Raw genomic sequence first — 49,633 nt, forward strand, 5'->3', positions numbered from 1 at the left:
CGAATCCCTGTGGGAGCGAGCCTGCTCGCGAAGCAGTCAACACGGCTTAACCGGCCTGACTCTGGTCCTTGTCCTTCACACAGGCGAAGTCTTCTTCGCGCAGCTCAGGCAGATCCTTGGCACAGTAATTACTGCCCAGATCCTTCAACGCCCCGCACATCCCCTCCAGACGACCATCCACGGCCTGCAGGTGATCAAGCAGTTGATTGATGGCGCGCGCCACCGGGTCCGGCATGTCTTCGCTGACACCATAGGCATCAAAACCGATCTTCTCGGCCATGGCCTTGCGCTTGGCGTCCTGCTCTTCATCGGACTTGACGATAATCCGCCCCGGAATCCCGACAACGGTCGCACCCGCCGGAACAGCCTTGGTAACCACCGCATTGGAGCCGACCTTGGCCCCGGCACCGACCGTGAACGGGCCGAGCACCTTGGCGCCTGCGCCGACCACCACGCCGTCCTCAAGGGTCGGGTGACGCTTGCCCTTGTTCCAGCTGGTGCCGCCCAGGGTTACGCCCTGATACAGGGTCACGTCGTTGCCGATCTCGGCGGTTTCACCGATGACAATGCCCATGCCGTGGTCAATAAAGAAACGCCGACCGACCTTGGCACCCGGATGGATCTCGATCCCGGTCAGCCAGCGACCGAAGTTCGACACCAGCCGTGCCAGCCATTTCAGGTCGGCACGCCACAACATCGATGACAGCCGATGGATCCAGATGGCATGCATGCCCGGGTAGCAGGTCAGGACTTCGAAAGCATTACGCGCTGCCGGATCACGATGGAAAACACTCTGGATATCTTCACGCAAACGCTCGAACATCATTAATCCTTCCGCTTCAGAAGCTCGCCACGGGCCGCTTTTTGGGTTTCCGTGAGGATGCCACGCAATATATTCATTTCCGCCCGGCTGACCGAGCTGCGTCCGTACAACCGGCGCAGGCGCGCCATCAAGTGCCGTGGCTTTTCCGGATCGAGAAACTCAATGGCCACCAGGGTCTGTTCCAGGTGCTCATAGAATCGTTCCAGCTCGTCCATGGTCGCCAGCTCAGCGCTTTTGACCGATGCCACTTCTTCCTTCTCGACCTTGCTCGGCTGACCTTCGGCCGCCAGCCAGGACATGCGCACTTCATAACTCAACACCTGCACCGCCGCCCCAAGGTTCAGCGAGCTGAACTCAGGGTCGGATGGGATGTGCACGTGATAATGACATCGCTGCAGCTCTTCATTGGTCAGGCCGGAATCTTCACGACCGAACACCAGGGCGATCTCGGCGCCCTGCCCGGCTTCCTCCACCACTTTCGCACCGCATTCACGGGGATCGAGCAGCGGCCAGGGAATCCGGCGGTCACGGGCGCTGGTGCCGAGCACCAGATTGCAGCCGACCAAGGCATCTTCCAAGGTGGCGACGACTTGCGCTTTTTCAAGGATGTCTCCGGCACCGGAGGCACGGGCATCGGCCTCGTGATGCGGGAACAAGCGTGGATCGACCAGCACCAGCCGCGACAGCCCCATGTTTTTCATGGCGCGCGCAGTCCCGCCGATATTGCCCGGATGGCTGGTATTGACCAGGACGACACGAATGTTTTGCAGCAAGGGAGGCGCTCTCGAACACATTATCGGGAGCAGAATCTTACAGCGCTCACTACCGTTAAGCCATGAAAGCGAACGTCGTCCTTCACCTGTAGAAACTTTCTGATAGAATGCCCGGCTTTCTTTAACAACCTTAGGTGACACATCCATGCAGCCCATGCTGAATATCGCGCTGCGCGCCGCCCGCAGCGCCAGTGAATTGATCTTCCGCTCCATCGAGCGCCTGGATACCATCAAGGTCGACGAAAAAGACGCCAAGGATTACGTATCCGAGGTGGACCGCGCCGCCGAACAGAAAATCATCGACGCGCTGCGCAAGGCCTACCCGAATCATTCGATCATGGGTGAAGAGACCGGCCTGCACGCCGGTACCGGGATCGAAGGCGAAGAATACCTGTGGATCATCGACCCACTGGACGGCACCACCAACTTCCTGCGCGGCATTCCTCACTTCGCTGTCAGCATCGCCTGCAAATACCGCGGTCGCCTGGAACACGCCGTTGTTCTGGACCCGGTTCGCCAGGAAGAATTCACCGCCAGCCGTGGTCGCGGCGCTCAACTGAACGGTCGTCGCCTGCGCGTCAGCGGCCGCACCAGCCTGGACGGCGCCCTGCTGGGTACCGGCTTCCCGTTCCGTGACGACCAGATGGACAACCTCGACAACTACCTGGGCATGTTCCGCGCTCTGGTTGGCCAGACCGCCGGTATCCGCCGCGCTGGCTCCGCGAGCCTGGACCTGGCCTACGTGGCTGCCGGCCGTTTCGACGCCTTCTGGGAGTCGGGACTGTCCGAGTGGGACATGGCCGCAGGCGCCCTGCTGATTCAGGAAGCAGGCGGCCTGGTGAGCGACTTCACCGGTGGTCACGACTTCCTCGAAAAAGGCCACGTCGTTGCCGGTAACACCAAATGCTTCAAGGCAGTCCTGACGGCGATCCAGCCGCACCTGCCGGCCTCGCTGAAGCGCTAAGCGCCCAAGCAACAGAAAAGCACCCTTCGGGGTGCTTTTTTTATGCCTGGAATCCACCCCCGATAACACCACTGATCCCCTGTGGGAGCGAGCCCGCTCGCGAAAGCGGCCTCACATCCAGCAATGATGGCGACTGATACACCGCCTTCGCGAGCAGGCTCGCTCCCACAGGGGCATTAACGGTTGTGCATAAATCCCGGGCACAAAAAAGCACCCCGCAGGGTGCTTCTTTTTGAATCTTTGATTTCAGCAGATCAATGAGCCTGCTGATTCTCCGACAAGATCAACTTGCCCTCTTTATCCACTGGAATCTGGTTACCAGGATCGCGATCCATTCGCACTTTCCCCTCTTTACCGTCCAGCGAGTAGCGCACGTCGTAACCCACGACCTTGTCACTGATGTCATTCACCGTATTACAACGGGTTTGCGTCGTGGTGTAGGTGTCACGCTCTTGCATGCCCTCCTGAACCTTGTTGCCGGCGTAACCGCCACCGACCGCGCCCGCCACCGTGGCAATTTTCTTGCCGGTGCCGCCGCCGATCTGATTACCCAGCAAACCACCCGCCAGCGCACCTACCACGGTACCGGCGATCTGGTGTTGATCTTTCACCGGCGCTTGCCGGGTAACAGCTACATCCTTGCACACTTCACGTGGAGTCTTGATTTGCGTCTTGACCGGCTCAACGGCGAGTACTTGCGCATACTCAGGGCCGTTATCTTTAACCAGGCTGTAGGTGGCCACAGCACCCCCGGCAGTCACACCGACAGCACCCAGTACAGCACCAACCAGCATCGACTTGTTCACATGAACCTCCTGACCATCCAATGCGGGATAAACCCGCGCTTCTCCCTGCCTTGGAGCATAAAAAAAGGCGCGAGTTCAACTCGCGCCTTTTAGGACTACATCGCTGGAGGAAGCCTCCTTCAAGGACGGTCGTCGACTTCCTTCTCGGTATTCACCGTCGGAATCAGATCTTCGGAGCTCAGGTTCAGCCAGATCAGCACCACGTTGGCGATGTAGATCGACGAGTAAGTACCCGCCAGAACACCCACCAGCAGCGCCAGGGAGAAGCCGTACAGGTTGTCGCCACCAAAGAACAGCAGTGCCGCGATCGCCAGCAAGGTGGAAACCGAAGTGGCAATGGTCCGCAGCAGGGTCTGGGTGGTCGAGATATTGATGTTCTCGATCAGGCTGGCCTTGCGCAGGACGCGGAAGTTCTCACGAACCCGGTCGAATACCACGATGGTGTCGTTGAGCGAGTAACCGATGATCGCCAGTACCGCCGCCAGCACCGTCAGGTCGAAGGTGATCTGGAAGAACGACAGGATACCGATGGTCACGATCACGTCGTGGATCAGGGACACGATCGCACCAACGGCGAATTTCCACTGAAAGCGGAACGCCAGGTAGATCAGGATGCCGCCCAGCGCCATCAGCATGCCGAGGCCGCCCTGGTCGCGCAGCTCTTCACCCACCTGCGGGCCGACGAACTCGACGCGCTTGACCGTCGCCGGGTTGTCGCCGCCGACCTTCTGCAGCGCTTCCGCCACCTGGTGACCCAGTTGCGGATCTTCACCCGGCATGCGCACCAGCAAATCGGTGGTGGCGCCGAAGTTCTGCACCACGGCCTCGTGGTAGCCCGAGGAAACAAGCTGCTCACGCACCTTGGTCACATCGGCCGGACGCTCATAGGTCAGCTCGATGAGCGTACCGCCGGTGAAGTCCAGGCCCCAGTTCATGCCCTTGGTGGCGACGCTGAACAAGGCCAGCACGGTAAGGAACAATGTGACGCCGAACGCAACGTTGCGAACGCCCATGAAGTTGATTGTACGTAACATGGCAGCCCCTTAAATCCACAACTTCTTGAAGTCACGTCCGCCGAAGATCAGGTTGACCATCGCGCGGGTGACCATGATGGCCGTGAACATCGAGGTCAGAACCCCGAGGGACATGGTCACGGCGAAGCCCTTGACCGGACCTGTACCCATGGCAAACAGGATCCCGCCCACCAGCAAGGTGGTCAGGTTGGCGTCGAGAATCGCGGTGAATGCGCGACCGAAACCTTCGTTGATTGCCCGCTGTACGCTCATGCCCGCCGCAATCTCTTCACGAATCCGCGAGAAGATCAGTACGTTGGCGTCGACCGCCATACCCATGGTCAACACGATACCGGCGATACCCGGCAGGGTCAGCGTGGCGCCCAGCAGCGACATCAGTGCCAGCAGCAGCACCATGTTCACACCCAGCGCAACCGTGGCGATGATGCCGAAGAAGCGATAGATGGCGATGATGAACAGCGAGACGAACAGCATGCCCCACAGCGACGCATCAACACCCTTGACGATGTTGTCGGCACCCAGGCTTGGACCAATGGTGCGCTCTTCAGCGAAGTACATCGGCGCCGCCAGACCACCGGCACGCAACAGCAGCGCCAGTTCGGACGATTCGCCCTGGCCGGTCAGGCCGGTAATGCGGAATTGCGCACCCAGCGGCGACTGAATGGTCGCCAGGCTGATGATCTTCTTCTCTTCTTTGAACGACTGAACCGGCACTTCTTTTTCGACGCCGTTGACCACTTGCTTGGTGTAAGTGGTGACCGGGCGCTGCTCGATGAAGATCACTGCCATGCTGCGACCGACGTTGGTGCGGGTCGCACGGCTCATCAGCTCGCCGCCGTGGCCGTCCAGACGAATGTTTACTTCCGGCGAACCGTGCTCGCCGAAACCGGCCTTGGCGTCAGTCACCTGGTCGCCAGTGATGATCAGGCCACGCTCGATCTGCGCCGGAGGACGGTTGCCCTCACGGAATTCGAAAGTTTCGGAAGTGGCTTTCGAAGCACCCGGCTCGGCCGCCAGACGGAACTCGAGGTTGGCCGTCTTGCCGAGGATACGCTTGGCTTCTGCAGTGTCCTGTACGCCCGGCAGCTCAACCACGATACGGTTGGCGCCCTGACGCTGGACGATAGGTTCGGCAACACCCAGCTCGTTGACGCGGTTACGTACCGTGGTCAAGTTCTGCTTGATGGAGTATTCGCGGATTTCCGCCAGCTTCGCCGGGGTCATCGCCAGACGCAGTACCGGTTGGCCATTGAGGTCGGCCGGAACAATGTCGAAATCGTTGAAGTTCTTGCGGATGATGGTACGGGCCTGTTCGCGGGTCGCTTCATCGGAGAAGCCCAGCTGAATGGCACCGCCCAGTTGCGGCAGGCTGCGATAGCGCAGTTTCTCTTTACGCAACAGGCTCTTGACGTCGCCTTCGTAGACTTTCAGGCGTGCATCCAGGGCTTTGTCCATGTCCACTTCGAGCAGGAAGTGCACACCACCGGACAAGTCCAGACCCAGCTTCATCGGGTGCGCGGCCAGGCTGCGCAGCCATTGCGGGGTGGTTTGTGCCAGGTTCAGCGCGACGACGTAGTCATCACCCAGCGCCTTGCGCACGACGTCCTTGGCAGGCAACTGGTCTTCAGCCTTGACCAGGCGAATCAGACCGCCCTTGCCGCCGGCAGCCAGGGTGGCAGCCTTGACGTTGATCCCGGCTTCCTTGAGAGCTGCGCTCACACGGTCCAGATCAGCCTGATTGACCTGCAGCGCAGTGCTTGCACCGCTGACCTGAATGGCCGGGTCGTCAGGATAAAGATTGGGAGCGGAATAAATCAGACCGATCGCCAGCACCGCCAGGATCAGAATGTATTTCCACAGAGGGTATTTGTTCAGCATCACGCCGCCCGCTTATGACGCGGGGCGCCTTGCGCGCCCCGTCGATTGAGTAGAAGTTGAAACTTAGATCGCTTTCAGCGTGCCTTTTGGCAGGGTGGCGGCGATGGCGCCTTTCTGGAATTTCATTTCGACGGTGTCGGAAACTTCCAGAACGACGAAATCGTCGGCCACTTTGGTGATCTTGCCGGCGATGCCGCCGGTGGTCACGACTTCATCGCCTTTCTGCAGGCTGCTCAGCAGGTTCTTCTGCTCTTTGGCGCGCTTGGCCTGTGGACGCCAGATCATCAGGTAGAAGATGACCAGAAAGCCGACCAGGAAAATCCACTCAAAGCCGCCGCCCATTGGGGATGCAGCTGCCGGTGCAGCAGCGTCAGCCATGGCATTAGAGATAAAAAAGCTCATTTAGCACTCCAGTTGCAAATGTTGAATCTTGGGGTCAGGAAACTCAGTCCAAAGGCGGAACGGGTAGCCCGCGTTTGGCGTAGAAGGCATCGACAAAGGCGGCCAATGTACCCTGTTGAATAGCCTCGCGCAAACCAGCCATAAGCACTTGATAATGACGCAAGTTATGGATGGTATTGAGCATGCTTCCCAGCATTTCGCCGCACTTGTCCAGGTGATGCAGATAAGCGCGGGAGAAGTTCTGGCAGGTATAGCAATCGCAGGTCGGATCCAGCGGCGAATCATCATGGCGATGGAACGCGTTACGGATCTTGATCACGCCAGTATCAATGAACAGATGCCCATTGCGGGCATTACGGGTTGGCATCACGCAATCGAACATGTCCACACCGCGGCGCACACCCTCAACCAGATCTTCCGGCTTGCCAACACCCATAAGGTAACGAGGTTTGTCAGCCGGCATCTGGCCCGGCAGATAATCCAGCACCTTGATCATCTCATGCTTGGGCTCGCCTACCGACAGACCGCCGATCGCCAAGCCATCGAAGCCGATCTTGTCGAGGCCTTCCAGGGAGCGCATGCGCAGATCCTGGTGCATGCCGCCCTGAACGATGCCGAACAGCGCCGCCGTGTTGTCGGCATGGGCGTTCTTCGAGCGCTTGGCCCAACGCAACGACAACTCCATGGACACGCGGGCGACGTCTTCGTCGGCCGGGTACGGCGTGCATTCGTCGAAAATCATCACGATGTCGGAACCCAGGTCACGCTGGACCTGCATCGACTCTTCCGGGCCCATGAACACCTTGGCGCCGTCGACAGGCGAGGCGAAGGTCACGCCCTCCTCCTTGATCTTGCGCATGGCGCCCAGGCTGAACACCTGGAAACCACCGGAGTCGGTCAGGATCGGGCCTTTCCACTGCATGAAATCGTGCAGGTCGCCGTGCTTCTTGATCACTTCCATGCCCGGGCGCAGCCACAGGTGAAAGGTGTTGCCCAGGATAATTTCAGCGCCAATCGCCTCGATATCCCGTGGCAGCATGCCCTTGACCGTGCCGTAGGTACCGACCGGCATGAAGGCCGGGGTCTCGACGGTGCCACGGGGGAAGGTCAGGCGACCACGACGAGCCTTGCCATCGGTGGCAAGCAGCTCAAACGACATGCGACATTCGCGACTCATACTGTTTCCTCTGGGCCTGGCTCTTTAGGACCGGCAGGCGCGGGGTTACGGGTGATGAACATCGCATCACCGTAGCTGAAAAAGCGGTATCCGTTGTCGACCGCGGCTTTATAGGCGGCCATGGTTTCCGGATAACCGGCAAACGCCGAAACCAGCATCAACAGCGTGGATTCGGGCAAATGGAAGTTGGTGACCAGGGCATCGACCACATGAAACGGCCGGCCCGGGTAGATGAAAATGTCGGTATCGCCACTGAACGGCTTGAGCACACCATCGCGGGCGGCACTTTCCAGGGAACGCACGCTGGTGGTCCCCACCGCCACCACCCGACCGCCACGCGCGCGACAGGCGGCAACCGCGTCCACCACGTCCTGACCGACTTCCAGCCACTCGCTGTGCATGTGGTGGTCTTCAATCTTCTCCACCCGCACCGGCTGGAAGGTGCCCGCACCGACGTGCAAGGTCACGAACGCCGTCTCGACGCCCTTGGCCGCGATGGCCTCCATCAGCACCTGATCGAAATGCAGCCCCGCCGTCGGCGCCGCCACCGCGCCCAAACGCTCGGCGTAGACGGTCTGGTAACGCTCGCGGTCCGCGCCCTCATCCGGGCGGTCTATATAAGGAGGCAACGGCATGTGCCCGACGCGGTCGAGCAGCGGCAACACCTCTTCGGCAAACCCCAGCTCGAACAACGCATCGTGACGCGCCAGCATCTCGGCCTCGCCACCGCCATCGATCAGGATCTTCGACCCCGGCTTGGGCGACTTGCTGGAACGCACATGGGCCAGCACGCGATGACTGTCCAGCACCCGCTCCACCAGGATTTCCAGCTTGCCGCCGGAAGCCTTCTGGCCAAACAGCCGCGCCGGAATCACCCGGGTATTGTTGAACACCATCAAATCGCCCGGGCGCAAATGCTCCAGCAAATCAGTGAATTGACGGTGTGCCAGGGCGCCGCTGACCCCATCCAGGGTCAACAGGCGACTATTGCGCCGCTCGGCCAACGGATGGCGGGCGATCAGCGAATCAGGGAGCTCGAAAGTAAAGTCAGCAACGCGCATGATGGGGTTCGTCTAGCAGGGCCGGGAAGTCTAGCGGAAATATCAAAAATTCTCCATGTACCTGATTGACCGACGGTTATCACCTCTCTATACTTCGCCGCCATTGAGCCCTGATGGCGGAATTGGTAGACGCGGCGGATTCAAAATCCGTTTTCGAAAGGAGTGGGAGTTCGAGTCTCCCTCGGGGCACCAAAATTAAGAAAGGTCTTGCTTAGCAAGGCCTTTTTTTTCGCCTGCAGAAAAGCACCCGACACCCCACCGACCTGTGGGAGCTGGCTTGCCAGCGATGCTTTTTGATTTCTCACCCCCTCGGTCAGTAAGACACTCATCAAGGACTTCACCCATGGAATCGCAACTGGAAACCGTCGCCCTCTTCTCCCTCAAGCTGGCTTACGAGTCGGAAGGTCAGAGTCCGATTTTGCGAGATGACCTGGTCATGGGTGACTACCAGCGGGATGTGTTTGAGTTACTGGTGCGTCGGGGGGATGTTGAGGGGATTCAGGTGAAGGTGGGTGAGTGTGTGGGGTTGGCGCTGGAGGCAATTGGGGGCGCGGATAAGCCGTTAGGGCGGGAGCTGCAGAAATTGGCGGCTGAGTTTGCCAGTAACCGAACCATGGAGCTGCTGGATGCCCCGCTGAACGCGCTCAAGGAATACTTGAAAGATATTCAATGAATGAAAGGGGCGACCTAAAAAAGCTCGAATGCCCGACGACATCGGTCGCTATCTAATAATGAGCCTAGCCTCCTTTTACGATTCAGCTATTTAGTACCGCAGCTAAAATACGCAGGCTGTAATCAAGTATTAATAACTCTCTTCCAGTCGCCGCGAGCGGCATTATCAATCCAATGATTTTGTCAATAAAAAGTTAAAGATTTCTGTCGCCTCGCTCACAGCGCTTGCCTTTGTCGACGCTCGTCAATTATTCCTCTATCCTTCGTCTAACTTGGCCTTCAGACAGGATACTAAAGTGGTTGCAATTTACTCTTCGCTATCGTTGTTTCCTTTACTAAAGCCTCTAATACAAGATCTATATGAAGGGGCAAAGGGTAAGGCAAAGGAAGGCATGAAAATATGGTCTACAGATCAGGGTATCAAACGTGCTGCCGTAGCCCTTACTCGTATTGACAAAGTAAAAACTGTCTGGTCTCCTGAAAACGAAGTCTCTTTGAGGAAATTTTATTACCCCTCAAAACTATCCATCAGTGGAAGACCCGTAACAGTTGACAACATAAATGATCTCCCTGAAGGCAACATCGTTATTGAAGGAATAGTAGGCCAAGGGAAGTCTATGTTTATGCGGCACCTTGCCCTTTCGCTAATAACCTCAAACCCTATATGCTTTATCCCTTTACTGATTGAACTTAGAACATTATCTTCAAAAAGAAATCTGGAAAGCGCCATACTCGCCGCTCTTAACACTCTTTCCCTACCCCCCGCCCCTGAGACCTTTGAACATCTTGCAACTACCGGCCGAATAGTTTTACTACTCGATGGTTTTGACGAAATACCTAGCGAGATTATTAGCGAAACCATTATAGAGATTGAACATTTACAGTTTAGACATTCTGGTTTAAAAATTATCGTTTCAAGCAGACCTCGAAGCCACGTCCAAAATGTCGCTGGCTTTCAAGTCCTCAAGCTTATTCAGATCAACCCCCAAGATTACGACAGTTTCATTTCCAAACTAGTAATTTCTTTAACTAGGCGAGTCGATGTAGTAACTGCGCTAAACGGGTCACCAGCAAATATTAAAGGTATTATTTGCACTCCACTAATGCTAACGCTTGTTGTAATCGTTTATCAAACTGAGAAGCAAATACCGGTTACTCTTTCCGAGTTTTTTGAAAAACTATTTGGAACCGTCTTCAGTAAACACGACCGTTTTAAAGCCGGATTTAATCGACAACATCATAGCGGCCTTTCTGAACAAAAACTCAAACAGCTTTTTGATGCTTTTTGCTTTATGGTTGTGCACCAGCAAGGCGGTCGTTCTCTCAGCTCCGCAGCTTTCGAGTCAGCTTTTCAGTTTGCTTTAACCTATCTAAAAGATCACAAATGTGAATTGACAAACTTCCGGAAAGACATAGTCGACGTTGCGTGCTTGATGGTCGAGGAAGGCTTCGACACTGTCACCTACCTACACAAAAGCATATTGGATTATCACGCCGCCGCATTCGTTAAAAGTCTTCCGGACGCACAAGCCAAAAATTTTTACAGTAATGCATTTGATAGAAGCGCTCAGTGGGGTCATGTACTTGAGTTTTTGAAATCAATTGACCCACTTAGATACGCGCGCGATTACATCATAGAGTTTATCCCAGATCTAATCTCTGAACTAAAAGAGATTTCAGAATTCGCACCTGACGCGGAGCTATATGATTACCTAGATGATTTTATGCCTGGTTTCTCTATAAAGGTTCACGCATATAGCTCCACAGAGGCTGGACCTCTAACCTACACAAGCGCGGATTTTTATGGCGACTTAGTAGATACACTCGCCGACTGTTTTCTTGAAATGGTCGACGATGCACATAGCAAAGAGGAAGTCGATAAAGCCATTGCAATAACAGAGTCGCTTGACAACCCTGGCTTTGGCAATATTAGTTTATGGGCAGCTATCAACGTATTCGATACAGATAAAGTCCGGAAAACAATCAGTAACTACCTAATAGAGGCTACTCGAAACTTAGAACAGACAAAACGATACTTGACAGAGGAGAAAATCAAGCTGGAATCATTTACGGACATCCTTGGCTTGCATTGAGACTCCTTGAACTAATGCAACATTTAAGTGAGGTTGGTTAGACTTGCGGGTATGCCACTCGTTTTACCTAGCTAGAACCTGACGCGGTGTATTTTGAGCCCGGCAATCCTTAAAGCTAAGGGCGCGCAACGGGCTGAAACCTTAATCAGGACGGGACGTTGGCAGCCTGCTGAAAAGACATCAGAAAAAGGGGGCTAATTCATTTCTCTTTGTTAGAAATAAATCTGCCCCGTTAGGTCGCCAAATAATGAAATCGCGCGCATCCCGACCCTCGCTATCATTCCTTGTCCTGCGGATCAAAAAACAAGCTAACACCGATATGCTTAACCTTAAAAGCCGTACCAGTTCTCTCAAGTAAGTGCATAGAATCAAATACAAAGTCGGGACGTACGGGGCACGCACTTATCTCCAAACCCTCTAGACCATATCCCTTTAAACGCTCTTTCCATGTCGAGATAACCTTAGCTGATTTTTTATTTTTTATTATATAAATAATCAACCCACCGCTATCTTGATTAACATCACCTGTTGCGTACCTAGTGCAGAGCTGCTGAAACCCCTGAAAAAGATAGTCATAACTAGAATGAATTTTCGCTTCACCAATCCAAAGATAGTTATTTTTACCCCTAACGGAAATATCCGTATGACCACCTACTTTTAGCTCATGACCGGCATTATAGCCCATACCACGTAGAACATTGACAATCTCAATAGTCAACCGATCCTCGCCATCATTCCTTCTAAGCTCTGGATTTTCCTGAAAGCTCAAAACAACATCATTAAGATCGGAATACAAAGTCTCAGTAAACTGTTCATACGTACTCGCCGTCGCCCTCCTAATAGAAGTTGCAACACCGGAAAGACCAAACTGCTCAGCAAACAACTTAAGCTGCCCTAACGTCATACTATCAAGAGGATCAACCACAACATCACCCATTTTCAACCTCCGAGGAGGGGACGAAATAGGGATACACATGGCGAGTATAATTCTCTACTGGATAGCCGGTTTCCGGATGAATCAAGGAGCCTGTTGTTTCAGCATGGTAAACAGTCTCATAGTCAAGCTGAGTTACACAATCATCAATTATCAACTCAAACTTCATCTCAAGTAACTTAACTCTCTCCCCTGACAAATATTGAGCGATTTGCAGGAGCTTATCTGGACGTTTAACATCTACAACCTGAGAGATCGCATAATAAGTTAAATGCTTTATATCTTGCTTGTGCGCAAAAATATATTCAGCCAAGCGAAAAACGGCCTGCTGATCTTCAGCAGACCTTATATCCTCAGCAATTATACTTAGCGCATACCCGAGATTCATGGCACTAAAGATTCAAGTAATTTATCCATTACAAAATCATAGTCCAAATCCGAAGCGCACGACAGTATGTGTGCCGTGTCAATCGTCGGATTTTCTGAACTCGTCAACGCCACAGTGCCTGGAACAACTAACTGAACATAACCATATCCTGATGGGCTATCCCAGCACTTCGACAACATATGAGGATTGAGCTCAGCAACGGTAGCAACACCTCCAACATGATATCGATCATCGCGAAAATCAAGCTGCTTAGTACGCATTTTACCATTATGCACACCGGCGCTAATGGTAGTGTGGCCCAACTCAGCAATTCGACCGTCCGGACTCAAATAAAGCTTTTGAATCGCGGGAAACAAATTGACAGGACCACAAAACAGATCATCAAGATCATATACATCTTCAAATGACTTGAATATTTTCCCCTCCAAAAATTGGAGGCGACGTTCTATATCTTTTGCTCTCTGAACATCCAAACCATCCATTCGAAATTCCAACATTGAACTTTCTTCATCAACACAAACAATGTCGAAAAGCTGAACTGCTCGTTTGCGAACCCCATAAATTTCGTCAAAAACGCCATAATCCTCGACGATTAAATCTGTAAGGGATCCATTTGGCAAAACTTCCTTCTCAACAACATACTGCTTGGAACAAAATACAAACCACACCCGGCTATCAGCTTCATAAAAATCTACACAATTTATTTCAAGCGGAGCATTAACCAGGTCATCATGCTCCAAAGGCAGCGGAAACCTTTCATCGTATATAGTTTCCTGCTCAACAATATTCTTCTTAAAAAACCCAACCACCTCAGCATACGAATCCAACAACCTATAAAGCTTAACTAACTTATTACCATTATTAGTTAAGTCTATATAAACCTCCTCCAAACCTTGCGCATATTTACCAGAAGTCTTATCTGACTTCAAACACTCAGCTAGCTTATCGATCGTCCGCTCCCAACCTAACGACGCAGCGAGATCGTTTTGATGAAGTGCATTTCGAAAAAGCGCGAAAGATATCTTCCGTTCATTTAGCCCATCGGCGTAATCAATTGCACTCATCTAAGCGCTCTCTCACTAGTTATTTTTATTACCCTTTCCGGCTTAAAGAGTAACAGTCCCTGCATACAAGCTATAACATAAAAATCCAGACACTACTATTTTGCCATCAGCGTGTCTACACACTTGACGGCAGTCGATTGTTAACGACAATTTTTTACTACCTGGATCATGAAAGTAGAAACATGACTATCAGCTTAGAGTAGACGTTTTTCGCAGGTTGCAGAAACAAGGACTGCACGATACCCTCCCACCGTCGCTGCCAATTCAGCGACCGGGTGTGAGAGCCCGAAACAATCAAGGCGCAAAGCGCCCCAAAACCTATCGCGGCGTTTTTTTTCGTCTGCGATATGGCTTTATGGCGGCTGTGCGTGGGAGACCTTCGGGTCTACCGGTTGCCTTGATTGCCGGTTTCTCACCCCGCGCACGGCTGTCACCCAAGCCCGTGAGAAGGCTCGTGGCAGCTCCTCAAATCAAGGATGTTGACCATGACCAAGATAAATCCGTTTGAAATTTGGCATTTCCCTCTACGCAATTCCCAATCGTGTAACCCCCTCCCCCATTGCCTCTCCATCCTAGGAGGTGGCCAATGACTGAACAACCTGAACTCAAAACCATCGGTTTAACCCCCGCCATCTACTGCTCCGATCAACCTCTATTCCATGTCACTCGCGACGTCCCGCTCGGCGATGCGTTGGCGATGGCTTCTGATTTTCTGTTTCTCGCCAAGGCCCTGACCCAGGATGCGGCTTATGCCAGGGACACGGATTACCACGCCTGGGCTGCGCATTATTTGACGGCGATGAGTAAGGCTGTGGTGGATGATGCGGTGAAGGTGCTGACTCGGGATCGGACTTCTGTGCAGGTATCCAAGCGAGCGGCGGCGGAGGCTGAAGAGTAGTTGTTGATATCTGTGGGTTTGGGTTGCTTGCGATGTTGGTGGCTGGTTCAGGGTTGATGTTGGTTGGGCTGGCGCTATCGCGGGCGAGCCCGCTCCCACAGGGACTGGGGTGAGTAGGCTGGCATTGTTTGGCTTGGGTGGGTGAGTTGTTTTTTTGCAGCTCTGCATTCGGGATTGGTGTTGGCTGGGCTGGCGCTTTCGCGAGCAGGCTCGCTCCCACAGGGGGGTTGTGTGTTGGTTGGTATTTGGTTTGGCCCCGGGGTTTCCGGGGCTTTTTGTTGGGGGTGGTTAAAGCAGATGTTGGGAAATCAGCTTGGAAACTTCCACCATCGACGTCTTGCCGGTGAATTCGAATTTCACTTTGCCCAGCGATGAGAAGTAGATCTCCAGCTCGGAATCCAGGTCGAACGTGCCTGAGGTTTCGACCGAGTACGCCACGATGTTTTTGTACGGCAATGAGGTGAAGTCTTTTTTGCTGCCGGTGATGCCTTGGACGTTGACCGAGATGATGCGTTTGTTGGTAAACACCACGCCATCGCGCATGGATTTGTAGGCGTCGATGACGTGTTCGCCGTCGATCAAAAGGGCGGAAACGCGTTCGGCGTATTCGTCGTTTTGCTTGAGCTTGAAGAATCCCTTGTTGTTGAAATCAATCATCAGTCTTTCCCTGTTTATCAAATGAACGGCTTGAGCCTGACTTCATACTCGATCGAGATTGCAGAGTCAGCCCCCCCTGCATCTGCTCCGTAGAATTGCCCTCGGTTCTGATGCTTCTTCTCCCCTCTAATGCTTGCTATACATCACCCACGACAAGCCCATAGAGGCATTAAGCCACTGACCGAGGCCCTAGCCCCCCGCTCAACTAGACTTAATGGAGAGTCGTAGGCAGAACCGAACACGTCGCTTTGGTGCAGTTCGATCAATAGCCGCGTGGCAAGCTGCCCTTTATGCCCGGTAGAGGTGCGGCGAAGACTGCATCGGGCACAACAAGATGCCCGCCAAGGGTGCCCTGGCCAACGGTCTGAAAATGCCACGATACCGTGACGTGGTGTGAATGCCGCAGCCGACACTTTCGGACGACCGACGACCTTCTGGTTTGTCCGTGACCGTGAGGATTGCTGAATGCCTGATGAGAGTTTGCACCTGTCTGTGGTCAACACCCTGCTGGAGCGCCACAAGGGCACTCCCGGTGCGCTGTTGCCCATTCTCCATGATATTCAGGAACGCATTGGCTACATCCCCGATGCGGCCGTCCCCGAGATTGCCCATGCCCTGAACCTGAGTCAGGCCGAGGTTCGTGGGGTGATCAGTTTTTACCATGACTTCCGTACCTCGCCGCCGGCCCGCCATATTCTGCGTTTGTGCCGCGCCGAGTCGTGCCAGAGCCGTGGTGCCGAGCAGTTGGCTGCGCAATTGCGTGATCGCCTGCAACTGGATGACCACGGCAGCAGCGCCGATGGCAGCATCAGTTTGCGGCCGGTGTATTGCCTTGGGGCCTGTGCTTGCTCGCCGGCGCTGGAGCTGGATGGTCGGGTGCATGCGCGGCTCAGTGCCGAGCGTTTGGATGCCCTGCTTGATGCTTGCCGGGAGGACGCGTGATGCCGACTCTTTATCTGCCCTGTGATTCGCTGGCCCGTGCCGTGGGCGCCGATGAGGTGTCCACGGCGCTGATCACTCAGGCCCAGGCACTTAATCTGCCGCTGGAGCTGCAGCGCACCAGTTCGCGGGGCCTGTATTGGCTGGAACCGCTGTTGGAAGTGGACACGGCGCAAGGCCGGATTGGTTTCGGTCCGCTGACCGCTGCCGATGTGCCGTCCGTGCTCGAGGCGCTGCAAGGTGAGCCGTCCGCTCATCCACTGGCCCTGGGCCGGGTGGACGAGTTGCCTTATCTCAAGTCTCAGCAACGCCTGCTGTTCGCCCGCGCCGGTATTACCCGGCCCTTGTCGCTGGAGGATTACCAGGCCCACGGCGGTTTCGAGGGTTTGAAAAGGGCCATCGCGGTGGGTGGCGAGCAGACCGCGACGGAAGTATTTGATTCCGGCCTGCGTGGTCGTGGCGGCGCCGCCTTCCCCGCCGGGATCAAATGGCGCACGGTGCGCGGCACTCAGGCGGCGCAGAAATACATCGTGTGCAACGCCGACGAAGGCGATTCCGGCACCTTTGCCGACCGCATGTTGATGGAAGGCGACCCCTTCCTGCTGATCGAAGGCATGGCGATTGCCGGCCTCTGCACCGGCGCCACCTTCGGCTACATCTATGTGCGCTCGGAATATCCGGATGCCGTGGCCACTCTGCGTCAGGCACTGAACATCGCCCGTGACGCCGGTTATCTCGGCGCCAATGTCGGCGGCAGCGGTCAGGCCTTCGATATGGAAGTGCGGGTCGGTGCCGGTGCATACATCTGCGGTGAAGAAACCGCACTGCTGGACTCTCTGGAAGGCAAACGCGGAATCGTCCGCGCCAAGCCGCCGATCCCCGCTTTGCAAGGATTGTTCGGCCTGCCAACACTGGTGCACAACGTACTGACTCTGGCCTCGGTCCCGCTGATTCTGGCCAAGGGTGCGCAGTTCTATCGCGATTACGGCATGGGCCGTTCCCTGGGCACCATGCCCTTCCAACTGGCGGGCAATATTCGTCACGGCGGTCTGGTGGAACGGGCCTTTGGCCTGACCCTGCGCGAGCTGGTGGAAGACTACGGTGGCGGTACTGCCAGTGGCCGGCCGCTGAAGGCTGCGCAGGTGGGTGGTCCGCTGGGCGCCTGGGTGCCGCCGTCGCAATTCGATACGCCGCTGGATTACGAGGCCTTCGCCGCCATCGGCGCGATGCTCGGTCACGGCGGTGTGGTGGTGGCTGACGACAGCCTGGACATGGCCCACATGGCCCGTTTTGCCATGCAGTTCTGTGCCGAAGAGTCCTGTGGCAAATGCACGCCCTGCCGCATCGGCTCGACCCGGGGCGTGGAGGTGATCGACCGCCTGCTCGCCGCGCCGGATCAGGCCGCTCGTGATGAGCAGGTGATCATCCTCAAGGACCTGTGCGACACGCTGCAATACGGTTCGCTGTGCGCGCTGGGCGGCATGACCTCCTATCCGGTTGCCAGCGCCCTCAAGTACTTCCCCGCCGACTTCGGTCTGCAAGCCTCGGAGGCCGAGCAATGATTACTCTCTTCGACCCGAAAACCGATATCGATCTCGGCACTCCCGCCCGCGAAAGCGATGTGCAAATCACCCTGAACATCGACGGCCGCAGCATCACCGTGCCCGAAGGCACCTCGGTGATGCGCGCCGCGGCGCTGATGGGCACCACCATTCCCAAGCTCTGTGCCACCGACAGCCTGGAAGCCTTCGGCTCCTGCCGCATGTGCCTGGTGGAGATCGACGGCATGCGCGGCTATCCCGCGTCCTGCACAACGCCGGTCACCGAAGGCATGACCGTGCACACCCAGACGCCGAAGCTCGCGACCCTGCGGCGCAACGTCATGGAGTTGTACATCTCCGATCACCCGCTGGACTGCCTGACCTGCTCGGCCAACGGCAACTGCGAGTTGCAAACCGTGGCCGGTCAGGTCGGCCTGCGGGAAGTGCGTTACGGCTATGAAGGCGAGAACCATCTGGAGGACGTGAAAGACACCTCCAACCCTTATTTCGACTACGACCCGAGCAAGTGCATCGTCTGCAACCGCTGCGTGCGTGCCTGTGAAGAAACGCAGGGTACTTTCGCCCTGACCATCACCGGGCGCGGTTTTGAATCCCGCGTGGCCGCTGCCGGCGGCGATAACTTCCTCGACTCGGAATGCGTGTCCTGCGGCGCCTGCGTGCAGGCCTGCCCTACCGCGACGCTGATGGAAAAAAGCGTGGTCGAACTGGGCCAGCCGGAACGCAGCGTAATCACCACCTGCGCCTATTGCGGCGTGGGCTGCTCGTTCCGCGCCGAGATGAAGGGCGACCAACTGGTGCGCATGGTTCCGGACAAGAACGGCCAGGCCAACCACGGCCACTCCTGCGTCAAAGGGCGCTTTGCCTGGGGCTACGCCACTCACCCGGATCGCATCACCAAACCGATGATCCGCCAGAACATCAGCGACCCGTGGCAGGAAGTCAGCTGGGATGAAGCAGTGACCTACGCCGCCAGCGAATTCCGTCGCTTGCAACAGAAATACGGCCGCGATTCCATCGGTGGCATCACCTCCAGCCGTTGCACCAACGAAGAAACCTATCTGGTGCAGAAACTGGTGCGCGCCGCCTTCGGCAATAACAACGTCGACACCTGTGCACGGGTTTGCCATTCGCCGACCGGTTATGGCCTGAAACAAACCCTGGGCGAGTCCGCCGGCACCCAGAGTTTCGATTCGGTGATGCAGGCCGACGTGATCCTGGTGATGGGCGCCAACCCCAGCGATGCGCACCCGGTGTTCGCCTCGCAACTCAAGCGCCGTCTGCGTGAAGGCGCACGACTGATCGTTATCGATCCACGGCGGATCGATCTGGTGGATTCGGTGCATGCCCGCGCCGAATATCACTTGGCCCTGCGTCCCGGCACCAACGTCGCCATGCTAAACGCCTTGGCCCACACGATCATCACCGAAAACCTGCAAGACCAGCCCTTTATCGACGCCCGTTGCGAGGGCAACGATTTCGCCCGCTGGAGCGAATTCGTCAGCCGTGCGGAGAACTCGCCGGAAGCCCTTGGTCCTGTCTGCGGGGTCGACGCTGCCGATATTCGTGCCGCCGCCCGTCTGTATGCCACCGGCGGCAACGCCGCGATCTACTACGGTTTGGGCGTCACCGAGCACAGCCAGGGCAGCACCGCCGTCATGGGCATCGCCAACCTGGCCATGGCCACCGGCAACATCGGTCGCGAAGGCGTGGGCGTGAACCCGCTGCGGGGGCAGAACAACGTGCAGGGCTCCTGTGACATGGGCTCCTTCCCCCACGAGTTGCCCGGCTACCGGCACATTTCCAACGAAACGGTGCGCACGCAGTTCGAACAGGCGTGGAACGTCACCCTGCAACCTGACCCGGGCCTGCGTATTCCCAACATGTTCGAGTCGGCGCTGGCCGGCAGCTTCAAAGGGCTGTACTGCCAGGGCGAAGACATCGCCCAGAGCGACCCGAATACCCAGCACGTCACCGCGGCCCTGTCGGCCATGGAATGCGTGGTGGTGCAGGACATTTTCCTCAACGAAACCGCCAAGTTCGCCCACGTGTTCCTGCCGGGCGCTTCGTTCCTGGAAAAGGACGGCACCTTCACCAACGCCGAGCGCCGTATTTCTCGGGTACGCAAGGTCATGGACCCGCTGGGCGGCAAGGCCGACTGGGAAGGCACCGTGGCCCTGGCCAATGCCTTGGGCTATCCGATGAACTACAAGCATCCATCGGAAATCATGGATGAAATCGCCAGCCTGACGCCGACCTTCACCAACGTCAGCTACGCCGAACTGGAGCGCCACGGCAGCCTGCAATGGCCGTGCAACGCTGCGGCACCGGATGGCACGCCGACCATGCACATCGAGCAGTTCGTGCGCGGCAAGGGGCGCTTCATGCTCACCGGCTATGTGCCCACCGAAGAGAAGGTCAACAGCCGCTACCCGCTGCTGCTGACCACCGGGCGCATCCTCAGCCAGTACAACGTCGGCGCCCAGACCCGGCGTACCGAGAACGTCGCCTGGCACGACGAAGACCGCCTGGAAATCCACCCGACCGACGCCGAGAGCCGTGGCATCAACGAAGGCGACTGGGTCGGCATCGGCAGCCGTGCCGGGCAGACCGTACTGCGTGCGAAGGTCACCGAACGGGTCGCCCCGGGCGTGGTGTACACCACCTTCCACTTCCCGGAATCGGGGGCCAACGTGATTACCACGGATAACTCCGACTGGGCCACCAACTGTCCGGAGTACAAGGTCACCGCCGTGGAAGTCAGCCGCGTCTACCACCCTTCCGAGTGGCAAAAACGCTTCCAGGAATTCACCGACGAACAGCACCGCTTGCTCAAGGAACGCCGTCAAGGTGCCAAAGCGGAGGTGCGCCGATGAGCACTGAGAACCTGATCAAGATGGCCAACCAGATCGCCCAGTACTTCGCCAGCGAGCCGGACCAGCAACAGGCTGTACTGGGTGTGCGTAACCATCTGCAAATGTTCTGGACGCCGGGCATGCGCAAGGAATTGCTGGCCTGGCAGAAGGAGCACCACGGGGCGGATTTGCATCCGTTGGCCCAAGAAGCGGTCAGTGGCGCGGGGTGGGAAGCTTAGATAAGGAGAACAGTGCGAAAACCTGTGGGAGCGAGCCTGCTCGCGAATGCGGACTGTCAGGCGATATTGCATTGACTGATACACCGCTTTCGCGAGCAAGCCCGCTCCCACAGGGGTGTTGTGTAATGTTTGCCCGCCTTACTTATCTCCCCCCGTCACCCGTACCGCCGTTTCGATCGCCCGCACGCTGATGGCCGCAAAGATCGCCGTCAGCAGCACGCCATTGAACCCAAGCAATATCGCTAATACCCGCGACAGCGGCAGTTTCGGTACCAGTTCGCCATAACCGATGGTCAAGCCGGTCACGAAGCCAAAATAGATGCCGTCAAACGCATCCCAGCCCTCCAGATAACCGATGATCAAGCCAACCGTCACGATGATGATCAGCATCGCGGAAAAGATCGGCCAGGCCAGTCGAAGGTAAAAGCCGACGGATTTGTAGAACTCTCGACGGATGTGCGACGTAGGGGCGTGCTTCATGTCATGGCTTCCTGAACGACCGGCGAATGGGCGCTCCATCAGCTTGGCACAAACTCTGGAATATGAAGGTGGACCAACGGCTCGGTGCGCGTGCAGAACAGCGATTAAGCTGCAATGGGTCCGGCTCTGGAGACGCCCATGTTCAAGCCCCCGATCACGCCACTGCTGCTCTTCGTGTTCATGGCCATCAGCGGGTCGTCGTGCCATGACACTCGGCAGGACGACCAGGCAAGCCCACCCGACACCGGAGGCAGTGGCAGGATTATCCCCGAACAACAACGCATGCCCTCGACGATGCCGCGCCCCAGGATGTAATGGCTACTCGATCTGTATCGGCCCCTTGGTCCCGGCAGCGCTGTCGGTCCAGTAATCCTCATTCAGCAGCCGCCGATCGCCCTGAATCGTGAAGGTGAGCTTGCCCTGGCGAAACTGCAGCGTGCCGTCGGTACGCTTGGCGTTGACCCGCTTGCCGTTGACCCAGACCTGCTCCTTGGCATCGATACGAATCGTGGCGACGGTCGCGCCGGCATCGCTTTTAGCGACCCACTGCCCGGCATAAGGCGTCTGCGTGTCTGCGCTATCGGCAGCGGGGTTGGTGAATCCGGCCTTGGCGTTTTCGGCCTTGCTCTTGTGGATATCGCAACCCTGGGTCTCGCTGACCTGGGTGCAACCGGATTGCTCAAGTTGTTGGCGATACTTGTCGCTGATGGCGTAGGCCGAGGGTTGCGCCGCGATGAAAATGGCCAGTGCCGGCAGGATGATTCGGTTCATGTTCCTCTCCTCTAGTCAGCGCCTTCCCGAGCGCCCGCAAGGTGCATGGATCACTCACTGTAGTCCGGATCCCGTACCCGGATGCACCGGCAATACCACCAACGCTTCCAACCCACCCTTCGACCGGTTGCGCAGCTTCAACTCCCCGCCATGCTCCAGCACAATCGCCCGCGCCGCCGACAACCCCAGGCCAACGCCACCCGTGCTTTTGTTGCGCGAGCCTTCCAGGCGGAAGAACGGTGTGAACACTTGCTCAAGGCTGGACTCAGGAATCCCCGGCCCACGGTCCCGTATCTTGATCCGCACCTGCTCGGCATCGGCATGCAGTTCAACCGCCGGCTCAGAACCATACTTGATCGCGTTCTCCAGCAAGTTGGTCATCACCCGCTTGAGCCCCAGCGGCCGGCCGAAATACACCAGCCGCTGCGGCCCGCTGAAGGCAATCTCGACACCCTGATCCCGATAGTCATCCAGCAGGGTTTGCAGCAGCTCCGCCAAATCAAACTGGGTCGCCGGTTCCAGCCGGGCGTCGTCGCGAAAGAACTCCAGCGCGGCGTTGATCATCGCCTGCATTTCATCCACGTCACGAAACAGCCGCTGCTGTTGCTCGCTGTCTTCGATGAATTCACCGCGCAAGCGCATTCTGGTCAGGGGCGCGCGCAGGTCGTGGGAGATGGCGGCGAGCATTTGCGTGCGGTCGCGGATGAAGTGTTGCAGTTGGGCCTGCATGGCGTTGAAGGCGAGGATCGCCTGGCGGATTTCCTGGGGGCCGAGCGGTTCGATAGGCGGCGCTCGGAAGTCCATACCGAAGCGGCGAGCGCCTTCGGCGAAGCGCTGCAAGGGCGTGGCGAGGCGGCGGGTGGCGATCAGGGCGACCAGACCGGTGGAGATCAGCACCAGCAGGATGACAATCAAGTAACGCGGCGCCTCGTCGAGCCCCCAACTGCGCGAGGGCGCGGAGAACATCACCCATGAGCCGTCGGCCAGCTCGATCAAGAGCGCGTAATGGGCGTCGGACTTGTGTTCGGTCCAGTCCGCCGGTTCATAGGCTTCGATGCGCCGGTTCGGGGTTTTGAGCATGGGTTGCAGGATGGTCGAGCCAATGTCCGATTTCGCATCGTCCACCATTGGCAGGTTGAGATCGTGCCGGTCAGGGTGCCAGGTGACGATGAAGCCGTTTTCGCCGGCGGCTTGCGCCAGTGAGTTGCGCAAAGTCGTCGGGGCGGCCTCGATGACGCGGGTGATGGCGGCGGCTTTTTCCAACAGGCCGATTTCAGTCAGTGGCGGGCGTGCCCAGACGCCGGCCAGCTGGATAAACAGGCCGTTGAGCGCCAGTGAAATGAGCATGGCCAGGATGATCGTCAGCGCGATCCAGCGCCCTACCGTGTCGCGGCGAACCCGCGCCAGCCAACTCATCGCCGGGTCACGCTGGGAGTGAACAGGTAACCGCCATTGCGCACGGTACGGATCATCGCCGGGCGCTTGGTGTCGGATTCGAGTTTGCGCCGCAGGCGGCTGACCTGCACGTCGATGCTGCGATCGAAGGCGTCATGGCAATGCCCGCGCGCCAGGTCCAGCAATTGTTCGCGGGTGAGGATGCGCTGCGGGTGTTCGACGAAGACCAGCAGCAGGTCGAATTCGCCGGCCGACAGCGGAATCATCACGTTGTCCGGTGAGCGCAGTTCGCGGCGGGTGACATCCAGGTGCCAGTCGGCGAAGTCGATCAGCGGCCTTGGCCGTTCCTGCGCCAGCGGCCGGCGTTCGTCCACCCGGCGCAGCACGGCGCGCACCCTGGCCAGCAGCTCCCGGGCGTCGAAGGGTTTGGTCAGGTAATCGTCGGCACCCAATTCGAGGCCGACCACCCGGTCGCTGAGTTCGCCCATGGCCGTGAGCATGATCACCGGGATGGTATGGCGTATCCGCAGTTGCTGACAGAGGATCAGGCCGCTGTCGCCGGGCAGCATGACGTCGAGAATGATCAGGTCCGGCGGCTGGCGCTCGATGGCCGCCCACAGCGACGCGCCGTCGGTGGCGACCTCGACGCTGTAGCCGTGCTGCACGAAGAATTTTTTCAGGAGATCGAGGACTTCGAGGTCGTCATCGACGATTAAAAGGCTGTTCACCGAAGGTCACTTACGGGGCGAATGGAACCGTTATCTAAAACCATTCGTGACGGTCCGTCATATATTTCAATCCTGCAATAAAACGACAACGCTGCAATAAACCAGACATCTTTGCGCAAGGCTCGGGCCTCAGCATCACGGCGAATTCCTCCCGAGACTTGCGTCCATGTTGCCTTTGAAGTGTGCTCCCTGGCTGACCCGTCGTACCTCGATTGCCATGCTGGCCGCCGGATTGGCGGGTTGCAGCAGCCAGCCGCCGTCCGCCGCCACCGTGACCTGCGCCGAAATCAGCTATTCGGTGGACGACCCGGCGGAACCGTTCAACCGAGGAGTCTTCGCATTCAATCGGGCGGTCGACGACTATGCCTTGGCACCGGTCGCTCGCGGCTATCGCTACACGCCGGATTTTTTCCAGACCGGTGTGCATAACTTCGTGGCGAACTTCGGCGAGCCCAAGGTCTTTATCAATGACTTGTTGCAGGGCAATCCTGGGCGTTCGGCCAACACCTTGGGGCGTTTCTTGTTCAACACCACCCTCGGTGTGGCTGGTTTGGTCGATGTCTCCGGCATGGCGGGCATTCCACGACACAACGCCGACTTCGGTCAGACCTTCGGCGTGTGGGGCATCGGCAACGGCCCGATCGTCGAGCTGCCGTTGCTCGGCACCTCCAACAGCCGCGACGCCGCCGGACGTGTGTTGAGTTTCATGGTCGATCCGTTCGGCGACAACAGCGACACCGTGGACACGCTGTCCACAATCAACACGGTCGGCGACGTTGTCGATGGCCGCGCGCAAGCCTTGCCGCTGACCGACAGCCTGCAAAAGCTCCCGGACTATTACAGCGCATTGCGCAACGTAGTCGCCGAACGCCGCGCGGCTTTCGTGGCCGATGGCAAACAAGGCTCGGCGCAGATTTCCAATCCTCAATGCAAAGGAGCACCGGTCGATGGTTTCTGATGGCCTGATTTTGCAACAACGGGTCAGTCGGGACGACGCGGCCAACCTGCACTGCCGGGAAATCACCCTGCGCCTGTCAGCAGACTGTCGCCATCTGGTGCTCACCCGCTACACCGAGCACTACGGCCCGGCGGTGGTGAGGTGGATCGAGCGCAGTCATACGGTGTCGGTGAGTGAGCTGTTTCGCTGGTTGGTGGCCAACGGAGACACCGTCACGGAAAGTGGGGACCGTCACACACCGGGTTGATCTCGAAAAAGTGGAAACACAGTGCATCAGTAACGGCAACCAACTGCACAATTGCAAGTCATATCGGCAACGATTTACTTAAGCTAGCTGCGTTATCATCCCGCGCCTCTGTACTTTGAATCCTGAAACCCTGATGTCCAGTTCTTCGCCCTTGCCCGACACATATCAATCCCTGCCCCCGGTCCTGGCCGGCCCCCTGCTGCGGCGTCTGGAACCCACGCGCCTGGTAATGTGGCTGGTGGGCTCCCGGGCGCTGGAGTTGACGCTGCGTTTGCAGGGTGTGGGCGACATTCGCCTTGATGCCGGGCATAGCACGGTCATTGCGGTGGGCACTCATGCATTTGTGCACCTGATCGATGTGGTGCTGGACACCGCCCTGCCCTGCGATGAGTTGATCGAGTACGACCTGCTGATCGACGGCGGAACCGGCATCGCCGACTGGGCGCCGCATCTGGTGTACGGCGATGCCCGTTCGCCAAACTTCGTCCTGCGCTCACGCATTGATCAATTGCTGCATGGTTCCTGCCGCAAGCCTCATCATCCCGCGACCGATGGTTTGCTCTGTGTCGATGCGCTGTTAGCCCAGGAACATGACGCCTGTGATCGTCCGGCGTTGCTGATGATGAGCGGCGATCAGGTCTATGCCGACGATGTTGCCGGGCCGACGCTGCGGGCGATTCATGCCTTGATCGAGCGCCTGGGCTTATACGGCGAGCATCTGGAAGGCGCCGTGGTCAGCGACAGCGCCAAACTCTACGAGCACCCTGCCAGTTACTATCACCGCGCGGATTTGTTACCGGCGCTGGAGAGCAACGAGACCCTGCGCGAGCGATTTTTCGGTGGCGCGCGCAAGCCGATTTTCACCAGCAGCAGCGCCGACAACCATCTGGTGACCTTCGCCGAAGTCATGGCCATGTACCTCTTGGTCTGGTCGCCGGTGCCCTGGACCCTGATTGCGCCACAACCACCAGTGCTGACGCCGCAAAGGCGCGAGCGTTATGCGTTGGAACAGACGCGCATCGAGGGCTTCAAGGCCGGGCTGGGCAACGTCGCCCGGGCACTGGCGCACTTGCCGACCCTGATGATATTCGACGATCACGATATTACCGATGACTGGAATCTTTCCGCGCAATGGGAGGAAACGGCCTACGGCCATCCGTTCTCCAAACGCATCATCGGTAACGCGCTGTTGGCTTACATGTTGTGCCAGGGTTGGGGCAACAACCCGGACGCCTTCAAGGGTGTGCTGGACAAGGCCCGCTCGTTGACCGCTACAGGGCACGACCAATACCTCGACAGCGACGTCCAGGACGCGTTGATCGATGAGCTGCTGAGGTTTCAGCGCTGGCATTACGTACTGCCGACCACCCCGGCCATGGTCGTACTCGATACCCGCACCCGGCGCTGGCGCAGCGAGATGAACCTCAAGCAACCGTCGGGCTTGCTGGACTGGGAAGCCCTGAGCGAATTGCAGCAGGAGTTGCTGGATCACCCGTCGGCGATCATCGTGTCACCGGCGCCGGTCTTTGGCGTGAAACTGATCGAAACCGTGCAACGGGTATTCAGCTGGTGCGGTTATCCGCTGCTGGTGGATGCGGAAAACTGGATGGCCCATCGCGGCGCGGCGCAGGTGATCCTGAATATTTTCCGACACTCGCGCACGCCGGGTAACTACGTGGTGCTGTCCGGCGATGTGCATTATTCCTTTGTCTACGAAGTGCTGATCCGACACCGCAAGGCCGGCCCGCGCATCTGGCAGATCACCAGCAGCGGCATCAAGAACGAATTCCCGCCGAGCCTGCTGGAATGGTTCGACCGCCTCAACCGCTGGCTCTACTCACCCCGCTCGCCACTCAACTGGCTGACCAAACGCCGACGCATGCGCATCGTGCCGCACATTCCTGAGCATGCTGAAGCAGGTGAGCGGCTGTGGAACTCGGCGGGGATCGGGCAGGTGTTCTTTAATGAAAAAGGACAACCGCGGGATATCTTTCAGCACAACGCCAATGGTGCGCCGAAGACACGGATGGTGGCGCCGGAGCATGAGGACTGAAGGCCTGACCAATAATGTTGGTCATCCGCAATACCTGTGGGAGCGAGCCTGCTCGCGAATGCTGACTGTCAGTCCCTGCAGTGGTGTCTGGCATATCGCTTTCGCGAGCAAGCCCGCTCCCACATTTTGATCGGTGCCGCTCATGGACCTCACCCGAACCCTGATCATCGGCAATTCCGGTTCCGGCAAGAGTTGGCTGGCCCAACGGCTGTCCGAGCAACTGCAACTGCCCTGGACCGATCTCGATCACATCCACTGGCTATCCGACGAACACAGCATCGCCCGCCCCCGAGGCGAAGCGTTGGGCATGGCGCGCATCGCGGCCAGTGAAGAGCGCTGGGTGATCGAAGGCGTTTACGACTGGATCGTCAGCGAACTCCTGCCACGGGCGACGGCGTTGATCTGGTTATGTGTTGAAGATGAGGAGTGCGTCGCCAATATTCGCCAGCGCGAGGCGAAACGGGACGAGAACGACGAGTTGTTGATCGCCTTGCTGGACTGGGCCGGCAGCTATCGTACGCATGGCGGTTCCAGTGGGTTCGCAGCGCATCAGCGGTTGTTCGACGCGTTTGGCGGTTTCAAACTTCAACTGATGTGCCGCAAGGACGCCACAGCATTCATCACACACCTGTAGGAGCGAGCTTGCTCGCGATGGACGCACGGGCTGTCTGATGCCCCGCGTAATCGTTAACGACCATCGCTGGCAAGCCAGCTCCCACAAAGGGTGCATTTCAAGCTGCTGAAATCGCCCGACTCACCCCTCTGACAATCATCTCCACCTCCCGCTCATCAATCGTCAGCGGCGGCAGCAACCTGATGGTCTGGCCCCGGGTCACGTTGATCAGCAGACCGTGATCCCGGGCGGCGATCAGGGTCAGGTCGCGGATCGGTTGCTTGAGTTCGATGCCGATCATCAGGCCCTGGCCGCGGATCGCCAGGACGTTCGGGTGGTCGGCCAGTTCCATGCGCAATCTGCCGAGCAGCCGTTCGCCTTGTAGCCGAGCGTTATCCCGCAATCCCTGTTCTTCGATGATGTCCAGCACGGTGCAAGCGACGCGACATGCCAGCGGATTGCCGCCGAACGTGCTGCCATGGCTGCCGGGGGTGAAGAGTTCGGCGGCTTTGCCACGGGCCAGGCAGGCGCCGATCGGGATGCCGTTGCCCAGGCCTTTGGCCAGGGTCATGACGTCGGGAACGATACCTTCGTGCTGGAAGGCGAACCACTGGCCGGTACGGCCGATGCCGGTCTGGATTTCATCGAGCATCAGCAACCAGCCGCGCCGGCTGCACAGTTCGCGCACGGCTTTGAGATAGCCGGGTGGCGCCAGTTGCACGCCGCTTTCGCCCTGGATCGGCTCCATCAGAATCGCCACGATGCGCGGACCGTGGGCTTGCTGGACCTTGTCCAGTGCCTTGAGGTCGCCGAACGGCACCTTGATGAAATCCCCCGGTAATTGGTTGAAACCCAGGCGTACGGCCGGGCCATCGCTGGCGGACAAAGTGCCCAAGGTCCGCCCGTGAAAGGCATTCTCCATGACCACCACCAGCGGTTGTTCGACGCCTTTGTGCCAGCCGTGCAGCCGCGCGATTTTCAGCGCCGTTTCGTTGGCTTCTGCACCGGAGTTGTTGAAAAACGCCCGGTCCATGCCGGCAAGTTTAGTGAGCCTGTGCGCCAGCCGCTGCTGCCAGTCGATGCTGTAGAGATTCGAGGTGTGCAGCAGCAACCCGGCCTGTTCGCTGATGGCCGCGACGATTTTCGGATGAGAGTGGCCAACGTTGGTCACCGCCACCCCGGCCACCGCATCCAGGTATTCACGACCCGCCCGGTCCCACAGGCGCGTGCCCAGGCCTTTATCGAAACTCAAGGCCAAGGGCTGGTAAGTACTCATCAGGCAGGCGGCGGTCATGACATCAGGCTCCATCAATTGTCGGTGTTTTTGCAGTATGGTTAGCCACCTGAGCTGGATAAACTGCGTAAAACTTCGATCATTTAAAAGCTGAGCTTGATAATGGATTTGTTCCAGGCAATGACCGTTTACGTGAGGGTGGTGGAAGCCGGCAGCATGACCGCCGCCGCACAGCAGTGCGAAATGTCCACGACCATGGTCGGCAATCACCTCAAGGCGCTGGAGCAGCGTCTGGGTGTGCGCCTGCTCAACCGTACGACGCGGCGCCAGCGCCTGACGGAATTCGGCAGTGCGTATTACCAGCGCTGCCTTGAAGTGCTCGGGTTGGTGGCGGACTCCGAACGCCTGGCGGAGCAAACTCTGGATGAACCGAGCGGCACTTTGCGCATCACCGCACCGCTGACCTTCGGCACCGAGCGCCTGGCACCGGCCTTGAGTGAGTTCAGCCTGCACAATCCACGGGTGAAGCTGGACGTGGTGCTGACCAATCGCCGCCCGGATCTGCTGGATCATGGTTTCGACGTGGCCTTCCGCCTGGGTGCACTCGAACCCTCCAACCTGATCGCCCGCCCGCTGATCGACTACACCCTGACCATGTGCGCTTCGAAGGACTATCTGGCGCGTCGCGGCACCCCGGAAAAACCTGAAGACCTGCAACACCACGATTGCCTGGCGTTCGCCTATCCGGCCGGCGATGACTGGCAATCGGTAGCACGACAATGGCGCCTCAATGGTCCGGATAGCGAAATCGTGGTGGCGGTCAGCGGTCCGATGGTGATCAACAGCTCGGCAGGCCTGCATCAGGCGGCGCGAACCGGGATGGGCATTGTGATGGTGCCCGATGCGTTGGTGGAGCGGGATCTCGAGGACGGCACACTGGTGCCCCTTTTGCAGCGCTATCAACTGCCGAGCCGACCGATGCACCTGGTCTACGCTCAGGATCGCTACCGTCTACCGAAACTGCGTCGTTTCGTCGACTTCGCCATGGGGATGTGGGGCAAGCACTAGCCGGGTGAATGCGCCATGATCTAATCTCCGCGACGGGCAGGTCATTTTGATATCAGGCAGCAAGGAGAGCAGCGATGGGCGAGGCATCGAACATCGAACCAGTGAAGTTCAATGTGTCAGACATGAACGACGGCATGCTGCACGCCATCCTCGAATTGGTCAGCGACGGCATCTGGGACTGGGACGCCAACACTGGCTTCGTTTACCGCAACGCCCGCTGGTACGAAATGCTCGGCTATTCGCCTCATTCCCTGGACAACACGGTGTTGACCTGGGAGAACGTCATCCACCCCGAAGATTATCCCCGGGTCATGGCCCAGTTCGATGACCACCTGAGCGAGCGCAGCCCGGTTTATCAAGCCGAGTATCGCTGCCGGACACAGGATGGCGGCTACATCTGGATCGAAGACCGCGGCCACGTGCTGGCCCGCAATGCCGACGGTTCGGTGGCGCGCATGGTCGGCGCCCATCGTAGCATTGAAGACAAGCGGCGCCTGGTCGAAGAGCTGCAGCGGCGCAATCACTCCCTGGAAGCGATGATCGAAGAGCGCACCCGGGAACTGTCGCGGGTCAATCAGCAGCTGCAACTGCAGCTCGAAGAAAACCGAAAGCTGGCGCAAACCGACACGCTGACAGCCATCGCCAATCGCTATCGCCTGGAACAGTTGCTGCCCCAGGCCTGCGAGCGCGCCCAGCGTTTTCGCGAACCCCTGTCGCTGATCGCCATGGACATTGACGACTTCAAGAACATCAACGATCACTATGGCCATGCGCTGGGCGATGCGGCATTGGTGCAGGTGGTCGAAAACGTCAAACGCTTCGTGCGCGAAGGTGATCTGCTGGCCCGTTGGGGCGGCGACGAATTCATCATGGTCCTGGCCAACACCCCGCTGGCTGACGCCAGAACCTTGGCCGAAACCATCCGTCATGGTTTGTCGGACTTGATGCCCGTGGGGGACTTCCAGGTGACCATGAGTTTCGGCGTGGTCCAGCGCTTCGATGAAGAGCAGCAGACCGGCCTGATGGCCCGCGCCGACCAGGCCCTGTATCGGTCGAAGATCGCCGGCAAGAATGTGATCTCCGGATAACCCTCTCATCCATTGTTCCTAATGAAAGCGAGTCTTGAGTCTTGCCAATTCTTGTGGCGAGCGAGCTTGCTCGCGTTGGGCTGCGCAGCGGCCCCAAAAAATCAGGCAACCACCGCGATTTTTTGTGAGTGCTACGCACTCAAGCGGGAGCGAGCTCCCTCGCCACAGATACTTCGCTGACTCGAGCTCTGCTTAAGTAAACAGCCTCACTCCTGCATCCCTGTTTTCACCAACACCGGTTTCTCCTGATAGCGATCAGGGTACAGCTGCTTGAGCTGCGCCACCTTCGGCAGATCGTTGATCACGATGTAGGGATAGGTCGGGTGCTCGGTCAGAAAGTCCTGATGCTCTTCCTCTGCCGGGTAGAAACCGTTGTAGGTTTCCAGTTTGGTCACAATGGGTTTGTTGAACGAACGGGCAGCGTCGAGCTGGGCGATGTAGGCCTGTGCGACCCGTTGCTGCTCACTGCTTTTGGGAAAAATGGCCGAGCGGTACTGGGTACCGGTGTCCGGTCCCTGACGGTTGAGTTCGGTCGGGTTATGCGCCACCGAAAAGTAGATTTGCAGCAAAGTGCCGTAGCTGACCTGACTCGGGTCGAACGTGACTTCCACGGACTCCGCATGACCGGTATCACCATTGCTGACACGCTCGTATCGAGCGGTGCCGGCTGCACCGCCGGCGTAACCGGATACGGCATTCTTAACGCCTTTGATATGCTGGAACACGCCTTGAACGCCCCAGAAGCAACCGCCGGCAAAGACTGCGGTTTCGCTATGGGCCTGAGTGACTTCATCGATGGTCGGCGGCGGGATAATGACCGCTTCCTCAGCACCGCCGAGAGAGAACGCCGAGCATTGGCCGATGACGCCGGCAGCGAGCAATCCCAACAGCGTACGACGCCAGGTGAGCAGGGTTTTCATGGGGCGGACTCCGGAATAATTGAAAGGGGTATCAGCCGGGTGGCAATCAGGCCGCCCTGGGCTCGAATTTCATCGCCAGGCCGTTCATGCAGTAACGCAACCCGGTCGGCTTCGGTCCGTCGTCGAAGACATGCCCCAGATGACCGCCACAGCGCCGGCAGTGCACTTCTTCGCGCACCATGCCGAAGGATCGGTCCTGACGGGTGGCCACGGCGTTGTCCAGCGGCGCCCAGAAACTCGGCCAGCCGGTATGGCTGTCGAATTTGGTCGCCGATGAAAACAACGGCAGGCCACAGCCTGCACAGACGAATGTGCCATCACGGTGCTCGTTGTTCAGCGGGCTGCTGTAGGCCCGCTCGGTGCCCTCTTCACGAAGGATTTCGTACTGCTCGTCGCTGAGGATGGCGCGCCATTCACTGTCGCTGTGAGTCACTTCGAACACCTCGGCCGCGTCGGCCTCGCTGATCAGCGCAGGGCTCGCGGCAAATTTTGGCAATACACCGATCGCCAGGGCTGCAACCCCCAGCCCGCCGCTCGCTAACAGAAATTGCCGTCGTGAAAACATAGCCGTCTCCAAAAAATCCAGGGGCCTACATGGAACACAGCCTAGGCTTGGGTTGATCGCCAAATCCTCACGGGAAGTTAAACAATTCGTGATAACTCGGCGCCCGAAAAAAACGCACAATGCTGTGTAGGAGCGAGCTCGCTCGCGATGGATGCCGACGTTACGCGTTCAGCCAGCTAACACGCGTTATCGTTAACGACCATCGCGAGCAAGCTCGCTCCTACAGGTACAGGGTATCAATCGAAGGATGAGTGGATGGAACAGAACAAACGCGTCCTCGTGGTCGAGGACGACCTGCATATTGCCGACCTTATCTGCCTGCATCTGCGTGATGAGCAGTTCGAGGTGGTGCACTGCGCCGATGGCAATGAAGGCATGCGTCTGCTGCAGCAAGGAAGCTGGGATGCACTGATTCTCGATCTGATGCTACCGGGCGTCGATGGCCTGGAAATCTGCCGGCGCGCCCGCGCCATGGCCCGCTACACCCCGATCATCATCACCAGCGCCCGCTCCAGCGAAGTGCACCGGATCCTCGGCCTCGAACTCGGTGCCGACGACTACCTGGCCAAGCCGTTTTCCATGCTCGAACTGGTGGCCCGGGTCAAAGCGTTGTTGCGCCGGGTCGATGCCATGGCGCGCAACCTGAAGATGGACGCCGGCAGCCTGAACATCGATGGCCTGGCCATCGACCCGATCACCCGTGAAGTGTCACTCGACGGTCGGCGCCTGGACCTCACGCCACGGGAATTCGACCTGCTGTACTTCTTCGCGCGCCAGCCCGGCAAAGTGTTTTCGCGCATGGACCTGCTCAATGCCGTCTGGGGCTACAGCCACGAAGGCTATGAACACACCGTCAATACGCACATCAATCGCCTGCGCGCGAAAATCGAGGCCGATCCGGCACAACCGGTGCGCATCCTCACGGTCTGGGGCCGCGGCTACAAATTCGCCTCAAGCCAGGAGCCGCAACCATGAGGCTGACCCTCACACAACGCCTGTCGCTGGTGTTCGCCGTGCTGCTGCTGGTGTGCTGCGGCACTTCGGCATGGATGCAAGTGCGCTCCAACCAGATGCATGAACTGGAAGTGGTGCAAGGGTTGTCCCGGGATCTGGCGCAACACATCGCCCGCGATACGGTGCTGATGGACGCCCAGGGACTGATGCCCAATGCGGTGCGTGATCTGTTCAGCAAGCTGATGCTGGTCAACCCCAGTGTCGAGGTCTACCTGCTGGACACCGAGGGCAAGATCGTCGGCAGCGCCGCGCCCGAGGGTCGGATACGTCGGCAACAGATCGACCTGGCGCCGATCCAGCGCCTGCTCAGGGGCGACGCCCTGCCGATTCTCGGCGACGATCCGCGCAGCGGCGATGCGCGCAAGGTGTTCAGCGCCGCGCCGCTGAAGGTGGATGGCAAACCGGCCGGTTATCTGTATGTGGTGCTGTTGGGTGAAGACCATGACCGCATCGCCGAACGCGGTGCCACCAGCGCCGCACTCAACACCGCCCTGCTGTCCATCGGTCTGGTGGCGCTGCTGTGCCTGATTGCCGGTCTCACGGCGTTTGCCCTGATCACCCGGCCGTTGCGCCGCCTGACCGACACCGTCAGCCAGTTCGACATCGACGGCGTCCCGGTCGTGCCGCCGACAACTGTACCGGTGGAAAACGCCACCAGCCACGATGAAATCGCCATCCTCGACGCCACCTTCCGGCAGATGCAGGCGCGCCTCGGTGAACAGTGGCGCTCGCTGACCCGCCAGGATCAGGAACGCCGCGAGCTGGTGGCGAACATTTCCCATGACCTGCGCACGCCGCTGGCCTCGCTGCATGGCTATCTGGAAACCCTGTCGCTCAAGGACGCCACGCTGTCCCCCGCCGACCGTCGCCGTTACCTGGGCATCGCGCTGGATCAGAGCCACAAGGTCGGCGGACTGGCGCAGTCGTTGCTGGAACTGGTGCGCCTGGAGCACGGTTTCGTGCAACCGGTGCTGGAGCGTTTTTCCCTGACCGATCTGGCCCAGGACATCTTCCAGAAGTTCGAACTCACCGCCGAGGCGCGACAGGTCGAGCTCAAGGCGACGTTCGCTCCCAATGTGTCGGCGGCCTGTGCCGACCTGGGGCTGATCGAGCGGGTGCTGACCAACCTGTTCGATAACGCCCTGCGTCATACCCCGCCAGGTGGAGAGGTGGAACTCGGCCTGCGGCCCCAAGGATCGTTCATCGAAGTGACCGTCAGCGACACCGGCCCGGGCATCGCTCCCGAACTGCGCGAAGGGTTGTTCCTGCGACCGTTCAACATTGGCGGCGCACGGCGTGATGGCGGGTTGGGGCTAAGAATTGTGCATCGCATCCTGCAATTGCATGGTCGTGAGATTCAGTTGGTCGATCTACCCGGACGCGGAGCGACCTTTCGTTTCTCACTGGCGGTGGATGAAGCGACTGCATCGGCATTGGCCATGCGTTCGATGAACCTCAACACTCCCGGGCAAGCCTGACAGACCGCCTTCGTCGGATCGCCGCCCGGAGCCGGCCCGCTCCCCCAGAGGTTATGTGTTGGACGCAAATATTTGTGGCATCCCGGATCAACTGTGGGAGCGAGCCTGCTCGCGAAGAGCCGGCAACTTCAACATCCATTTGCCCGCCTGCCTGTTCCTTCGTGACAACACCGCCCCGGTCCAATAGATTAGTCGGCCTGAAAAAGCCCCCGTGCTTTCTCGCCCCTATTCAAGTTAAAAGAAGTAGTGAAATTTCAATGTCCGATTCCAACACCGCTGAATCCGTAGTCACCTTGTCGTCCAAAGCGGAATACGAAAACTCCATCAATCTTTCACAACACGTGCCCCAGGCAAAAACCATCAGCGAGATGGTCCTGGATGCTTTCCAGTCCAGCCGCGAAAGCGACCAGATCCGCGAGCTGCGCGCCGCGATCCGCCAGGCACACGACAGCTTCGACGACGACAAAGCCTATGAATTGATGGGCCAGCTCAAGCAACTCAAGGATGCCGAAGCCGCTGACATTGCCGCTCTGGAAGACCTGAGCAGCAAGTTCCCGATCAGCCGCATTCTCTCCAGCTTCAAGGACGACCCGGCGTTTCAGGAAATCGTCTACGGTCTGGCGTTGAAGGTGCTGAACCAGACGCACCAGGCGATCAGCAATCCGAGCGGCGGCAAGAGCAAGGCTGCGCGGGCCAAGAAAGAAGCCGAAGTGTTCACCATCAGCAAGGACGGCATCAGCGTCACCCTGCCGCTGCGCACGCCGCGTTCACGTTTGAACGTTGACCGCGAAGCCCTGGAATTCCTAGGTTTCACTTTCGTCGGTGAAGGCGAAGAAGCCGAGCTGGAAAGCGAGACCTTCCTGGACAACACCGGCGCCGAACAAGCCGCCAACCGCAAGAACATCATCACCGCCCTGCAACAGCAGACTGCGTTCGACGGCTACAGCATCGCTGCGCAGTAACTGTGAAGCTTTGTGGCGAGCGAGCTTGCTCGCGCTGGGCTGCGTAGCGGCCCCAAAATCTGACTGCAATTATCGATTTTTGTGAGTGCTGCGCACTCAAGCGGGAGCAAGCTCCCTCGCCACAGGTACCTCACTTGCTCATTTAAGAGCCCCGCCCCAAAGCGGGGCTTTTTATTGCCCGTGATTCGGGCAAATCCGCGATTACTCTTCCAGTATCGACGCCAGAAACACCCTTCCCTTAACCCTTCAGCACCACGGGTCCGCCTGCTCTGATGAAGGTCGTGGAGCGTCAACCTCACTTTCCAGCCAGAGACCTCAGTGGTGCGACTGCTGAGGTCATCATGAACACGACGCCTTTATACCGTCAGCTGGCCAACCATTACCTGGACGCCATCCGCAGCGGCACCCTGAAAACCGGTGAGCGCTTTCCTTCGATCCGGTTGATGATGGAGAAACACGCCGTCAGCCTGTCGACTGCCGTGCAAGTCTGTCGAGAACTGGAAGACTGTGGCGTGCTGGAAGCGCGGCCTCGCTCCGGCAACTACATTCGCCAGCCCGACACGCCGAGCAAACCCATCCCCATCGCCCTGCCCCCGCCGCTGGATACTGAGGCTTATGCGGGCATTCACGAACAAGTGTCATCGGTGCTCAAGGCCAGTCAGCGGGCGACAATCAAGGTCAACCTGGCCAGTGCCTACTGCGCGCCGCAGCTTTATCCGCTCAAGACGCTGCAGGACAACATGCTCAAGACGTTGCGCCAGGACCCGCATCTGCTCGACACCACGGGCTCGACCTGCGGCCATATCGCGCTGCGCAATACGTTGGCCCGCCGGGCACTGACCAGCAAAACCCACCTCCCCGCCGAGCGCATCGTGATCACCAACGGCGCGACCGAAGCGATCAACCTGGCGTTGCGCGCGGTGACCTGCCCGGGGGATACCGTGGCCGTGGAATCGCCGACCTTCTACGATTTGCTGCAGATTCTCGAAAGCCTCAACCTGCAGGTGCGGGAAGTCCCGGCCACGCCCCACAGCGGGATCAACCTGCTGGCGCTCGAACAGTTGCTGCAAGGCCCCGAACGGATCAAGGCGCTGATCGTCATTCCCAACCTGCACAACCCGCTGGGCAGCATCATGCCCGACGCCAACAAGGCGCGGCTGGTACAACTGTGCGCCGAGCACCACACCGTGCTGATCGAAGACGACACCTACGGCGACCTGGTGGATACCGAGCAACCGTTGTCCACGCTCAAGCACTGGGACCGCAGCGACAACCTGATCTATTGCGCATCGCTGAACAAAACCCTGGCACCCGGCGTGCGTCTGGGCTGGATCAGCGCCGGGAAATGGCACGACCGCGTGGAAATGCTCAAACACACCCAGTCCCGTGGTTGCGAAGCCTTGTCACAACTGGCGGTCAGTGCGTTCATGGGGACACCGTCCTACGAACGTTACCTGCGTCGCTTGAGGAGAACCCTGGCGCAACAGCGCCAGCACATGAGCGCGGCAATCCTGCGCTACTTTCCCGAGGGCACGAGCGTGAACACCCCCCAAGGCGGGACGTTGCTATGGGTGGAGTTGCCTCGGGAATATTCGTCCATGACGTTGTTTCACGAGGCCCTGAACGTCGGCATCCTGATTTCCCCTGGGGATATCTTTTCCAATACCGGGCGCTTTGGTCACTTTGTGCGGATCGGGTGTGGGGCGCCGTATTCGCCGCGGGTTGATGAGGCGCTCGCAACGCTCGGCCAACTACTCAAAACCCAAGGCTGACACCAACCTAATGTGGGAGCGAGCCTGCTCGCGAAGGCGGTGTATCAGACACATGAAAGTTGAATGTGCTGTCGTCTTCGCGAGCAGGCTCGCTCCCACAGGGGGAAGTGGTCAGGTTGGGGATTGGTGAAGGCAGATGATATGCGGATCATCATTCCAATGCGGAAAACGCTCGGCGATCAGGGGGTCGTGGCCGGGGATGACGTGGTCTGCGCTGTCGGCCAGGCGGTCGATTTCGCTGAAGGCCTCCAGGGTTTGCGCCAGGTCATCAAGAATCGGAAACGGACTGCGCTCACGGATGTTGACCCACAGGTGCGCGGCATCCGACGCCAGCACGATCCAGCCGCGTGCGGTATTGACCCGCACCACCTGGCTGCCGGGTGTATGACCGCCCACCGCATGCACAGTGATGCCGGGCAGCACTTCGGCCGTGCCATTGTGCAAACGCATGCGCCCTTCGAACAGCGGCGGCAGTGCCGACATCACGTCCTCGACTTCGTAGGTTTTGTTCACTGTGCGATGGGCCATTTTCGGCCCGGTGCAAAAGCGCAGCTCCGCTTCTTGCAGGTGCACCGTGGCTTTCGGAAACAGCCCCAGGTTGCCGGCATGATCCCAGTGCAAATGGGTGAGGATCAGTTGCTCGACCTGCGCCGGATCGATGTCCAGTTGCCGTAGGGATTCTTCCGGCAGGCGATACATCTGACGGTTGCGCCGATCCGCCGTGGCCGGCTGAAAACAGGTGTCGACCACAATCACCTGCTGCTCGTTACGGATCACCCAGAAGTAGTAGTCCAGCGGCATCGGTGCATTGGGATCACCGCAGCAGGCGTCGTAGAGAAAATTCTCCCGGGCGGTGCGCTGGGCGTTGGCGCCGACACGGATGGCGAATACTTCGTACACAGGAATGGACATGGAACCTCCTGGTTCAGGCCGCCGCGGTGGCTTTCAAGGTCGGACGAAAATCGAAGTCGATCTGATCGCTGATACCCAGCTCCTGCGCCAATTTATGCAGGCCGCTGTAGTCGCGCATGATCGTCGCGTTCTTGTTGCTCTCGCGGGTGTCGGCAATGATCAGTGCGGCGTCCGCAACCCCGAGCTGCATCAGAATCGCCTCCCACATCGAGTAGTCCTGAGCGACAAAGGCACTCAGTGCCACCGACAAGGTGCGTGCGAAAAATTCCCGCTGCGCCGGCTGCATGTTGGCGTACATCACCTTGGCCACTTCAGCCAACACTTTGCTGTGGGCATATTCGTCACGGTTATGCAGCTCGGCGACGCGACGGTTTTGCGGCTGGATACTCTGGTCGTCCGCCAGCAGATCCAGATAAGCGTTGACGCTGATCTCGGCCACCACCGCGAAGGTGATCGCCGCCAGGTCTTTCTGCCATTGCTCGGCCAGCGTTTCCCGCAAGGCCAGCAGTCGCAGATAGGTGACTGACGGCGGCAAGTCCAGATCCTGATCGAGCGCACGCTCCAGTTTGGTCCGTTCGATGGCCCGCAGGTGCATGAGCGTGTGGTAATGCTCGTCGATCAAGGTTTGCTGCATGGCCTCGCGGAAATGCCAGTCATCCTTGCCCAGGTATTGATTGGCGATGACGCTGAGCGCCGGATTCACCACGTGTTCTTCGGCGGTCACGGTGCGCAGGTTGTAGCCGATCCAGCCCCAGGTCACCACGCTGCTCTTGAGTTCATCGCTCAAGGCCTGGAATTTGGGGTGGTGAAAGAACGGCACCATGCGCTCCGGGTAGTCCGGGCGCGCCGGGTCGAACACCTCGTCGGCCGACATCTTGTCCGGCGAGCAGACCGTGGCACGCCGGGTCCAGGCCTGATTGAGCCGCACGACCAGTTGATGATCGACCTTGGCGATCTCGATTGCTGTTTGCATGACGCGATACCTGTAGGACGCGTACCCGCTGAGGGGTACGCCGAAGGAATGGAAACGTAAGAATCAGGCCAGCCAGTAGCGGGTCAGGTGGCGCGCCGGGTCAGTGTATCGACTCCGGGCGTGGATCATCCGCCAGTTGTCCCAGATCAGCATGCAGTCGTCGGGAATCAGCACCGGGGTGTTGTGCTCGACGAAGTACGCTTCGCCGAGTACGGCAAACCTGGCCAGCGGCGAGTCGTTGTTGTTGACCTGTGATTGCTGCAAGGCTTGCTTCGACGGGTTCACATCGCCGTAGTGAAACTGGTTGTAGCTGAAGCGGAAAATGTCGCCCTCCTCGGTGGGCGTCAGGATGTACTCCTTGACCCGGGTTTGCGCGGGCTCGCCGGGTTTGGCGGTGGCAACGAACTCCACGGGGGTGTCATCCAGCCATTCGCGCAGTTGCGGGTCGCTGCGCTCCAGTGACTGCAAGAACGCGTAACCGTCCACCAGCCCCGTGTGGCCGCCACCGCAAGTCGCCTGATGATGGCAATGCAGCGCCAGGTAACGCGGCGGCGGGCCATACACCGGCGCCTCGGTGTGCGGGCCAATGCCGTTCATGCTCTGGGAGTACGGCAGGTCTTCATAGCCCGGCTTGCGGGTGATGGCGAAGGCAGTCTGCCCGTTGAATTGCGGAATGACCGGGCCGAACTCGTGCAGGGTGCCTAAAACGTCGTGGGAAAACTCCCCCGGCGTCAGCACCGTCCAGCCACGGCTCGACAATTCCTCATGGCGATGGCCCAGGGAAACATAAGGTTTGGACGCAACAATCCCTTGATCTGACATGGTGAGGTTCCTGGCGGTTTATCAGGCGTTGACGGTTGAGGTGTAGGCGGCAATCAATTCGCGGCACGCGGTGCCCGGTCGGTAAGGCTGTTCATCGATGCTTTGCACAGGGGTGATTTCGGCGGCGGTGCCCGTCAGAAAACACTCGTCGAACTCGCCCAGCTGCGTAGGCAAAATCGTGGTTTCGATCACCTGGTAATCCAGGGTCCTGGCCAGCTCGATGACGGTCTGCCGGGTAATTCCGTTGAGGAAACAATCCGGCGTCGGCGTGTACAAAGTCCGACCTTTAACGAAGAACACGTTGGCGCTGGTGGCCTCGGCGACGTGACCGCGCCAGTCGAGCATCAAGGCATCGTGGTAGCCGTTGTTTTCCGCATCGTGCTTGCTCAGTGTGGCGATCTGATAATGCCCCGACGCCTTGGCTTCGAAGGGGCTGCTGCTCGGTGGCGGGCGCCGCCACGTAGCGGTTTTCAAGCGAATGCCGGCCATGCGCGCCGCCGGGTCGAAATAGCTCGGCCATTGCCAGCAGGCGATTGCCACATGCACGCGGTTGAAACGTGCCGAGGTGGAAATCATCTCGCTGCCGCGCCACGCCACCGGCCGCAAATAGCCCTCGACCACCTGGTTGCGCTGCAGCACTTCATGGCTCGCTGCTTCCAGTTCGGCGGGCTCGAACGGGATGGCAAAATCCATCAGCTGCGCCGAGCGATACAACCGCTCAGTGTGTTCGCGCAGCTTGAAGACCTTGCCGTTGTACACGCGCTCCCCTTCATACACTGTGCTCGCATAATGCAAGCCATGGGTCAGCACATGCAGGCGCGCCTGGGACCACTCGACGAACTCGCCGTCGAGCCAGATCCATCCTTCGCGTTGATCAAACGGGATACCGCTCATGTCCTTGTCTCCCCAATTCCAAGAATCGTCCTACGCCGTTTGCAGCAGCACCGGTATCAATTCCGGCGCAGGTGCCAGCAAAAGCTCAGGCTCGGTTTGAAAGAAAAACCCTCGCTCGCCAAAGGCCGGTCGCAACTGGTCGAACCAGGTCGCCTGCGGGTCGAAGCGCGCATAAAAGGTGCGCAATACCCATTGCGGGTCCCGGGCCTGGAGGAACTGCAACACAAAGACTTTTTCCCCGGCGACGGTCTCGATGCCGTTGATCAACACCTTGCCGTAGAAGGTGCTCATCGATGGCCCGCGCACCGTGCGCGCCAGCCCGGAGACCGTGCGGTACGCCGCCTGGAAAATCTCGAACGCCCGCGCCAGCGGCATTGCGAAGTAATGGCTGGGGCCGGTGTCCCGCTCGACGAACATGTAGTACGGCACCGCCCCGAGCCTCACGCCTTCGGTCCACAGCTCGGCCCAATCGGCGGGGTTTTCATTGATGTGGCGGATCACCGGTGCCTGCATGCGCAGGGTGGCACCGGTGGAGCGAATGCGTTCGACGGCTTGTCGGGCGATGTCCTGGCGGATCTCCACCGGGTGGTTGTAGTGCCCCATGATCGACAGGTTTTTCCCCGCCGCGACGATCCGCCGAAACAGTTCGAGCAGCTCCGGCGCGTCCTTGTCGCTGACAAATCGCTGTGGCCAATACGCCACGGACTTGGTGCCGATGCGGATATTTTTCAGGTGCGCCAGTTCCAGCAGCGGCTCGATGTATCCGGCCAGCGAACGACTGTTCATGATCAGCGGATCGCCCCCGGTGATCAGCACATCGGTGACTTCCGTGTGCACCCGCAAGTAACTCACCAGTTCCTGGGATTCCCGTGCGTTGAACTTGAGTTCTTCCTCACCGATGAACTGTGCCCAGCGGAAACAGAAGGTGCAATACGCATGACAGGTCTGACCGGCACCGGGGAAAAACAGCACGGTCTCGCGGTACTTGTGCTGAATGCCTGGCAGGACTTTTCCGTCGAGAATGGCGTTGTTATGGGTCAACTGCCCGGCCGGGTGAGGGTTCATCCGTAGCCAGATCGCTTCGATCCGGCGCTTGATGGGCGCCGCATCGTCCTGTTCGATCAGTTGCTTGAGCGATGCGTACTCGTCCGGCAGCAACATGTCCTTGTGGGGAAAGGTCATGCGGAAAACCGGATCGTCCGGAATGTTGTTCCAGTCGACCAACGTACCGAGTACGTATTCGTTGGTGCGAAACGGCATGACCCGCGCGACGACGGTCATTGCTTCCTGCAAGGCCGGTGTCAGCTTGTGCCAGTACGGCGTGTCGCGGATGGTGCGTGAGTTATAGGGTTTGTATCTTTCCAGCTCCGACATTCCCTGCATGGCAGCGCTCCTGGTGTTGGCTGGCGGCGGTTACTGAACGGCTGGCGCTACGCGCTCTATGTCCATCCAGGCCCGAACACTGTCGCGGTCCCATTGACGGCGCACGTAGGTCGCGAGCCGCGCAGGTACCGGATCACCGTTGGCGACCAGTCGGTTGAGCATGATTGCCAGGTCGGTGTCGGCAATGCTCCAGTCACCGAACAGGTGCTCGGCGCCCTCTTGCAGCAAGCGATCGGCCACAAAGAACAAGCGGTCGACCGCAGCACGGGCTTCGTCGGAAAGCGGGTTGTGTTTCTTGCCGAAGTACACCAGGTCAAATGGGCGTTCTTTGCGCACCACCAGCAGATCGCTGCGCAACCAGGCCTGAAGCTGACGGGCACGGGCGCGTTGCTTGATGTCTTGAGGGAACAGTTTTTTATGTCCAGGTGACAGCTCATCCAGGTATTCGGCGATGGCGGAAGATTCCGACAGCGCAAAACCCTCATGAACTAATGTTGGAATTTTGTTGGTCAGGGAAAGATCACGATAAGTCGCTTTATAATTCTCCTTCGCCTTCAAATCTACCGTAACCAATTCGAATGAAAGTTGTTTTTCTTTCAACGCCACAAACGCGGACATTGCAAACGCACTGACAAAATCCGCACCCACACACAATTGCAGTTTCGTACTTTCCATAGAACGCTCCCTTGCACTAATCACACTAATCCGTTGCATTGGAAGCGATCGTAGTTAGGTGTTTAAACGCTGAACAGATACAGAAATTATCTGTTTCTACGGATACAGAAAGTTGATGAGGCAGAAAAACCTGCCCCTCCCTGTAGGAGCGAGCTCGCTCGCGATGGACCAGAGAACGCCGCGGGGTATCAGGCTCCCAGCGTTATCGTTAACGACCATCGCGAGCAGAGCTCGCTCCTACAGGGGTGGGGGAATTTGGGGAGAGTCAGACCGTGGCGGTCGCCAGGTTGGAGAGCATCGCCATTTGCGGCATGTTGCTCATGTTAAGCATGACCAGCGGTTCGGTGGCGCTGGTGTTGACGAAGCCGTGCTCGGTCCAGGCCGGCACCAGCAGCACGTCACCAGGGCCGACGCTCACTGCATTGGCATCGCCCAGGGTCAACGTGCCACTGCCAGACTGAATGATGAACAGGTGCCACCAGGAATGGGTATGGCCAGTGAGCGTCGAGCCGGGTATCAACCATTGCATGGACACCGCCATGCCTGGCATCAACCTGCAACCTTCGAGGCTGTTGTCGTGGGCCAGCGCAACAATATCGACCTCGCTGGCTGCAAGACTCTGACGCATGTCCACAAGTTCGTCTTGTTTCCACACCCGCGCACTGCCAGGCGGGCGCTTTAAGCTCTGGCGAAAATCCTTATAGGGAAAAAACCCACCTTGAATATTATTCATCCACGAATTCCATATGGCTGGTGACTTAAGTCACCAGACACTAGGCGAACAATTAACCACTGTAAAGCCAGGCCACTAATACTTAAATAGCCGAAGGCCGCAACGCTGCGATCATATCAACTTCAACAGCGGCATTTTTCGGCAACTGATAAACACCAATGGTGGTTCGAGTATGTTTCCCGGCGTCGCCCAACACATGACTGAAGACATCCGAGGCCCCGTTGGCCACTTCACTGAGGTCGACAAAGTCCGCCGTGGATTTCACATACACCGTGACCCGAATCAACGACTTGATCTTATCCAGCGAACCGATGGCATCGACCATCAGTGCCAGACCGCGCATCGCACTGATGCTGGCCGCCGCTTGCGCATCCGCCATGTTGAGGTCCAGCCCGACCCGGCCGGGATAGTGGATTTTGCCGTTCATGCGCGGCACCAGACCGCTGATATACAGTTCATCGTGATGGCGAATCAGCGGTGCGTAATGGCCGCCGGCGGTGTTCTCGCCGTAGATGTCATAACCGAATTCCTTGGCCAGGGCGATGAAGCGTTCATCACAGGTCATGTGTTCAATCATTGTCCGAATCCTCTAGATCAATACTGCAAAAAACATCGATCGCTACTTAGCCCACGGCCCTGGCGGACGGCGCCAGGCTCGTGATCCCGACTCTTGATTCAATGGCTTCGGCCAGGCGCAACAGGTCGTTGCTGAGCTGACCGTAGTGCTCGTTGAACAACACGATGTGGCCGATGAACGAGAAGTTGTCTTTCACCAGTGCACTGACTGAATCACCAACACGCTTGGCGAAGGTGGCTTCCACCAGGTCGATGTGCAGCGCATTGGCCACGGCTTCGATGTCAGGCGTCGAGCGCAAGATCCCGCCCGCCGGCGCCCTGAGCAGGCGAATGCCGCAATAGCCGCGCGCTACCGGTTCGTGATGTTCGATCTGGCCTTCCACGGCCCAGCGCACCCAACGCTCCCACGGGTTGAAATCGACAAAAGCACGCTTGGCCAGGTCCCAGATGTGCATGCCGCCGGGACGCATATTGGTTTCCACGGCCGACGTCAGTTGGTCAGCCCTGTGGAACACTTCGTTGTGCCACGCGCCATTGTTCTCGGACACCAGACCGGCCATATGCCGGCCGGCAGCCATCAGGCGGGTATGCACGTCTGCCGGCAGCGGTGCAGGTACCACTTGCTGGATCTCGGCACGATAGGCGCCTTCGGTGGTGGTCTTTTCGGTGACCCAGGTACTCCCGGCCACACAGTCCCAGCTGTACTCCCGTGCTTCCTGAATCAGTTCTTCAAGGACGATGCCACCCTCGCGATACGGTTTGAGCGCCTGCCAGGCCTCATCGCATTCCGACGGGTGCTGGATCACGCGACAGCCGCGGCTCGCGCCTTCGCAGGCCGGCTTGATGAAAGCCCTGCCGCCCAGTTCAACCACACGCTGGCGCAGTTGCGGCAGGCTCTCGACCCGTTCGGAAAACACCGGGCGATAATCCTCTGGCGACGTTGCAGCCGTTGCTTCGAGATGGCGGAAAATCTGCTTGTCCAACCCTGCCCGCGCCTCGGCCCGGGTGATTCCGGGCAAGCCGAAATGGCTGGCCAGGGCCGCACCGAGCAGCACGCCGCGATCAGAAAACGGCAGCACGCCGATCAATTTCCAACTGTCGGCGTTCAGGCAACCGACCACCAGCTCAAGTGAGGCTGCCACGTCCTTCTCGGCCAGCGATGTGCTGCAGACGTGATCGGCCACCTGTTCGTCCTGGGGCTGGATCTGTTCGACCAGCAGAATCAGTCGGGCGTTGTAGAGCGACTTGCACAGGTCGCGCAATTTCTGGATGTCGTGCACCCGATTGCCGTTGTATCCGACCACTACTACGCATGATGTCGTATTCATAGAACCCCCGACCTGCAAAGAAAACCGACGCTGCGCTGTCTCAGTCGTGCAACGACGCATTGGATTTACGGTTGAGCCAGTACCAGGCCAGGATCCCGCCGGCACCGATGGCGGCCAGCACCAGGGCGTTGTACGGCGCCGGCACCACCCGCATGATCAGCACCGTAAGGCCGGCACCGACGCCCAGGGCCACTTCCTTGACGAACATGTTGTTCTGCTTGACCGAGAAGTAATCGAGGTAGCTGAACGCGCATTCGGCGATGGACAGCAATGCCACCCAGATCAACGCGCCGACCAGGGTTTCGACACGGAACGCCGCCGGTGACGACAACACCGCAAAGCCGCCGACGATGATCCCGATCACCGCCACCACCTTGAAGCGCCCGGTGCGCTCGATCAGCTTCATCACCGGCACCTGGGCGAACACCACCACGGCGCTGTTGAGGATCAGCATCAGGCCGTACCACGCCGGCAGTTCACCGGTCTTGAGCAGGATCGCTTGCGGCAGGATCGAGAACACCCCGAACAACTTGATGCCCATGATGATCCCGGCGATCGCCCACGGCAGTTTGTTGCGCCAGCCGCTACCATCGTGGGTGACCGGGCTCGCCACCACCGGCTGGGTGGTAAAGGTCGCGCCTGCGGCGATCGGCAGGCACAGCAGGACGAATGCCGCCGCGCCGAGGAAAAACATGGTCGGGGTCAGCAGTGGCGAGAGCAGGATCAAACCGGCCAACAGGCTGCCCATGTTCATGGCGACACGGTTATACGCCGCACCTTCCTTGGTCTGCGCCGCTTCGCTCTTGATCAGGTAGCCGGCAATCGCAATGCCATAGGCAAACAGCGCCGCGGCGAACATCACCACGCCCTGGTTGCTGGTGACCGCCAGCAGCACCAGGCCGGCGGCCGCGCACGTCAAGGTGACGCTCAAGGAGCGACGGCCCAGTACCAGCAACGTCAGCGGCAGCAACAACAGCAAGGCTCGATAACCGAGGGCCAGGATGCTGTTGGTCGCGGTGTCGAGCCAGACGTTGGCCTTGCCCAGTACCGCGAACAGCGACACCGCGGTGATGATCCGGATCATGAACAGGCGAATGTTGATCACCGGTTTGGCCACGGCGGCCGTTGTTTGAACACTCATGCAACACCTCTGGAACCAGCGATTGTTCAGGCGCCCGGCGCGAACAATCAGGAAAGTCTGTAAGGTGATGGTAGAGAGGGACGCTTGTTTTCATCAGAGCAAGTTCGTATAGAATCAAACGAACTTTACTGCCGGAGAGACCAGTAAAATGCAGGTTCAGCGCGCAGTGATCGCCGCCATCGAGTTCCAGCCGGGAGTGCCGCTGGTTCAGCAGATTGTCGATCAGTTGTCGGTGGCGATCAGCCAGGGCGGCCTGCCCCACGGTTCGCGGTTGCCTCCGATTCGCGAACTCTCCGAGTTGATGAACGTGGGCAAGTCCACGGTGGTGGATGCGCTGGACCGCTTGCGGGCCAAGGGTCTGGTGGTTTCACGCCAGGGCTCGGGGCACTACGTGCACCGCTCCAGCACCACGCTCAAGGCCGATGCCGGTCCGGACCTGCAACCGCAAGACACCCTCAGCGTGGTCCGCCGTGCGGTGCTGCAGGACACTGGCGCACTGCGCCCTGGCGCCGGTTTCCTGCCCTCCTCGTGGCTGCCGGCCGAAGAACTGCTCAAAGCCGTGCGTGGCACTCTGCGCGCCACCTCTCTGCAAATGGGCGAATACGGCGTCGCCGCCGGTTACTTGCCGTTGCGTGAGGCCTTGCAGGTCAAGCTGTCGGCCCTGGGCATCGAAGTGCCCGTGGAGCAGATTGTCACCACCGCCAACACCGTACAGGCCATCGACCTGTTGATGCGCCTGCTGGTCAAACCTGGCGACACGGTGCTGCTCGACGATCCATGCTACTTCACCATGCACACCAATCTGGCGCTGCATGGTGCCAAGGTCATCACCATTGCCCGTGGTGCTGACGGCATGGACATGGAGGCCTTCGAGCAATTGGTGAGTGCCCGTCGTCCCGTGCTCTACATGACCAACAACACCCTGCACAACCCGACCGGCCATTCCTTCTCGCAGGCACAGGTTTATCGTTTGCTGGAAATGAGTCACCGCTATGGTTTCCACATCGTCGAAGACGATTTGTATGGCGACTTGCAGCAACGGCAGACGCCGCGTCTGGCAGCGGGCGGGCTGGACAATGTCAGCTACATATCAGGCTTCTCCAAGACCCTGACGGCTAACAGTCGCGTCAGCTTTGCAGTGCTTTCGCCACCCCTGGCGGCACGGATGATCACCCTGAAAATGGCCTGCGGCGGCATGACGTCGGAGCTGGCGGAACAGATCATCTGCGCGATGCTCAGCGACGGCAGCTACGCCAAACATACACGGCGCACGGTGGACAGGCTCTATGAGTCGAGCAGCCGGGTGAGTGGCTGGTTGATGGAAGCCGGTTGCTCGGTGTCATCGCTGCCCCACGAAGGGCTGTTTATCTGGGCGCAATTGCCCGAAGGCTTTCATGCCGAAACACTGGCCAGGAAAGGCCTGGACATCGACCTGGTACTGGCCCCCGGCACCCTGCTCAGCAAAGCGCCGGACGCCAGCCGATTCCTGCGCTTCAACGTCGCCCACAGCGACAATACCCAAGTACGCGACCGGTTCTTGCGATTGCTTGAATCCAAGTAAGTAACTGACCACCACATAACCCTGTGGGAGCGAGCCTGCTCGCGAAGGGGCCGCCACATCCAGCATCCATGTC

49 protein-coding genes and 1 tRNA gene are annotated in these 49,633 nt (G+C 58.7%); 21 read left to right on the forward strand and 29 right to left on the reverse strand.

Translation table 11 applies throughout. The annotated features are described in order from the left end of the window. Positions 1-46: 46 nt before the first annotated feature. Both cysE and trmJ read right to left on the reverse strand, forming a co-directional pair. The gene (gene cysE, locus ACW9HW_RS08280; protein WP_095193780.1) at positions 47-823 is read right to left on the reverse strand and encodes a serine O-acetyltransferase; all 777 of its coding nucleotides are present in this window, start codon (positions 821-823) and stop codon (positions 47-49) included. A 2-nt stretch (positions 824-825) separates the two neighbouring features. Then, the gene (gene trmJ / locus ACW9HW_RS08285) at positions 826-1,596 is read right to left on the reverse strand and encodes a tRNA (cytosine(32)/uridine(32)-2'-O)-methyltransferase TrmJ (protein ID WP_457399373.1); all 771 of its coding nucleotides are present in this window, start codon (positions 1,594-1,596) and stop codon (positions 826-828) included. Positions 1,597-1,741: 145 nt separating this feature from the next. On the opposite strand from trmJ, the gene suhB reads away from it, so the two are divergent. After that, positions 1,742-2,560 (forward strand): type III secretion system regulator SuhB, encoded by an 819-nt coding sequence (gene suhB, locus ACW9HW_RS08290; protein ID WP_007941397.1) that lies wholly within the window; start codon positions 1,742-1,744, stop codon positions 2,558-2,560. Between the two features lie 254 nt (positions 2,561-2,814). On the opposite strand, the gene ACW9HW_RS08295 is transcribed toward suhB, so the two are convergent. The 6 genes from ACW9HW_RS08295 to queA all read right to left on the reverse strand — a co-directional run bounded on the left by ACW9HW_RS08295 (position 2,815) and on the right by queA (position 8,918). Further along, positions 2,815-3,366: a glycine zipper 2TM domain-containing protein gene (locus tag ACW9HW_RS08295; RefSeq protein WP_020795595.1), complete on the reverse strand. Its 552-nt coding sequence runs from the start codon at positions 3,364-3,366 to the stop codon at positions 2,815-2,817. Between the two features lie 119 nt (positions 3,367-3,485). Continuing rightward, a complete protein-coding gene (secF, locus tag ACW9HW_RS08300) occupies positions 3,486-4,400 on the reverse strand; it encodes a protein translocase subunit SecF (protein WP_095193782.1) in 915 nt (304 codons plus the stop codon). Between the two features lie 9 nt (positions 4,401-4,409). Then, a complete protein-coding gene (gene secD, locus ACW9HW_RS08305; RefSeq protein WP_457399376.1) occupies positions 4,410-6,278 on the reverse strand; it encodes a protein translocase subunit SecD in 1,869 nt (622 codons plus the stop codon). Between the two features lie 63 nt (positions 6,279-6,341). Further along, the gene (gene yajC / locus ACW9HW_RS08310; RefSeq protein WP_016773317.1) at positions 6,342-6,680 is read right to left on the reverse strand and encodes a preprotein translocase subunit YajC; all 339 of its coding nucleotides are present in this window, start codon (positions 6,678-6,680) and stop codon (positions 6,342-6,344) included. A 43-nt stretch (positions 6,681-6,723) separates the two neighbouring features. Continuing rightward, positions 6,724-7,839 (reverse strand): tRNA guanosine(34) transglycosylase Tgt, encoded by a 1,116-nt coding sequence (gene tgt / locus ACW9HW_RS08315; protein ID WP_457399427.1) that lies wholly within the window; start codon positions 7,837-7,839, stop codon positions 6,724-6,726. A 14-nt stretch (positions 7,840-7,853) separates the two neighbouring features. After that, positions 7,854-8,918: a tRNA preQ1(34) S-adenosylmethionine ribosyltransferase-isomerase QueA gene (gene queA / locus ACW9HW_RS08320; protein ID WP_457399378.1), complete on the reverse strand. Its 1,065-nt coding sequence runs from the start codon at positions 8,916-8,918 to the stop codon at positions 7,854-7,856. 107 nt (positions 8,919-9,025) lie between these two features. On the opposite strand from queA, the gene ACW9HW_RS08325 reads away from it, so the two are divergent. From ACW9HW_RS08325 to ACW9HW_RS08335, 3 genes are all read left to right on the forward strand, one after another. Beyond that, a tRNA-Leu gene (locus tag ACW9HW_RS08325) sits at positions 9,026-9,110 on the forward strand. A gap of 151 nt (positions 9,111-9,261) precedes the next feature. Next, complete coding sequence (locus tag ACW9HW_RS08330) at positions 9,262-9,591, forward strand: hypothetical protein (protein ID WP_457399380.1); 330 nt, start codon at positions 9,262-9,264, stop codon at positions 9,589-9,591. 295 nt (positions 9,592-9,886) lie between these two features. Continuing rightward, positions 9,887-11,683, forward strand: coding sequence for an NACHT domain-containing protein (locus tag ACW9HW_RS08335; protein WP_457399382.1), 1,797 nt, complete (start codon positions 9,887-9,889; stop codon positions 11,681-11,683). A gap of 277 nt (positions 11,684-11,960) precedes the next feature. On the opposite strand, the gene ACW9HW_RS08340 is transcribed toward ACW9HW_RS08335, so the two are convergent. Genes ACW9HW_RS08340 through ACW9HW_RS08350 form a run of 3 tightly spaced genes read right to left on the reverse strand, consistent with a single transcriptional unit; the run spans position 11,961 to position 14,069 of the window. Continuing rightward, positions 11,961-12,620: a hypothetical protein gene (locus ACW9HW_RS08340; RefSeq protein WP_457399384.1), complete on the reverse strand. Its 660-nt coding sequence runs from the start codon at positions 12,618-12,620 to the stop codon at positions 11,961-11,963. Continuing rightward, positions 12,613-13,005, reverse strand: coding sequence for a hypothetical protein (locus tag ACW9HW_RS08345; RefSeq protein WP_457399386.1), 393 nt, complete (start codon positions 13,003-13,005; stop codon positions 12,613-12,615). The genes ACW9HW_RS08340 and ACW9HW_RS08345 overlap by 8 nt, the downstream gene beginning before the upstream one ends. Continuing rightward, on the reverse strand, positions 13,002-14,069 hold the full coding sequence (locus tag ACW9HW_RS08350) for a hypothetical protein (RefSeq protein WP_457399387.1): 1,068 nt from the start codon (positions 14,067-14,069) through the stop codon (positions 13,002-13,004). The genes ACW9HW_RS08345 and ACW9HW_RS08350 overlap by 4 nt, the downstream gene beginning before the upstream one ends. A 586-nt stretch (positions 14,070-14,655) precedes the next feature. Here ACW9HW_RS08350 and ACW9HW_RS08355 point away from each other — a divergent pair. Continuing rightward, positions 14,656-14,967, forward strand: coding sequence for a DUF3077 domain-containing protein (locus ACW9HW_RS08355; protein WP_457399389.1), 312 nt, complete (start codon positions 14,656-14,658; stop codon positions 14,965-14,967). A 288-nt stretch (positions 14,968-15,255) separates the two neighbouring features. Here the strand turns inward: ACW9HW_RS08355 and ACW9HW_RS08360 are convergent, their stop codons facing one another. Beyond that, a complete protein-coding gene (locus ACW9HW_RS08360) occupies positions 15,256-15,624 on the reverse strand; it encodes a PH domain-containing protein (RefSeq protein ID WP_095193791.1) in 369 nt (122 codons plus the stop codon). A 465-nt stretch (positions 15,625-16,089) separates the two neighbouring features. Between ACW9HW_RS08360 and ACW9HW_RS08365 the strand changes: the two genes are divergently transcribed. From ACW9HW_RS08365 to ACW9HW_RS08380, 4 genes are read left to right on the forward strand one after another with little or no spacing between them, the layout of a single operon-like run. Further along, complete coding sequence (locus ACW9HW_RS08365; protein ID WP_095193794.1) at positions 16,090-16,566, forward strand: formate dehydrogenase subunit gamma; 477 nt, start codon at positions 16,090-16,092, stop codon at positions 16,564-16,566. Continuing rightward, positions 16,566-18,125 (forward strand): formate dehydrogenase beta subunit, encoded by a 1,560-nt coding sequence (locus tag ACW9HW_RS08370; RefSeq protein WP_457399391.1) that lies wholly within the window; start codon positions 16,566-16,568, stop codon positions 18,123-18,125. Before ACW9HW_RS08365 ends, ACW9HW_RS08370 begins: the two co-directional genes overlap by 1 nt. Then, on the forward strand, positions 18,122-20,998 hold the full coding sequence (fdhF, locus tag ACW9HW_RS08375; protein ID WP_457399393.1) for a formate dehydrogenase subunit alpha: 2,877 nt from the start codon (positions 18,122-18,124) through the stop codon (positions 20,996-20,998). Before ACW9HW_RS08370 ends, fdhF begins: the two co-directional genes overlap by 4 nt. Next, positions 20,995-21,216: a formate dehydrogenase subunit delta gene (locus ACW9HW_RS08380; RefSeq protein ID WP_095193797.1), complete on the forward strand. Its 222-nt coding sequence runs from the start codon at positions 20,995-20,997 to the stop codon at positions 21,214-21,216. The genes fdhF and ACW9HW_RS08380 overlap by 4 nt, the downstream gene beginning before the upstream one ends. Positions 21,217-21,354: 138 nt before the next feature. Here the strand turns inward: ACW9HW_RS08380 and ACW9HW_RS08385 are convergent, their stop codons facing one another. Continuing rightward, positions 21,355-21,696, reverse strand: coding sequence for a potassium channel family protein (locus tag ACW9HW_RS08385; protein ID WP_095193798.1), 342 nt, complete (start codon positions 21,694-21,696; stop codon positions 21,355-21,357). Between the two features lie 138 nt (positions 21,697-21,834). On the opposite strand from ACW9HW_RS08385, the gene ACW9HW_RS08390 reads away from it, so the two are divergent. Next, positions 21,835-22,011 carry a hypothetical protein gene (locus ACW9HW_RS08390; protein WP_170948653.1) on the forward strand — a complete coding sequence of 59 codons (177 nt, stop codon included), beginning with the start codon at positions 21,835-21,837 and terminating at the stop codon, positions 22,009-22,011. Between the two features lie 3 nt (positions 22,012-22,014). Here ACW9HW_RS08390 and ACW9HW_RS08395 read toward each other — a convergent pair whose 3' ends face one another. The 3 genes from ACW9HW_RS08395 to ACW9HW_RS08405 are packed head-to-tail and all read right to left on the reverse strand — an operon-like array spanning position 22,015 to position 24,590. Then, positions 22,015-22,467 carry a hypothetical protein gene (locus ACW9HW_RS08395; protein WP_457399396.1) on the reverse strand — a complete coding sequence of 151 codons (453 nt, stop codon included), beginning with the start codon at positions 22,465-22,467 and terminating at the stop codon, positions 22,015-22,017. Positions 22,468-22,521: 54 nt separating this feature from the next. Further along, positions 22,522-23,883, reverse strand: coding sequence for an ATP-binding protein (locus ACW9HW_RS08400; protein WP_457399398.1), 1,362 nt, complete (start codon positions 23,881-23,883; stop codon positions 22,522-22,524). Then, on the reverse strand, positions 23,880-24,590 hold the full coding sequence (locus ACW9HW_RS08405; RefSeq protein WP_095193801.1) for a response regulator: 711 nt from the start codon (positions 24,588-24,590) through the stop codon (positions 23,880-23,882). Before ACW9HW_RS08405 ends, ACW9HW_RS08400 begins: the two co-directional genes overlap by 4 nt. Before the next feature lie 166 nt (positions 24,591-24,756). On the opposite strand from ACW9HW_RS08405, the gene ACW9HW_RS08410 reads away from it, so the two are divergent. The 4 genes from ACW9HW_RS08410 (at position 24,757) to ACW9HW_RS08425 (ending at position 28,482) form a co-directional block, all read left to right on the forward strand. Further along, a complete protein-coding gene (locus ACW9HW_RS08410) occupies positions 24,757-25,548 on the forward strand; it encodes an MlaA family lipoprotein (protein WP_457399400.1) in 792 nt (263 codons plus the stop codon). Beyond that, a complete protein-coding gene (locus tag ACW9HW_RS08415) occupies positions 25,538-25,795 on the forward strand; it encodes a hypothetical protein (RefSeq protein WP_095193803.1) in 258 nt (85 codons plus the stop codon). The genes ACW9HW_RS08410 and ACW9HW_RS08415 overlap by 11 nt, the downstream gene beginning before the upstream one ends. 133 nt (positions 25,796-25,928) lie before the next feature. Further along, the gene (locus ACW9HW_RS08420) at positions 25,929-27,848 is read left to right on the forward strand and encodes an alkaline phosphatase D family protein (RefSeq protein ID WP_457399402.1); all 1,920 of its coding nucleotides are present in this window, start codon (positions 25,929-25,931) and stop codon (positions 27,846-27,848) included. A 142-nt stretch (positions 27,849-27,990) separates the two neighbouring features. Beyond that, positions 27,991-28,482: an adenylate kinase gene (locus ACW9HW_RS08425; RefSeq protein ID WP_457399404.1), complete on the forward strand. Its 492-nt coding sequence runs from the start codon at positions 27,991-27,993 to the stop codon at positions 28,480-28,482. A gap of 97 nt (positions 28,483-28,579) precedes the next feature. Here ACW9HW_RS08425 and ACW9HW_RS08430 read toward each other — a convergent pair whose 3' ends face one another. Beyond that, positions 28,580-29,755 (reverse strand): acetylornithine/succinylornithine family transaminase, encoded by a 1,176-nt coding sequence (locus tag ACW9HW_RS08430; protein ID WP_457399405.1) that lies wholly within the window; start codon positions 29,753-29,755, stop codon positions 28,580-28,582. Positions 29,756-29,857: 102 nt separating this feature from the next. Here ACW9HW_RS08430 and ACW9HW_RS08435 point away from each other — a divergent pair, with 102 nt between their 5' ends. Both ACW9HW_RS08435 and ACW9HW_RS08440 read left to right on the forward strand, forming a co-directional pair. Then, entirely contained in the window at positions 29,858-30,763 is a 906-nt protein-coding gene (locus tag ACW9HW_RS08435; RefSeq protein WP_095193807.1) for a LysR family transcriptional regulator, read from the forward strand. Between the two features lie 74 nt (positions 30,764-30,837). Continuing rightward, positions 30,838-31,851 carry a sensor domain-containing diguanylate cyclase gene (locus ACW9HW_RS08440; RefSeq protein ID WP_457399407.1) on the forward strand — a complete coding sequence of 338 codons (1,014 nt, stop codon included), beginning with the start codon at positions 30,838-30,840 and terminating at the stop codon, positions 31,849-31,851. A 206-nt stretch (positions 31,852-32,057) separates the two neighbouring features. Here the strand turns inward: ACW9HW_RS08440 and msrA are convergent, their stop codons facing one another. Both msrA and msrB read right to left on the reverse strand, forming a co-directional pair. Further along, entirely contained in the window at positions 32,058-32,771 is a 714-nt protein-coding gene (msrA, locus tag ACW9HW_RS08445) for a peptide-methionine (S)-S-oxide reductase MsrA (protein WP_457399409.1), read from the reverse strand. Between the two features lie 46 nt (positions 32,772-32,817). Then, complete coding sequence (msrB, locus tag ACW9HW_RS08450) at positions 32,818-33,336, reverse strand: peptide-methionine (R)-S-oxide reductase MsrB (protein ID WP_095193810.1); 519 nt, start codon at positions 33,334-33,336, stop codon at positions 32,818-32,820. 255 nt (positions 33,337-33,591) lie between these two features. Here msrB and ACW9HW_RS08455 point away from each other — a divergent pair, with 255 nt between their 5' ends. The 4 genes from ACW9HW_RS08455 to ACW9HW_RS08470 all read left to right on the forward strand — a co-directional run bounded on the left by ACW9HW_RS08455 (position 33,592) and on the right by ACW9HW_RS08470 (position 38,562). Next, entirely contained in the window at positions 33,592-34,311 is a 720-nt protein-coding gene (locus ACW9HW_RS08455; protein WP_095193811.1) for a response regulator transcription factor, read from the forward strand. After that, positions 34,308-35,828, forward strand: a complete 1,521-nt coding sequence (locus ACW9HW_RS08460; protein WP_457399412.1) for a sensor histidine kinase — start codon at positions 34,308-34,310, stop codon at positions 35,826-35,828. The genes ACW9HW_RS08455 and ACW9HW_RS08460 overlap by 4 nt, the downstream gene beginning before the upstream one ends. A gap of 257 nt (positions 35,829-36,085) precedes the next feature. Next, on the forward strand, positions 36,086-36,790 hold the full coding sequence (locus ACW9HW_RS08465) for a hypothetical protein (protein ID WP_095193813.1): 705 nt from the start codon (positions 36,086-36,088) through the stop codon (positions 36,788-36,790). A gap of 341 nt (positions 36,791-37,131) precedes the next feature. After that, positions 37,132-38,562: an aminotransferase-like domain-containing protein gene (locus ACW9HW_RS08470; protein ID WP_457399414.1), complete on the forward strand. Its 1,431-nt coding sequence runs from the start codon at positions 37,132-37,134 to the stop codon at positions 38,560-38,562. 111 nt (positions 38,563-38,673) lie between these two features. Here the strand turns inward: ACW9HW_RS08470 and ACW9HW_RS08475 are convergent, their stop codons facing one another. The 10 genes from ACW9HW_RS08475 to ACW9HW_RS08520 all read right to left on the reverse strand — a co-directional run bounded on the left by ACW9HW_RS08475 (position 38,674) and on the right by ACW9HW_RS08520 (position 47,999). Further along, positions 38,674-39,474, reverse strand: a complete 801-nt coding sequence (locus ACW9HW_RS08475) for an N-acyl homoserine lactonase family protein (protein ID WP_457399416.1) — start codon at positions 39,472-39,474, stop codon at positions 38,674-38,676. Positions 39,475-39,487: 13 nt separating this feature from the next. Beyond that, positions 39,488-40,447, reverse strand: coding sequence for a diiron oxygenase (locus tag ACW9HW_RS08480; RefSeq protein WP_457399418.1), 960 nt, complete (start codon positions 40,445-40,447; stop codon positions 39,488-39,490). A gap of 63 nt (positions 40,448-40,510) precedes the next feature. Further along, positions 40,511-41,269, reverse strand: coding sequence for a TauD/TfdA family dioxygenase (locus ACW9HW_RS08485; protein WP_095193817.1), 759 nt, complete (start codon positions 41,267-41,269; stop codon positions 40,511-40,513). 21 nt (positions 41,270-41,290) lie between these two features. Further along, complete coding sequence (locus ACW9HW_RS08490; protein WP_095193818.1) at positions 41,291-42,163, reverse strand: branched-chain amino acid aminotransferase; 873 nt, start codon at positions 42,161-42,163, stop codon at positions 41,291-41,293. Between the two features lie 30 nt (positions 42,164-42,193). Continuing rightward, a complete protein-coding gene (locus ACW9HW_RS08495; protein WP_457399419.1) occupies positions 42,194-43,546 on the reverse strand; it encodes a KamA family radical SAM protein in 1,353 nt (450 codons plus the stop codon). Between the two features lie 30 nt (positions 43,547-43,576). Then, positions 43,577-44,221, reverse strand: coding sequence for a glutathione transferase (yfcF, locus tag ACW9HW_RS08500; RefSeq protein ID WP_095193820.1), 645 nt, complete (start codon positions 44,219-44,221; stop codon positions 43,577-43,579). Positions 44,222-44,486: 265 nt separating this feature from the next. Beyond that, complete coding sequence (locus ACW9HW_RS08505) at positions 44,487-44,954, reverse strand: cupin domain-containing protein (protein WP_095193821.1); 468 nt, start codon at positions 44,952-44,954, stop codon at positions 44,487-44,489. Between the two features lie 82 nt (positions 44,955-45,036). Beyond that, the gene (locus ACW9HW_RS08510; protein WP_457399421.1) at positions 45,037-45,531 is read right to left on the reverse strand and encodes a RidA family protein; all 495 of its coding nucleotides are present in this window, start codon (positions 45,529-45,531) and stop codon (positions 45,037-45,039) included. Between the two features lie 46 nt (positions 45,532-45,577). Then, on the reverse strand, positions 45,578-46,858 hold the full coding sequence (locus ACW9HW_RS08515) for an ATP-grasp domain-containing protein (RefSeq protein WP_095193823.1): 1,281 nt from the start codon (positions 46,856-46,858) through the stop codon (positions 45,578-45,580). 40 nt (positions 46,859-46,898) lie between these two features. Beyond that, positions 46,899-47,999 carry a hypothetical protein gene (locus ACW9HW_RS08520; RefSeq protein ID WP_457399423.1) on the reverse strand — a complete coding sequence of 367 codons (1,101 nt, stop codon included), beginning with the start codon at positions 47,997-47,999 and terminating at the stop codon, positions 46,899-46,901. A gap of 148 nt (positions 48,000-48,147) precedes the next feature. Between ACW9HW_RS08520 and ACW9HW_RS08525 the strand changes: the two genes are divergently transcribed. Continuing rightward, positions 48,148-49,560 carry an aminotransferase-like domain-containing protein gene (locus ACW9HW_RS08525; RefSeq protein WP_457399425.1) on the forward strand — a complete coding sequence of 471 codons (1,413 nt, stop codon included), beginning with the start codon at positions 48,148-48,150 and terminating at the stop codon, positions 49,558-49,560. Positions 49,561-49,633 lie beyond the last annotated feature (73 nt).

Source organism: Pseudomonas sp. SDO5532_S415, assembly GCF_054071155.1.

Coding starts and splice junctions, on each gene's coding strand:
- ACW9HW_RS08475 (WP_457399416.1), bottom strand. CDS start 39,474: ATGTCCATTCCTGTGTACGAAGTATTCGCCATCCGTGTCGGCGCCAAC.
- ACW9HW_RS08440 (WP_457399407.1), top strand. CDS start 30,838: ATGGGCGAGGCATCGAACATCGAACCAGTGAAGTTCAATGTGTCAGAC.
- fdhF (WP_457399393.1), top strand. CDS start 18,122: ATGATTACTCTCTTCGACCCGAAAACCGATATCGATCTCGGCACTCCC.
- yajC (WP_016773317.1), bottom strand. CDS start 6,680: ATGAGCTTTTTTATCTCTAATGCCATGGCTGACGCTGCTGCACCGGCA.
- ACW9HW_RS08525 (WP_457399425.1), top strand. CDS start 48,148: ATGCAGGTTCAGCGCGCAGTGATCGCCGCCATCGAGTTCCAGCCGGGA.
- ACW9HW_RS08515 (WP_095193823.1), bottom strand. CDS start 46,858: ATGAATACGACATCATGCGTAGTAGTGGTCGGATACAACGGCAATCGG.
- ACW9HW_RS08380 (WP_095193797.1), top strand. CDS start 20,995: ATGAGCACTGAGAACCTGATCAAGATGGCCAACCAGATCGCCCAGTAC.
- ACW9HW_RS08460 (WP_457399412.1), top strand. CDS start 34,308: ATGAGGCTGACCCTCACACAACGCCTGTCGCTGGTGTTCGCCGTGCTG.
- msrB (WP_095193810.1), bottom strand. CDS start 33,336: ATGTTTTCACGACGGCAATTTCTGTTAGCGAGCGGCGGGCTGGGGGTT.
- ACW9HW_RS08330 (WP_457399380.1), top strand. CDS start 9,262: ATGGAATCGCAACTGGAAACCGTCGCCCTCTTCTCCCTCAAGCTGGCT.
- suhB (WP_007941397.1), top strand. CDS start 1,742: ATGCAGCCCATGCTGAATATCGCGCTGCGCGCCGCCCGCAGCGCCAGT.
- ACW9HW_RS08385 (WP_095193798.1), bottom strand. CDS start 21,696: ATGAAGCACGCCCCTACGTCGCACATCCGTCGAGAGTTCTACAAATCC.
- ACW9HW_RS08425 (WP_457399404.1), top strand. CDS start 27,991: ATGGACCTCACCCGAACCCTGATCATCGGCAATTCCGGTTCCGGCAAG.
- ACW9HW_RS08350 (WP_457399387.1), bottom strand. CDS start 14,069: ATGAGTGCAATTGATTACGCCGATGGGCTAAATGAACGGAAGATATCT.
- ACW9HW_RS08465 (WP_095193813.1), top strand. CDS start 36,086: ATGTCCGATTCCAACACCGCTGAATCCGTAGTCACCTTGTCGTCCAAA.
- ACW9HW_RS08420 (WP_457399402.1), top strand. CDS start 25,929: ATGTCCAGTTCTTCGCCCTTGCCCGACACATATCAATCCCTGCCCCCG.
- ACW9HW_RS08360 (WP_095193791.1), bottom strand. CDS start 15,624: ATGATTGATTTCAACAACAAGGGATTCTTCAAGCTCAAGCAAAACGAC.
- ACW9HW_RS08505 (WP_095193821.1), bottom strand. CDS start 44,954: ATGAATAATATTCAAGGTGGGTTTTTTCCCTATAAGGATTTTCGCCAG.
- ACW9HW_RS08400 (WP_457399398.1), bottom strand. CDS start 23,883: ATGAGTTGGCTGGCGCGGGTTCGCCGCGACACGGTAGGGCGCTGGATC.
- ACW9HW_RS08410 (WP_457399400.1), top strand. CDS start 24,757: ATGTTGCCTTTGAAGTGTGCTCCCTGGCTGACCCGTCGTACCTCGATT.
- tgt (WP_457399427.1), bottom strand. CDS start 7,839: ATGTCGTTTGAGCTGCTTGCCACCGATGGCAAGGCTCGTCGTGGTCGC.
- ACW9HW_RS08495 (WP_457399419.1), bottom strand. CDS start 43,546: ATGCAGGGAATGTCGGAGCTGGAAAGATACAAACCCTATAACTCACGC.
- ACW9HW_RS08435 (WP_095193807.1), top strand. CDS start 29,858: ATGGATTTGTTCCAGGCAATGACCGTTTACGTGAGGGTGGTGGAAGCC.
- ACW9HW_RS08520 (WP_457399423.1), bottom strand. CDS start 47,999: ATGAGTGTTCAAACAACGGCCGCCGTGGCCAAACCGGTGATCAACATT.
- ACW9HW_RS08455 (WP_095193811.1), top strand. CDS start 33,592: ATGGAACAGAACAAACGCGTCCTCGTGGTCGAGGACGACCTGCATATT.
- secD (WP_457399376.1), bottom strand. CDS start 6,278: ATGCTGAACAAATACCCTCTGTGGAAATACATTCTGATCCTGGCGGTG.
- ACW9HW_RS08490 (WP_095193818.1), bottom strand. CDS start 42,163: ATGAGCGGTATCCCGTTTGATCAACGCGAAGGATGGATCTGGCTCGAC.
- ACW9HW_RS08510 (WP_457399421.1), bottom strand. CDS start 45,531: ATGATTGAACACATGACCTGTGATGAACGCTTCATCGCCCTGGCCAAG.
- ACW9HW_RS08430 (WP_457399405.1), bottom strand. CDS start 29,755: ATGACCGCCGCCTGCCTGATGAGTACTTACCAGCCCTTGGCCTTGAGT.
- ACW9HW_RS08390 (WP_170948653.1), top strand. CDS start 21,835: ATGTTCAAGCCCCCGATCACGCCACTGCTGCTCTTCGTGTTCATGGCC.
- msrA (WP_457399409.1), bottom strand. CDS start 32,771: ATGAAAACCCTGCTCACCTGGCGTCGTACGCTGTTGGGATTGCTCGCT.
- ACW9HW_RS08365 (WP_095193794.1), top strand. CDS start 16,090: ATGCCTGATGAGAGTTTGCACCTGTCTGTGGTCAACACCCTGCTGGAG.
- ACW9HW_RS08395 (WP_457399396.1), bottom strand. CDS start 22,467: ATGAACCGAATCATCCTGCCGGCACTGGCCATTTTCATCGCGGCGCAA.
- cysE (WP_095193780.1), bottom strand. CDS start 823: ATGTTCGAGCGTTTGCGTGAAGATATCCAGAGTGTTTTCCATCGTGAT.
- ACW9HW_RS08340 (WP_457399384.1), bottom strand. CDS start 12,620: ATGGGTGATGTTGTGGTTGATCCTCTTGATAGTATGACGTTAGGGCAG.
- ACW9HW_RS08470 (WP_457399414.1), top strand. CDS start 37,132: ATGAACACGACGCCTTTATACCGTCAGCTGGCCAACCATTACCTGGAC.
- ACW9HW_RS08355 (WP_457399389.1), top strand. CDS start 14,656: ATGACTGAACAACCTGAACTCAAAACCATCGGTTTAACCCCCGCCATC.
- ACW9HW_RS08485 (WP_095193817.1), bottom strand. CDS start 41,269: ATGTCAGATCAAGGGATTGTTGCGTCCAAACCTTATGTTTCCCTGGGC.
- ACW9HW_RS08370 (WP_457399391.1), top strand. CDS start 16,566: ATGCCGACTCTTTATCTGCCCTGTGATTCGCTGGCCCGTGCCGTGGGC.
- ACW9HW_RS08345 (WP_457399386.1), bottom strand. CDS start 13,005: ATGAATCTCGGGTATGCGCTAAGTATAATTGCTGAGGATATAAGGTCT.
- secF (WP_095193782.1), bottom strand. CDS start 4,400: ATGTTACGTACAATCAACTTCATGGGCGTTCGCAACGTTGCGTTCGGC.
- yfcF (WP_095193820.1), bottom strand. CDS start 44,221: ATGGAAAGTACGAAACTGCAATTGTGTGTGGGTGCGGATTTTGTCAGT.
- ACW9HW_RS08415 (WP_095193803.1), top strand. CDS start 25,538: ATGGTTTCTGATGGCCTGATTTTGCAACAACGGGTCAGTCGGGACGAC.
- queA (WP_457399378.1), bottom strand. CDS start 8,918: ATGCGCGTTGCTGACTTTACTTTCGAGCTCCCTGATTCGCTGATCGCC.
- ACW9HW_RS08480 (WP_457399418.1), bottom strand. CDS start 40,447: ATGCAAACAGCAATCGAGATCGCCAAGGTCGATCATCAACTGGTCGTG.